General features: G+C 53.3%; 53 protein-coding genes, 3 tRNA genes and 1 pseudogene (1 of these 57 only partly in view). 31 read left to right on the forward strand and 26 right to left on the reverse strand.

Going from position 1 to position 57,671, the window contains the following annotated elements; genetic code table 11:
* The 3 genes in view from ABJV08_RS05135 to ABJV08_RS05145 are tightly spaced (at most 43 nt apart) and all read right to left on the reverse strand, a layout consistent with a single transcriptional unit that may run on beyond the window.
* A protein-coding gene (locus ABJV08_RS05135) for a hypothetical protein (RefSeq protein ID WP_348039882.1) crosses the window boundary here: on the reverse strand, positions 1–485 show its 5' portion. The gene continues 106 nt to the left of window position 1, outside the view; 485 of the gene's 591 nt are visible here — the first part of the coding sequence; its start codon is at positions 483–485; its stop codon lies off the left edge, out of view.
* Between the two features lie 43 nt (positions 486–528).
* On the reverse strand, positions 529–1,632 hold the full coding sequence (locus tag ABJV08_RS05140; protein WP_348039881.1) for a DUF1176 domain-containing protein: 1,104 nt from the start codon (positions 1,630–1,632) through the stop codon (positions 529–531).
* Positions 1,629–2,681 (reverse strand): DUF1176 domain-containing protein, encoded by a 1,053-nt coding sequence (locus ABJV08_RS05145; RefSeq protein ID WP_348039880.1) that lies wholly within the window; start codon positions 2,679–2,681, stop codon positions 1,629–1,631. Before ABJV08_RS05145 ends, ABJV08_RS05140 begins: the two co-directional genes overlap by 4 nt.
* Before the next feature lie 170 nt (positions 2,682–2,851).
* Between ABJV08_RS05145 and ABJV08_RS05150 the strand changes: the two genes are divergently transcribed.
* The 5 genes from ABJV08_RS05150 (at position 2,852) to ABJV08_RS05170 (ending at position 10,140) form a co-directional block, all read left to right on the forward strand.
* Positions 2,852–3,271: a hypothetical protein gene (locus ABJV08_RS05150; protein WP_348052387.1), complete on the forward strand. Its 420-nt coding sequence runs from the start codon at positions 2,852–2,854 to the stop codon at positions 3,269–3,271.
* Positions 3,272–3,290: 19 nt separating this feature from the next.
* Positions 3,291–3,686 (forward strand): hypothetical protein, encoded by a 396-nt coding sequence (locus tag ABJV08_RS05155; RefSeq protein WP_348039878.1) that lies wholly within the window; start codon positions 3,291–3,293, stop codon positions 3,684–3,686.
* A gap of 176 nt (positions 3,687–3,862) precedes the next feature.
* A complete protein-coding gene (locus tag ABJV08_RS05160; protein WP_348115647.1) occupies positions 3,863–5,764 on the forward strand; it encodes an ATP-binding protein in 1,902 nt (633 codons plus the stop codon).
* Between the two features lie 105 nt (positions 5,765–5,869).
* Positions 5,870–6,535, forward strand: coding sequence for a response regulator transcription factor (locus ABJV08_RS05165; protein ID WP_348039876.1), 666 nt, complete (start codon positions 5,870–5,872; stop codon positions 6,533–6,535).
* Between the two features lie 278 nt (positions 6,536–6,813).
* Positions 6,814–10,140 carry a PKD domain-containing protein gene (locus ABJV08_RS05170; RefSeq protein ID WP_348052391.1) on the forward strand — a complete coding sequence of 1,109 codons (3,327 nt, stop codon included), beginning with the start codon at positions 6,814–6,816 and terminating at the stop codon, positions 10,138–10,140.
* 517 nt (positions 10,141–10,657) lie between these two features.
* On the opposite strand, the gene rtcA is transcribed toward ABJV08_RS05170, so the two are convergent.
* The 3 genes from rtcA to ABJV08_RS05185 all read right to left on the reverse strand — a co-directional run bounded on the left by rtcA (position 10,658) and on the right by ABJV08_RS05185 (position 13,066).
* Complete coding sequence (rtcA, locus tag ABJV08_RS05175; RefSeq protein ID WP_348039874.1) at positions 10,658–11,671, reverse strand: RNA 3'-terminal phosphate cyclase; 1,014 nt, start codon at positions 11,669–11,671, stop codon at positions 10,658–10,660.
* Between the two features lie 32 nt (positions 11,672–11,703).
* The gene (locus ABJV08_RS05180) at positions 11,704–12,930 is read right to left on the reverse strand and encodes an RtcB family protein (protein WP_348039873.1); all 1,227 of its coding nucleotides are present in this window, start codon (positions 12,928–12,930) and stop codon (positions 11,704–11,706) included.
* 60 nt (positions 12,931–12,990) lie between these two features.
* Positions 12,991–13,066, reverse strand: a tRNA-Pro gene (locus tag ABJV08_RS05185).
* 255 nt (positions 13,067–13,321) lie between these two features.
* On the opposite strand from ABJV08_RS05185, the gene rtcR reads away from it, so the two are divergent.
* Positions 13,322–14,920 (forward strand): RNA repair transcriptional activator RtcR, encoded by a 1,599-nt coding sequence (gene rtcR / locus ABJV08_RS05190; RefSeq protein WP_348039872.1) that lies wholly within the window; start codon positions 13,322–13,324, stop codon positions 14,918–14,920.
* A gap of 6 nt (positions 14,921–14,926) precedes the next feature.
* Entirely contained in the window at positions 14,927–15,367 is a 441-nt protein-coding gene (locus ABJV08_RS05195) for a hypothetical protein (protein WP_348039871.1), read from the forward strand.
* A gap of 238 nt (positions 15,368–15,605) precedes the next feature.
* On the opposite strand, the gene ABJV08_RS05200 is transcribed toward ABJV08_RS05195, so the two are convergent.
* The 3 genes from ABJV08_RS05200 to recJ all read right to left on the reverse strand — a co-directional run bounded on the left by ABJV08_RS05200 (position 15,606) and on the right by recJ (position 17,925).
* A tRNA-Glu gene (locus ABJV08_RS05200) sits at positions 15,606–15,680 on the reverse strand.
* An 81-nt stretch (positions 15,681–15,761) separates the two neighbouring features.
* On the reverse strand, positions 15,762–16,145 hold the full coding sequence (locus ABJV08_RS05205) for a VOC family protein (RefSeq protein WP_348039870.1): 384 nt from the start codon (positions 16,143–16,145) through the stop codon (positions 15,762–15,764).
* Positions 16,146–16,158: 13 nt separating this feature from the next.
* Entirely contained in the window at positions 16,159–17,925 is a 1,767-nt protein-coding gene (gene recJ, locus ABJV08_RS05210) for a single-stranded-DNA-specific exonuclease RecJ (RefSeq protein WP_348052393.1), read from the reverse strand.
* A gap of 62 nt (positions 17,926–17,987) precedes the next feature.
* Between recJ and ABJV08_RS05215 the strand changes: the two genes are divergently transcribed.
* On the forward strand, positions 17,988–18,482 hold the full coding sequence (locus ABJV08_RS05215) for an NAD(P)H-dependent oxidoreductase (RefSeq protein ID WP_348037490.1): 495 nt from the start codon (positions 17,988–17,990) through the stop codon (positions 18,480–18,482).
* On the opposite strand, the gene ABJV08_RS05220 is transcribed toward ABJV08_RS05215, so the two are convergent.
* The 3 genes from ABJV08_RS05220 to glpX are packed head-to-tail and all read right to left on the reverse strand — an operon-like array spanning position 18,479 to position 21,278.
* Positions 18,479–19,069 (reverse strand): uracil-DNA glycosylase family protein, encoded by a 591-nt coding sequence (locus tag ABJV08_RS05220; protein WP_348037492.1) that lies wholly within the window; start codon positions 19,067–19,069, stop codon positions 18,479–18,481. The genes ABJV08_RS05215 and ABJV08_RS05220 overlap by 4 nt on opposite strands.
* Positions 19,066–20,301 carry an alpha/beta hydrolase gene (locus ABJV08_RS05225; protein WP_348037494.1) on the reverse strand — a complete coding sequence of 412 codons (1,236 nt, stop codon included), beginning with the start codon at positions 20,299–20,301 and terminating at the stop codon, positions 19,066–19,068. The genes ABJV08_RS05220 and ABJV08_RS05225 overlap by 4 nt, the downstream gene beginning before the upstream one ends.
* A gap of 2 nt (positions 20,302–20,303) precedes the next feature.
* Positions 20,304–21,278 (reverse strand): class II fructose-bisphosphatase, encoded by a 975-nt coding sequence (glpX, locus tag ABJV08_RS05230; protein ID WP_348037496.1) that lies wholly within the window; start codon positions 21,276–21,278, stop codon positions 20,304–20,306.
* A gap of 63 nt (positions 21,279–21,341) precedes the next feature.
* Between glpX and ABJV08_RS05235 the strand changes: the two genes are divergently transcribed.
* A complete protein-coding gene (locus ABJV08_RS05235; RefSeq protein WP_348037498.1) occupies positions 21,342–21,824 on the forward strand; it encodes a hypothetical protein in 483 nt (160 codons plus the stop codon).
* On the opposite strand, the gene ABJV08_RS05240 is transcribed toward ABJV08_RS05235, so the two are convergent.
* Entirely contained in the window at positions 21,825–23,123 is a 1,299-nt protein-coding gene (locus ABJV08_RS05240; RefSeq protein WP_348037500.1) for a homoserine dehydrogenase, read from the reverse strand. It lies immediately after the preceding gene.
* Between the two features lie 99 nt (positions 23,124–23,222).
* The gene (locus ABJV08_RS05245) at positions 23,223–24,059 is read right to left on the reverse strand and encodes a hypothetical protein (RefSeq protein ID WP_348037502.1); all 837 of its coding nucleotides are present in this window, start codon (positions 24,057–24,059) and stop codon (positions 23,223–23,225) included.
* 266 nt (positions 24,060–24,325) lie between these two features.
* On the opposite strand from ABJV08_RS05245, the gene ABJV08_RS05250 reads away from it, so the two are divergent.
* From ABJV08_RS05250 to ABJV08_RS05265, 4 genes are all read left to right on the forward strand, one after another.
* A complete protein-coding gene (locus ABJV08_RS05250) occupies positions 24,326–24,982 on the forward strand; it encodes an energy transducer TonB (RefSeq protein WP_348037504.1) in 657 nt (218 codons plus the stop codon).
* Positions 24,983–25,063: 81 nt separating this feature from the next.
* Complete coding sequence (locus ABJV08_RS05255) at positions 25,064–25,822, forward strand: MotA/TolQ/ExbB proton channel family protein (protein ID WP_348037506.1); 759 nt, start codon at positions 25,064–25,066, stop codon at positions 25,820–25,822.
* Between the two features lie 107 nt (positions 25,823–25,929).
* On the forward strand, positions 25,930–26,451 hold the full coding sequence (locus ABJV08_RS05260; protein ID WP_348037508.1) for a biopolymer transporter ExbD: 522 nt from the start codon (positions 25,930–25,932) through the stop codon (positions 26,449–26,451).
* Between the two features lie 39 nt (positions 26,452–26,490).
* Positions 26,491–26,943, forward strand: a complete 453-nt coding sequence (locus ABJV08_RS05265; protein ID WP_348037510.1) for a biopolymer transporter ExbD — start codon at positions 26,491–26,493, stop codon at positions 26,941–26,943.
* Between the two features lie 223 nt (positions 26,944–27,166).
* Here the strand turns inward: ABJV08_RS05265 and ABJV08_RS05270 are convergent, their stop codons facing one another.
* Positions 27,167–28,966: an ABC transporter transmembrane domain-containing protein gene (locus ABJV08_RS05270; protein ID WP_348037512.1), complete on the reverse strand. Its 1,800-nt coding sequence runs from the start codon at positions 28,964–28,966 to the stop codon at positions 27,167–27,169.
* Between the two features lie 257 nt (positions 28,967–29,223).
* Here ABJV08_RS05270 and ABJV08_RS05275 point away from each other — a divergent pair, with 257 nt between their 5' ends.
* The 4 genes and pseudogenes from ABJV08_RS05275 to ABJV08_RS05290 all read left to right on the forward strand — a co-directional run bounded on the left by ABJV08_RS05275 (position 29,224) and on the right by ABJV08_RS05290 (position 31,677).
* Positions 29,224–29,772 carry a TspO/MBR family protein gene (locus ABJV08_RS05275; RefSeq protein ID WP_348037514.1) on the forward strand — a complete coding sequence of 183 codons (549 nt, stop codon included), beginning with the start codon at positions 29,224–29,226 and terminating at the stop codon, positions 29,770–29,772.
* A gap of 45 nt (positions 29,773–29,817) precedes the next feature.
* Positions 29,818–30,048: pseudogene (locus tag ABJV08_RS05280) on the forward strand (accessory factor UbiK family protein); the annotation flags it as partial.
* Positions 30,049–30,364: 316 nt separating this feature from the next.
* The gene (locus ABJV08_RS05285; protein WP_348037516.1) at positions 30,365–30,871 is read left to right on the forward strand and encodes a YbjN domain-containing protein; all 507 of its coding nucleotides are present in this window, start codon (positions 30,365–30,367) and stop codon (positions 30,869–30,871) included.
* The gene (locus ABJV08_RS05290) at positions 30,871–31,677 is read left to right on the forward strand and encodes a pyrroline-5-carboxylate reductase (protein ID WP_348037518.1); all 807 of its coding nucleotides are present in this window, start codon (positions 30,871–30,873) and stop codon (positions 31,675–31,677) included. The genes ABJV08_RS05285 and ABJV08_RS05290 overlap by 1 nt, the downstream gene beginning before the upstream one ends.
* 21 nt (positions 31,678–31,698) lie before the next feature.
* Here the strand turns inward: ABJV08_RS05290 and ABJV08_RS05295 are convergent, their stop codons facing one another.
* On the reverse strand, positions 31,699–32,211 hold the full coding sequence (locus ABJV08_RS05295; protein ID WP_348037520.1) for a MarR family transcriptional regulator: 513 nt from the start codon (positions 32,209–32,211) through the stop codon (positions 31,699–31,701).
* Between the two features lie 102 nt (positions 32,212–32,313).
* On the opposite strand from ABJV08_RS05295, the gene ABJV08_RS05300 reads away from it, so the two are divergent.
* From ABJV08_RS05300 to ABJV08_RS05320, 5 genes are all read left to right on the forward strand, one after another.
* On the forward strand, positions 32,314–33,417 hold the full coding sequence (locus tag ABJV08_RS05300; RefSeq protein ID WP_348037522.1) for a branched-chain amino acid aminotransferase: 1,104 nt from the start codon (positions 32,314–32,316) through the stop codon (positions 33,415–33,417).
* An 85-nt stretch (positions 33,418–33,502) separates the two neighbouring features.
* Positions 33,503–33,577 (forward strand) — tRNA-Gln (locus ABJV08_RS05305).
* Positions 33,578–33,816: 239 nt separating this feature from the next.
* Entirely contained in the window at positions 33,817–34,512 is a 696-nt protein-coding gene (locus tag ABJV08_RS05310) for a response regulator transcription factor (RefSeq protein WP_348037524.1), read from the forward strand.
* Positions 34,513–34,574: 62 nt separating this feature from the next.
* Positions 34,575–35,882: a FecR domain-containing protein gene (locus ABJV08_RS05315; protein ID WP_348037526.1), complete on the forward strand. Its 1,308-nt coding sequence runs from the start codon at positions 34,575–34,577 to the stop codon at positions 35,880–35,882.
* Positions 35,883–35,931: 49 nt separating this feature from the next.
* Positions 35,932–38,205, forward strand: a complete 2,274-nt coding sequence (locus ABJV08_RS05320) for a CHASE2 domain-containing protein (RefSeq protein WP_348037528.1) — start codon at positions 35,932–35,934, stop codon at positions 38,203–38,205.
* A gap of 1 nt (position 38,206) precedes the next feature.
* On the opposite strand, the gene ABJV08_RS05325 is transcribed toward ABJV08_RS05320, so the two are convergent.
* From ABJV08_RS05325 to ABJV08_RS05345, 5 genes are all read right to left on the reverse strand, one after another.
* On the reverse strand, positions 38,207–38,758 hold the full coding sequence (locus ABJV08_RS05325) for a hypothetical protein (RefSeq protein ID WP_348037530.1): 552 nt from the start codon (positions 38,756–38,758) through the stop codon (positions 38,207–38,209).
* An 84-nt stretch (positions 38,759–38,842) separates the two neighbouring features.
* Positions 38,843–39,013 (reverse strand): hypothetical protein, encoded by a 171-nt coding sequence (locus ABJV08_RS05330; protein ID WP_348037532.1) that lies wholly within the window; start codon positions 39,011–39,013, stop codon positions 38,843–38,845.
* Positions 39,014–39,078: 65 nt separating this feature from the next.
* Positions 39,079–40,452 carry a 3-deoxy-7-phosphoheptulonate synthase class II gene (locus tag ABJV08_RS05335; protein WP_348037534.1) on the reverse strand — a complete coding sequence of 458 codons (1,374 nt, stop codon included), beginning with the start codon at positions 40,450–40,452 and terminating at the stop codon, positions 39,079–39,081.
* A 119-nt stretch (positions 40,453–40,571) separates the two neighbouring features.
* On the reverse strand, positions 40,572–41,681 hold the full coding sequence (locus tag ABJV08_RS05340) for a cell wall hydrolase (RefSeq protein ID WP_348037536.1): 1,110 nt from the start codon (positions 41,679–41,681) through the stop codon (positions 40,572–40,574).
* Positions 41,682–42,022: 341 nt separating this feature from the next.
* On the reverse strand, positions 42,023–43,456 hold the full coding sequence (locus ABJV08_RS05345; RefSeq protein ID WP_348037538.1) for an MATE family efflux transporter: 1,434 nt from the start codon (positions 43,454–43,456) through the stop codon (positions 42,023–42,025).
* Between the two features lie 38 nt (positions 43,457–43,494).
* On the opposite strand from ABJV08_RS05345, the gene ABJV08_RS05350 reads away from it, so the two are divergent.
* From ABJV08_RS05350 to ABJV08_RS05360, 3 genes are read left to right on the forward strand one after another with little or no spacing between them, the layout of a single operon-like run.
* Positions 43,495–44,700, forward strand: coding sequence for a DUF2891 domain-containing protein (locus ABJV08_RS05350; protein ID WP_348037540.1), 1,206 nt, complete (start codon positions 43,495–43,497; stop codon positions 44,698–44,700).
* A complete protein-coding gene (locus ABJV08_RS05355; protein WP_348037542.1) occupies positions 44,697–45,872 on the forward strand; it encodes a histidine kinase in 1,176 nt (391 codons plus the stop codon). The genes ABJV08_RS05350 and ABJV08_RS05355 overlap by 4 nt, the downstream gene beginning before the upstream one ends.
* Before the next feature lie 2 nt (positions 45,873–45,874).
* The gene (locus tag ABJV08_RS05360; protein WP_348052395.1) at positions 45,875–46,636 is read left to right on the forward strand and encodes a LytTR family DNA-binding domain-containing protein; all 762 of its coding nucleotides are present in this window, start codon (positions 45,875–45,877) and stop codon (positions 46,634–46,636) included.
* On the opposite strand, the gene ABJV08_RS05365 is transcribed toward ABJV08_RS05360, so the two are convergent.
* The 4 genes from ABJV08_RS05365 to ABJV08_RS05380 form a co-directional block, all read right to left on the reverse strand.
* The gene (locus ABJV08_RS05365; protein WP_348037546.1) at positions 46,594–47,634 is read right to left on the reverse strand and encodes a CaiB/BaiF CoA-transferase family protein; all 1,041 of its coding nucleotides are present in this window, start codon (positions 47,632–47,634) and stop codon (positions 46,594–46,596) included. The two genes, ABJV08_RS05360 and ABJV08_RS05365, sit on opposite strands and share 43 nt — an antisense overlap.
* A gap of 87 nt (positions 47,635–47,721) precedes the next feature.
* Positions 47,722–48,132: a PilZ domain-containing protein gene (locus tag ABJV08_RS05370; RefSeq protein ID WP_348037548.1), complete on the reverse strand. Its 411-nt coding sequence runs from the start codon at positions 48,130–48,132 to the stop codon at positions 47,722–47,724.
* Positions 48,133–48,322: 190 nt separating this feature from the next.
* Positions 48,323–48,781: an RNA polymerase-binding protein DksA gene (dksA, locus tag ABJV08_RS05375; protein WP_348037550.1), complete on the reverse strand. Its 459-nt coding sequence runs from the start codon at positions 48,779–48,781 to the stop codon at positions 48,323–48,325.
* 735 nt (positions 48,782–49,516) lie between these two features.
* Positions 49,517–50,404, reverse strand: a complete 888-nt coding sequence (locus ABJV08_RS05380) for a hypothetical protein (RefSeq protein WP_348037552.1) — start codon at positions 50,402–50,404, stop codon at positions 49,517–49,519.
* A gap of 231 nt (positions 50,405–50,635) precedes the next feature.
* Between ABJV08_RS05380 and serS the strand changes: the two genes are divergently transcribed.
* From serS to ABJV08_RS05405, 5 genes are all read left to right on the forward strand, one after another.
* Positions 50,636–51,916: a serine--tRNA ligase gene (gene serS / locus ABJV08_RS05385; protein WP_348037554.1), complete on the forward strand. Its 1,281-nt coding sequence runs from the start codon at positions 50,636–50,638 to the stop codon at positions 51,914–51,916.
* Positions 51,916–52,680, forward strand: coding sequence for a 5'/3'-nucleotidase SurE (gene surE / locus ABJV08_RS05390; RefSeq protein ID WP_348037556.1), 765 nt, complete (start codon positions 51,916–51,918; stop codon positions 52,678–52,680). The genes serS and surE overlap by 1 nt, the downstream gene beginning before the upstream one ends.
* A 102-nt stretch (positions 52,681–52,782) precedes the next feature.
* Complete coding sequence (locus tag ABJV08_RS05395) at positions 52,783–53,844, forward strand: LysM peptidoglycan-binding domain-containing M23 family metallopeptidase (protein ID WP_348037558.1); 1,062 nt, start codon at positions 52,783–52,785, stop codon at positions 53,842–53,844.
* Between the two features lie 7 nt (positions 53,845–53,851).
* Entirely contained in the window at positions 53,852–54,913 is a 1,062-nt protein-coding gene (locus ABJV08_RS05400) for a potassium channel family protein (protein WP_348037560.1), read from the forward strand.
* A gap of 76 nt (positions 54,914–54,989) precedes the next feature.
* On the forward strand, positions 54,990–55,709 hold the full coding sequence (locus ABJV08_RS05405) for an alpha/beta hydrolase (RefSeq protein WP_348037563.1): 720 nt from the start codon (positions 54,990–54,992) through the stop codon (positions 55,707–55,709).
* Here ABJV08_RS05405 and ABJV08_RS05410 read toward each other — a convergent pair.
* Positions 55,706–56,116 (reverse strand): DUF1761 domain-containing protein, encoded by a 411-nt coding sequence (locus ABJV08_RS05410; protein ID WP_348037565.1) that lies wholly within the window; start codon positions 56,114–56,116, stop codon positions 55,706–55,708. The genes ABJV08_RS05405 and ABJV08_RS05410 overlap by 4 nt on opposite strands.
* A gap of 112 nt (positions 56,117–56,228) precedes the next feature.
* Here ABJV08_RS05410 and rimO point away from each other — a divergent pair, with 112 nt between their 5' ends.
* Positions 56,229–57,611: a 30S ribosomal protein S12 methylthiotransferase RimO gene (gene rimO, locus ABJV08_RS05415; RefSeq protein WP_348037568.1), complete on the forward strand. Its 1,383-nt coding sequence runs from the start codon at positions 56,229–56,231 to the stop codon at positions 57,609–57,611.
* Positions 57,612–57,671: the final 60 nt, after the last annotated feature.

Here is a 57,671-nt window from a genome sequence, read left to right on the forward strand (position 1 = left end):
GCCAGCGTCCAAGGGTTTTGAGGCTCATAGGGTGTGTTGACGACAGTCAGGACCTGGCCCACCTGCACCATGACAAATTCCGTATCATCCATATCCATCACCCCCGTGCTTTCGTCCTTTTTGGGGACAGGTAGATCAGCTTCCTTTACGCTCTTGCCAAGTTCCGAATAAGTGACGGTGGATTTGGGATCATGGACAATATGGACGAAATTTTTCGATGACTCGGCCGTCTTCCCCTTGGCGTTTTTCAGCGTGTAACTATCGACAGCCTTGTCAAGCACGAGCGCCTTTGAAACAACGCCTTCGTTGATGTAGCGAAACCGTTCTTCCTCCACGCCCTGCATGACAAAGAAAACAGCGATCACACCAATCAATGCCAATCCGGCCATGCATTTGAATATCAGACCTAGATACGCTTTCTTCACTTCGGCCTGTTCCGTCTCGCTCATATTCTTGATTGCTTCAGCAGCATCATGGTTGCTCATGATTTATTCCTTGTATTGAATTGTATTGTTTGAGTTCTGGAACTTAATCGTCGGGTAAATCTGAAGCGGGTTCAAAAAATGGTTCTCTGTATCCATGGCTCAGCGTGGTTCCCATTACCCGCCAGCGCCCGGCCTCCCACAGTTTTGGCCAGTACAAAGTCGGGATATTGCGACAGAGCGGCATTTTGGTCGATGAAATAAGGACAAAGCCGTTATCGCCATTCCAGCCCCAGTTCATCTGGTATCCGCAATCCGAACGCCCTTTTTTGCGGACAACCATCATCATCAATCCTGTTGCTGGGTCAAATTCCACTTCGCGAGGATGGTATCTTTTGCCGTTCAGGTCATCGAGATGGAGTTGTTCGATCACGCCGCCCGGAAACTGACTATAAACTTTGGTTTCCCGCGGACAGTCAACCAGCCATAGCCGCGCACTTTGTGTCAACTTCCATACCCTGTTGCGTCGAGGGGCCAATTCTCCACATGGTTGTTCCAAATCCGGTTTTGCCGTTGCAATTTCATCCTCGGCGGCAAAAATATCAAAATCAAAACGCGGTGGCCCACCATTTCCTTCAAGTTCCTCGGGAAAAATCTGCGGGACATGTGTGCGTTGTTCGCGCTCGGCATAATCAAGCAGCTTGCGTAAATTTCCGTGCGGCATTGTCGCAAAGGCAAGCCCTTGCTCTCGAACTTCGGTTTTCTTGTTACTGGTTAGCATCGCAAAAAATGCAGATATGCGCGAATGTGGCAGATAGTGGACTGGATTGCCCGCACCTCCTTCCAGCTCCAGCGGCACTGGGGTCCGTTTATGGGTTTTGCTTATCCGGAACAGGCGTAGTCCTTCAGGCAAAGCTTCCCTGCTTTCGTCGCGTCCCGCGTTATCAAGAAAGACAATCCGCACATACCAAGGGGCGTTTGCATCTGCCTCGCGATCGAGCATTACAAGCGCCCGCGACTGGGCCGGGCGCTTGAGTCTTTTGACCACGCCGCGAATGGCGCAATTGTTTTGAGCATCGCACAGCAAGTACCAGTCACCACTGCGCATTTCAGGGCCTTGGTCGCGAACATAGCCTGGATTTTTCTTCGTTGCCTGAACAGGGAAAGCAATCAAAGCAGCCAAAATAAAAGTGACTAGCAGACGGATCATTCCAGCCACCTCCCACCGACATTTTCGGCGCGATAAGTGCGAATCCAGTAAGCCCGTGCAATACCCCTGCCGCAAAATGGCATTTCGCGTCGTTCGACCAGTTGCCAACCATTCACCGTTGTCGCCCAACGGCGTAATATTCCGCAATCGCCTTCCGAGCCACTGAAGGCAACCGATTGCAAAATGCTGCTGTCGGGGTCGAAAGTTGAATTGTATAGGCCGTCTATCGCTGCCGGAACGTTTCCACGTGGTTCCGGCAGTACAACCCGAAACGGTTCGGCATTCTGCTCATCATATTGATACCAATGGGTTAGACTATTGCGGCTGAGTCGGTTGCAATTCAGCGCAACGAGCCGGGTGCCATCTGCTAATGTGTAAACGATGGGTGGTGACGGAATTGAATCCAGATCGCAGGGCAGCCCCTCCCGCATATCCCGCAACGCGTCTTGCCTTACTCCCTCGCTCGCGGAGACAAGTTCTAGAGTTTCCGCTTGTGGTTCAACAGACTGCTTTCGACGCGACTGATATTTTGTACGCTGATTGGTAATCGCTTGGTCTATTTTGGTATAGCCATTTTGTGGAAATCGAACACGCGGCGCTTCACTTTTATCATTAATGCCGATGATGGCTTCGCCAGCACTCATCATCTTCCGCAACTCAAACCCAGATTCTGGCGGCAACCTGCGCGGTTCGTAAGTGAAGCGGTAGCGGCGACCCCTATCGCTGGGCAGATTTCCGATCTGGAACAGCTCGATATCGTCGACGATGGTTTTTGCCATGGGTAGCATAGTCATTGTGCCAATCGCCCCCAACCCACCTTCAACTTGATAGATCAACGCCATTTCATAAGGCATGTTAGTTTGGGTTTGAATTGCAGGCACGCCGATCGCGGTGCAGCGTGACAAATTGTCGCAGCCAACGGCCCAATCGCCGTGTCTCGCTACTTGGCCTTCAACAGCGAAAGGTTTTCGAGCGGGTGTTTTTACATCTCCGCAACCCGCAATGCAGGAAAAAGTTGCAGCAATTGCAATTGCATATTGCCAAGGCATGGTTGTTTCCTTTCCTTTCCTGACTGCACTGCGATTTATGGAACATTGTTTATGGCGATCAGACGGAAGGATGCCATGCCATATCTGTGGGGCGGACAAGTATCGCGTGCTGTACATAAGGGCTGCTGGCGGATGGACTTTTACGATCGAAAAATCGGGAGGAACTGGCAATGCGATTTGTTTCCACATTGGTGGCCATAGCGGTCACATTTTTTGCAAGTATTCCAGGTATGACGCATCAAATGCGCAAATATCCAATCATGGTTGGCGGTGATGCAGAGATTGATGCCTGTGACACGCGGGCAGAAGTGCAGCCGCTAAATCCAAAAGGTGACGGGTATTTGTCTGTACGTATCGGGCCAATGGTGACGGCAAAAGAACTAGCCCGGATTATCTCGGGTCATTCCGTGATCGTATGCAATGTCAGTAACGATGGCAAATGGGCAAGTATAGTATATCAGTCATCTCCTAAGGGCGATGTTGGCGATTGCGGATTATCGTCGCCGGATATGCGGGAACGTCACCCATATGATGGGCCCTGTCAATCGGGATGGGTTGCGATGCGATATTTGTGGCTAGCTGCGGGTTAGTAATTTGCAGATCGCAGACTTGCCTGATGAGCTGGGGCTCCTAGGGTTGGAAGGCTTCATCAGTTCCGCCAAAAATGACCTGTTGGTGTTTCGGCATGATTTTCGGATCAGGCGTGAAGGCGATCTATTTTCTGTCGCAGATATGGAGCGCGGAATGGTCGTGGATTTGTTGATGAAAACTGCGGATGAAAATGCCGCCTGCATCTTTTTCCTCGAAGAAATGTCAGGCCGCTATCATTTTCTTACCACATCACGCGATCCAAACGAGATAGCAAAGATTGAAGCGGCACTTTCATCTGCTGCGATACCTCACCTGCGTAATGATATTCCTGAAATATTCGGTAAGGAAATTACCTGTTTTCGCTTGTTGGTTCAGGGTAAGAATATGGCCTATGCGCGATCAATAATACAATAAGCAGTGACTTTTAGTCGCATTTGGATATCAATTAAAATGTATATTTCCCACCGTGCCATATGCCATATGGATGGCATGTCCCGATACTAGGGGGTGCCATATTGATGGTGTTATAGCCATTCATCCGCATTGCCGAATGTTGGCATCACTGTTTCGAAGTCCCGGGAGATATCAAAGTGCAATCTAACAACGCGTTGCAAGCCGGGCGAGATTGGCAGCATTTTGCTAAGTTCGCGGGTGCAATTGTTGTCATTCAAGCTTTGTTTTGGCTTGTCTTCAATCCAAATTTCGTATCGCCCAAGGGTCAACCTTTCGAAAGCTATGAATTGTCAAACATGGAGTTTTCCAAGCTCAGTTCGCCTGATACGGCGGGTCTCGCTAAGGCAAACTATGTACCTGTTCAGGAAAGCCCGGTCATCTTTCAAGAGCGAGGATATTATTCCTGGAAGTTTAGCGCCAACCTCTCCACTATCCCTGAAGAAGGACTGGGTTTGTTACCAAATGGCGCAGCGGACAATATTCGGCTCTACGTCAATAAGCATCTAATTTTTGGTGAAGGCAGGATGGAACTGCCCGATGTCACCTATGATTTTCTTACAAGACCGAGAATTAGGGTTCCGGCCGCTGCACTGGCAAAAGGCGAAAATACTTTTGAGATAGTTCAGGTGATCGAGCTATCGCGTGAGACTTTGAATTTCCCCTCGAAGCTGGGTGACTATAAAACCATTGAAAATATTTCTGATTGGCGGCTTTTTCTGTTTCGTGATGCCAATATTGTCTCAACCACCGTCGGATTTGTTATATCCTTTTTCGCATTCATTGCACTGCTGCGTTCTAACTCCAAGACCACGGTGGCGTGGTTGTTTATATTGGCTCTATTATGGCCCATTCGAAATCTGTTTTTGATATGGGCGGAAATGCCACTACATGGAGCGATCCGGCCCTTTCTCTATGGATTTACGACCCTTTCTCTATCCGCAGCCTGGCCGCTATTTGTTGACGCATGGTCGAACAAATCGAAACGAAGGTTTGTTCGATTTAACTTGTTGATTTGGTTTTTAGGTATCGCCTTGATTGGCTATTGGACGCTCCTGTCCGGTAACGTTGGGGCTTTTACTAAAGTCGAAACACTTCTCAACTATTTCGGGATTGCGTTCATGTTCGCAACCATCACCCGCTTGGTCTGGCATTTTGTTGGGACGCGGGATGACCGCTATTGGGAGGCGGCCATATTGATAATGCTGGTATCGCTTCTTGGGTTGTTTTTGACCTACACATTGCTTTGGGATCAACATAAGGGCTATTTGGATTTGGGGCAGCCGCTATTGCTGTTTGCCTTCGCCATCGCCTTTTTTTCTCGCAATTTCCGCCTTTTTCAATCCTCGGCGGAAATCAGTTCTTTGCTCAAGACTCAGCTCGACGATCGCACTGCTGAACTCGAGCTGGCCCATGCCCGAGAGAAGGTCTTTATTCGCAAAGAAGCCTATGACCATGAACGTCAGAGGATTATGCGTGATATGCATGATGGACTTGGCAGCAACCTGATGTCGATGCTGCTTGCAGCTCGGCGCGGAGAAGCAAAGCCGGAAAAAGTGGCTGAAGGGTTGCAATCGATTGTCGACGAAATGCGTCTGATGATTGATTCCATGGATTCAGTTGGAGAGTCTCTGGCGGTAGCTTTGGCCACATTTCGTGAACGAGTGCAATCGCGTGTGGAGGGGGCTGGTTTCAAACTCAACTGGACTAACAGCGCTGGACGTGATCTTCCAGAACTTGGCCCGCGTCAGGTGTTACAAGTCTTCAGGATCATGCAGGAAGCCGTTACCAATGCGCTTAAACATTCCGGAGGGGATGTGATCGATGTTAATATTTCTCATAGTGACGAGACAAAACAAGCAGTCCAGATCAGCATATCCGACAATGGTAAGGGTATGAAGGCTGACAAGGTGGCTGGTCACGGCCTGGACAACATGCAAAGTCGTGCAGCTGCCATTGGTGCCGAGATCACTAATGACAGCGACGATGATGGAGCCAGAGTGACCCTTAGCCTACCGGAAACACTCAAGAAGATAGTTTGAGTGCCGAATATACTAACCACCATATATAGGGCGTACTGAAAAAGAATGATCGCGGTTAAACTGATCAACCGCAAATGAATGAAAGGCCAGCTAGGGAAGAGCTGTGTGAAAACAATCGAAAATAAACAAAACAGCCGGATCGCTATTGTCGAAGATGACTCGATAGTGCGCGAGCATTTTATTGAAATTATCAGCTCTGCCCCGGGTTTCGATCTTACTGGTGTCGCACCAAATCTTGCCAGAGCGAGCGACTTGATTGATCAAAAGCCAGACTTGTTTCTTATCGACATCGGCTTGCCCGATGGCAGCGGATTGGACTTTGTTCCAAAGATCAAGGCGGGGTGTAATGCCAAAGCACTTGTTGTAACCAGTTTTGGAGATCGTGAAACCGTTGTTCGTGCTATCCGCGCTGGCGCTGATGGTTATTTGCTTAAAGACAGCAGCCCCTCTGTCATTCTCGACGGTATCAAAGTGACACTGGAAGGCGGCGCGCCGATCAGCGCGGCAGCGGCAGTTTATCTGCTTGATCGGCTGCGTGATGGCGCCGAAATTGAAGTGGCCACGCGCGAGGATTCCGGTCTCACTCCACGCGAAATTGAGCTGCTTGAGCTGTTCGCCAAAGGAGAGAGTTACAAGGACGCGGCGCGCACGCTCGGCATCTCTCCCTTAACCATCGGTAATCACGTAAAATCCATTTACCGCAAGCTTGCTGTCCATTCCCGCGGTGAAGCTGTCTATGAGGCAATCAAGACCGGTCAGCTTAAAATCTAGCCATCCTCAAGCCTGCCACGATCATGGCACTAGAGGCGTGGCATATCGCGGCATAGCGCACCACAGTACCAATTCTCTCACATCAAGTTTAATCAGATTGAGGGAATGTAATGTTGTTGAGCGTAAAGAGAAATCTCCGAGGCACCACCGCTACAGTAGGGGCTGCAGTTTACAGCATGTTGGCAGCTACCTCGTCTATGGCCGCTACCGTTAATTCAGTTACTGTCACCTCTGTCGGCCAGGCCGGTAATAACTGTAATTTTGCGGGACAGGTGAGTGTGACAGGTGATACAAATGATGGAAGCAATAATGACATTATCCATATTGGCGCAGAGGATTCGGCTGGCGTTCGACGCAACGCGCCAGCTGTAAGGGTTGTAGGTGTTGGTCAGACAAGCACAATCCTTCAAGCGGTTAGTTACACAACAACATCGGCGGTTCGTGATACCCATTTTTATGTCGTGCGGGATTCCAATACAACGGCGACCAATGGCTTTCGCGGATCAGTTGTTGGTTCAGCGGCAGTTCCCCGGGCGATGTTGGTTGCGGCTGGAGGCTCATGTGCCAACATCGCGGTCAATTCCGCTCCGGTTGTCAATGCAGGCCCAGATCAAACTTTGCAAACAGGCGGTGTTTTAATTAATCTGAATGGATCGAATTCTACAGATGCAGATGGCGATAACCTGACTTATCAGTGGCAACAAATCAGCGGGCCAACAGTCAATTTGAACAACCGCTTCATTGCAAACCCAACATTCACAACTCCTGCGGCGAGTAACCAACAGCAAGTCATTATATTCGAACTCTCAGTCGGTGATGGAGTGGATCCTGTACGGCGCACTGACACAGTTTCCATAACTACGGTAGCACAACCAAATACACCTCCAACGGTCAACGCAGGAACCGATGCGACGATTAGTGCCGGCGCAACGATCAATATGGCTGGAACGGCAAACGATTTAGATATGGATCCACTTACTTTTCAGTGGACACAGGTCGCAGGGCCTGCCGTTACGCTGAATGGTGCGACGACATTAACACCGAGCTTTGTGGCTCCGGTCAAAACCGCATCGGCGCAGGTTCTTGATTTCAGCCTTATCGCCAATGATGGAGCTGTAAACTCTGCCCCGGATCTGGTTCGATTTACCCTCCCTGCGAATGTCGGTCCAACTGCCGATGCGGGGGCAGTGCAGTCAGTCGGTGGCGGAACAACGGTGACACTTGACGGTAGCGCGTCGACCGATGGGGACGGTGATGGGTTGGTCTATCAATGGATACAGACCAGCGGTCCAATGGTAACATTAAACAATGCCAATAGCGTCTCTCCAACCTTTGTGGCACCGCCATCAGCAACTGCTGTACAAACACTTGGGTTCAGTCTTGTCGTTTCCGATGGTATCGCAAGCTCTGCTGCAGCCACAACCAGCGTTGACATTCTGGCCAATGCGCCGCCGACTGTAAATGCCGGTATTGATGTCACCTTCCCTGGTGGCTCTTTCGTAACTTTGGAAGGTATCGGTACTGATCCAGACGGTGATCCGCTAACCTTCCAATGGACCCAGGTGGCTGGCCCATCAGTCACGCTTGCTGATGCTACGACATTGAATCCAAACTTTACCGCCCCGCCAAAAACCAACGCAGTGCAGGTTCTAACATTCAGTTTAGTTGCCAATGATGGGACCAATAATTCCTCTCCCGATACGGTCGATGTCACTATCCCCCCCAATGTTGGTCCAACCGCCAATGCTGGTCCTGATGCCACTGTAAATGGCGGTTCTGCGGTCACTCTCGATGGCTCGGCTTCAGTAGATGGTGATGGAGATGTGCTGACCTATCAATGGTTACAGACCGGCGGTCCTGCTGTTACGTTGAGCGGTGCGACAACGGTTTCGCCAACATTCACTGCACCAGCGGCAACACTCGTTTCACAGGCGTTGACTTTTGATCTGGTGGTTAGTGATGGCTTAGCCAGTTCAACAGCAGATAGGGTGTCAATAGCAGTTGCAGCAAACACGCGTCCGGTAGCCGATGCAGGAACAGACCAGGGGCCGATAAATTCTGGAGCGACGGTGACATTAAATGGCGGTGCTTCATCCGACTCGGATGGTGATGTTCTGAATTATGCCTGGACGCAAATTTCCGGCCCGGCAGTAACGCTATCGGGAGCCAATACCGCGAATCCAACTTTCGTTGCTCCGGACGTTCAAGGCACTCAGGACATGATGTTCCAGTTGATCGTTAACGATGGAACAGTGGATTCAAATCCTGATTCCGTGACAATCGGCGTCCGCGGCGTTGGAACGATAACAATCATTCAGCGCGTTGTTGGAAATGATACCAGCGTCGTTTTTACTTCTGATGTGTCAGCACTTTCGGGCGCAATTGTAACGCGCAATGGTGTTGGCCAACGGGTCGCAAACAACGTAGCTGCCGGTAATCATACAATCAGCGCCGCCAATCTGTCATCCGCTGGATATGCTCTAACGGATATCAGCTGTAACGATAGCGATTCCGCAACTAGTTTGGTCAACCGCTCGGTCGCTATTGCCTTGTCGCCCAATGAAAATCTGGTCTGCACCTTTACCAGTACGAACACCCGCGAAGCCGCGACCGTAGCTATCAATAACTTCCTGACGGGTCGCAACGCGCTCATCCTGTCGCATCAACCCAACTTGCAGCGGCGCCTCGACCGCTTGCAAGGGCAGGCGGGTGCGGCAGGCAGCGCAACCGCATTTGGTTTGCCAGTGCCGGGCTCAGGGAGATTGCCATTCAGTGCAGCTGTTGGCAATGATCAGAGTCGGTTTGCATCTAGCCTTGCCATGGCGGGGGCAGCGATGGGTGATCCAGATCGTGGCAAGCAACCATTTGATATCTGGGCAGAGGCCTATTTCTCTAAGGCAAGGCTCGGTTCCCAGCGCGGTAATTTCCGGATCATTTATACCGGTGCTGATTACCGTGTTGATGACAAGCTGTTGATTGGTGCACTTGCCGAGTTTGACAGTTTTAACAATCGTGGTGCTCTGGCTAGCGGTGAATCCGAGGGCAATGGCTGGATGGCGGGACCTTATGTGATGGCCCGGATTGCACCCGATCTCTACGGTGAAATTCGCGCGGCGTGGGGCAAGTCTGACAACAGCGTCTCGCCATTGGGCACGTTTGTTGATGATTTCAAAACAAGTCGTGCGTTTTACAGCGGTTCAATGATCGGTCAGTTCGATATCGGTAAAAACACCGACGTCCGTCCCGAGTTCACGGTCCGCTACATCAGCGAGAAAGCAAAGGCATATACTGACAGCCTAAACATCGCGGTTCCCGGGCAAACAGTGGATCAAGGGGATATAAGCTTTCGTCCACGCGTTCAGCATATGGTCGATCTGCAGAGGGGCTGGTCACTAAGACCCTATGGCGCAGTTGAAGGTATCTATACCTTTGGAACCAAAGCGAACGGTGTAATCAACAATGGTTTGCGCGCTCGCCTCGAAGGTGGTTTGGACCTATTCAGTGCCAGCGGTTTCCGCACAAGCCTATCCGCATTCCACGATGGCATTGGCACCAGCAATTATCGCAGTACCGGTGTGCATATCTCGGTTTCCCTTGGTTTCTGATCGCCCGCAATAAGCTGTTTATTGGTTGTAGATGTCTGGTTTGGTTCTCTATTGAGATGCAAGCAAAGTGCCAGTGAGAAACAAACACGAGGAAAGGTTTGTATAGGAACGATCACGTTCCCGTTCAGAAGTTGGAGAAATCGACTTTGGGTCAAAAATTGTCATCAACAACAGGGCGATAAGGTCTATTATGTTAAGCATCTGATGACGCTTTTGATTGAGCATTGGTTCCATGCTGCTTGCGCCTTTGTAGCATGATGTATGACGGACTTTGATACGCCAAATTCCCCTGCCAGAATGGACGGAGAAGCTCCCTCAGAGCGTCTTTCATTGTGACAGAAGTGAGAAATTTTTCGTCACATTTGAGTAGGTTATTTGTCAATATGTGACAAATTCAGGCTCGGAGGTTGGGTGTTTTCGGTCACACTATGATGCAGTGATAGGTTCGTTTGAGACGTCGTGATGTGCACTCAAACTGAAGTTGGCTAATCTTCGTTTTACTCGAGGCGGTTTGTTATCAACCAACACGCACGAGAAACTCGCCACCTTTCTGCTGATCAAAACTAGTCTTGCATCCAGTGAATCTCTCAACAATATCAGCACCGGTCAAACTATGCTGACTAGGCTTCACAGTCGTAAACGACCCGCCGCCAGCAAGGGCAAAGGGCAGAAGCAGTTGGTCCGCAAGATAGGGCCCCGCGAAGGCTTCACTTTCCATATAGCCCTTCATCCGGTTGGCCGCTGTCTTGGCTAGCCGCTCTGCCTTCAGGCCAAATTTGCCGAAGCCGCTGACGACTTCGCTAACATTTTCAAATGCTGCTTCCAGAATCAAGATATTTCCCGGCCCCTGATCTTCCGGAAGTTCGCGCACGCCAATGGCGCCTTCATCCCAACCAAGTACCTTATTGGCAGCTTTGACTTCCCGGTCTGCAATATCAAAAGGCAGACCTGCAAAATAAGCCGTGCCTTTGGTCGACCAAAGCTTGCCTCGTTCCACACAGTCAATGCGCTGAAGAGGCGCAGGAGTGATGTCAATTTCAATCCGGCCTCCACCTTGAGGATAGAAACCGTGCCGGACCAGTTTGGCGGACACCGTTGGTCCCATCCGATTGATGATCGGCAGAAAGGTTCGTTCGATGAAATCAAAGGGCGGTGCCATGAGATTGTGGGTTCCGCCATCCAGAACAACATGGGAAGGTCCATCCGCAAAGATTAAGGCAGGCAGGATAGTCTGCAGAACGAGATTAGTACTTCCCGCAGTCCCGACCGCAAATTTGTAGTTACCCGCTTTAACCGCACCCGGCCGAAAAGTGATTTCAGACGCGCCAACCGCAAGGCCATCACACTCAGACGCGCTGATTGAACAAGCGGCTTCAAGCGACGTGACATGCTGTCGCATCAATCCTTTCTTTTCCCGCTTGCCGCGAATGTTGCTAATCTGAAAGGGTTGTCCAGTGACAAGCGAAAGCGATGCGGAGGTTCTCAGAACCTGCCCGCCACCTTCTCCTTCTGAGCCATCAATAATAATCATCTCAATTGTCCTTAAGAATTGGTGTGTGAAGGTTACCCCTTCACACACACAACCTGTTTCAGCGTATGGACAATCTCGACGAGATCATCCTGCGCGGCCATGACCGCTTCGATTGGCTTATAGGCCTTTGGTGTTTCATCGAGCACACCGATATCCTTCCGGCATTCTACGCCTTTGGTGTCTTCGATATGCTCTTCGATACTCACCGCTTTCTTGGCTTCGGTCCGGGACATGACTCGGCCGGCACCATGACTGCAGCTTTCGAAGGCTTCCCGGTTTCCGAGGCCCCGAACAATGAACGATTTTGCGCCCATTGATCCTGGAATAATACCCATCATACCTTTTGAAGCGCGCACTGCCCCTTTCCGGGTGACAAGCACATCTTCACCGAAATGCCGCTCCCGATTGACGTAGTTGTGGTGGCAGTTAATCGCTTCCATCTCCGCATCAAACGGTTTTGCAATCTGGCTACGCAGCGCCTTGATGACATTTTTCATCATCATCTGACGGTTCGCCGCCGCAAAATCCTGTGCCCAGCCGACCGCTTCGACATAATCGTCAAAATGGTCGGTCCCTTCCGGGAAATAGGCCAGATTCTGATCCGGTAGATTGATATGCCATTTACGCATATCTTTCTTTGCCAGTTCGATAAACTGAGAGCCAATGGCGTTACCCACGCCCCGCGAACCACTATGCAGCATTACCCAAACCCGGTCTTCGGTATCGAGGCACAGTTCAATAAAGTGGTTGCCTGTACCGAGCGTACCGAGATGCTTAATGTTGTTGGTTTTCTTAAAGCGCGGATATTTGTCCGTGATCCGGTCAAAACGTGCAGACAGCGGTGCCCATGCGTCGGTAATCTCGCTTTGCGGATCACCCCATGAGCCCGTATCCCGTTTCCCCCGACCAACCGACCGACCATGCGGCACGGCGGCTTCGATAGCACTCCGAATGCCCTCTAGGTTGTCCGGAAGGTCACTGGCCATAAGCGATGTTTGCGCGGCCATCATGCCGCAACCAATATCAACACCTACAGCGGCTGGAATCACAGCGCCTTTGGTCGGAATAACCGAACCAATGGTTGCGCCAATACCGATATGGACATCGGGCATTACCGCAAGGTGGCTGAAAATGAATGGCATCTGCGCCGCTTTGGAAAGTTGGACGCGGGCTCCATCATCAACCGGGACACCGCGTGTCCACATTTTGATTGGGTGTCCGCCTTCAACGTCCACATATTCGTATTTTGTATCGACCATTGCAGGTCTCCTTATCATATTCTTTAACAGTAAATTCTGCGCGGATAGGATCTTTAAATCTGGTCAGGACGGCTGGACTTGACCCAACAGACTCATGCTTCCAAAGCACGCGTTCTACCGATTGAACTACATCCTGCTTTTGGAAACCTCTGGAGCAGCTGGCCCATTCCAGCCGCTCCGGTTTCCGCTGCATCCGGTTGACCATGTTTGCTCAATCAATCGGACACCCATATCATTGCAGCGAGCGTGCCAACTGAGTGTCCTGTTACTTGAATACCCCTTAACATATTGAATTTTAATTATTTAAATCCATTACAGTGTATTGACTTAATTTGAATTGGAGTCGAATATTATATATCATTAGATAAAATGTTATCTTATAGGATAAAATGTGAAGCCACTTGTTGTAATAGGATTTTTGGGCTCAACGCTCGACGCGGGTAAATTCGGGCCGACCCGCTGGAACAAATGGCGGCCATCGGTTGCCATTGCGATGCATGAGGATCTGCGCGTTGATCGATTTGTCCTCATCCACGGCAAACAACATTATCGATTGGCCGATCAGGTCGCTGCCGATATAGCGTCAGTCTCGCCTGAAACAGAAGTGGATCAGAGGCTTTTGGGCTTTGATGACCCGTGGGAGTTCGAAGAAGTTTACGGCAAGCTTCTGGATTTTGCTCGGGACTATCCATTTGATCCTGACAAAGAAGATTATCTGATACACATCACAACGGGCACGCATGTGTTACAGATTTGCCTGTTCCTTCTTACTGAGGCTCGCTTCCTGCCCGGCCGCCTTTTGCAAACGCAGCCCGCCAAAAAGATGGACGGAAATTTTCCGGGTCGGTTGAGTACGATCGACTTGGACCTGTCGCGATATGACAGCCTGGCATCTCGCTTTGCGGTACAAATGGCCGAAGGGTCTTCCTTTTTAAAATCCGGTATCGAGACCAAGAACAAGGCCTTCAACGCTTTGATTGACGAAATAGAGCAAGTAGGAGGTCGCTCAAAAGCCCCGATACTTCTCACTGGTCCTACGGGCGCCGGTAAAAGCCGGTTGGCACGCCGAATCTTTGAACTCAAAAAGCTGAAGCATCAGGTCTCGGGAAGTTTTGTGGAAGTGAACTGTGCCACTTTGCGTGGTGATAGCGCCATGTCCGCTTTGTTCGGCCATACCAAGGGAGCGTTTACCGGAGCAGCCTCTGAAAGAGCAGGTCTCTTGCGAACGGCAGATAAGGGCATGTTGTTTCTCGATGAGATCGGAGAATTGGGCGCGGACGAACAAGCGATGATCTTGCGCGCGATCGAAGAAAAGCGGTTTCTGCCGGTCGGGGCGGATAAAGAGGTGGATTCAGAATTTCAGTTGATCGCCGGTTCCAACAAAGATCTGTCCGCCGCCGTTGCCAATGGAACTTTCCGAGATGATTTGCTTGCGCGCCTGAACCTCTGGACCTTCGCTCTTCCCAGTCTTGTGGATCGCAAAGAGGATATTGAACCCAATTTGGAATATGAATTAGACCGCTATGCCGAGAGAGAAGGCAATCGTGTGACGTTCAATAAGGAAGCGCGTGATCGATTTCTGAAATTTGCTAGTTCCCCGAGTGCGCTTTGGTCGGGCAACTTTCGAGACCTCGCGGCCAGTGTAACCCGAATGGCGACTCTCTCTCCCGAAGGCAGAATTGGCCGAGAAACGGTCGATCTCGAAATCATGAAGCTCGACCGGCTCTGGCACGGCGGCAAGGTGGCAGCCAGTGACGGGTTAGACAATCTGATCAATGATGAGGCGCTGGATGCGCTAGATCCGTTTGATCTCGTACAGTTGGCCGAAGTCGTTCGCATAAGCCGCGAAAGCAAATCCATGTCTGAGGCCGGACGAACCTTGTTCGCTTCATCTCGGAAACGTCGCAAAACCGCAAATGACGCTGACCGTCTCAAAAAATATCTCGCCCGCTTTGGTCTAAGCTGGGCCGAAATCAGTGCGGAGACATAGTCGCTTATGAAAACCATATTGTTCGATATTGACGGAACTCTTGCAGATATTGACTATCGGCGAGGCCATCTCGAAAAAGACAAACCGGATTGGAAGTCTTTCAATGCGGAGATGGGTGGCGATACGCCTAATGTACCTGTCGTTTCGTTGTACAAATCCCTTTGGGCGGCGGGGACACATGAACTAATCTTGGTGACCGGACGGAATGAACGCTCGAGGAAGCTGACCGAACAATGGCTCGCTTGGAATGAAATTCCATTCGGTCGCATTTTGATGCGACCGGACAATGATTTCAGGGCTGATCACATTATCAAAGAAGAGATATTGCATCGCCTGTTAGCGGCAGAAAAACTAATCGAATTTGTGGTCGATGATCGTCAGCAAGTTGTCGACATGTGGCGCCGGAACGGCATTACGTGTTTGCAATGTGATGTGGGAGATTTTTGATTCGGTCAGCTTGATACAATCGTCTTCAGATGCTGTTTTGCGCCGGAAAAGCGGGCTTTCATTTTGAAAGCACTTTTTTGCCGGTTTGAGACTGGAGCGCGATTTCTAGCCCAAAATCCCGGCAAAATCGGTCTCTGTATCAGAATTGTGAATTGGGCAGCGGCTAACTCTCGGGAAACACGCATGAAAACACCACGAAAAATCCAATTAAGTTATTGATATTTATGGATTTTATGCGTGGTGACCCCTACGGGATTCGAACCCGTATTTCAGCCGTGAAAGGGCCGCGTCCTAACCCTTAGACGAAGGGGCCATACCAATTGCTGGTCAGCGAGCAACGGCCATTAGGGGTGTGCTTGGCTTTGGTCAAGCCTCTTTTCGCCGGATTTAGACCCTATTTTCTGGCGCTGTGGCAGACCGCCTGTAGCTTGTTGCCCTCAGGGTCGCGAACATAGGCCCCATAATAGTTGGGATGGTAGTGGGACCGCAGTCCTGGTGCGCCTTCATCGCTGCCTCCGTGAGCGAGAGCGGCGGCGTGAAAGGCATCGACTATGGCGCGGGATGGCGCCAGAAAAGCTGCATGATTGCCATTGCCGGCGCCGGCTGGCTCGCCATCAAAGGCAGGGCCTATGAACAGCTTGGGACCGGTGGCGGTGCCATAAGCCTTTCCGGTTTCATGGCGGAGAAATGGCAAGATGCCCAAGGTTTCCATGATCGCATCATAAAATGGTTCCACGGCCGCAAAATCATTAATGCCCAAGGTGATATGGCTGAACATGATTCCGTTCTCCTCAATCGGCCCAGGCGGCATCTTCCAGATGGATTTCAGCGGATGGTCGGCTGCCCCAGTCGTCGATCTTGGCGCGGCCTGCAATCCATAGCTTTCGCCCGCGGGGTGCGCTGAGCAATGCCTGGCCAAGATCGCTCTCAGCCGCGCGGAAAGCGATGGTTTTGATGGATGCACCATCATCACCGCCAACGATCATCCGGACATGATCGGTTCCGACAATATCACATTTGATGATTCGCACCGGGCCGGTGACGATGCGCGGGGCAGGCCAGCCCATGCCATAAGGTCCTGCACCATCCATGGCTTCGACGATCAGCGGATTGACTCCCTTGGGCGAGAGCAGGGCGTCGAGCAACAAAGCTTTGCCATCCTGCGCCTTGCCGACGCTATCGGCGAGCCGGTCGTTGAGAAATTCCGAGAAAGCATCCACTTTCTCGGCTTCGATGGTGATGCCGGCGGCCATCGCATGGCCACCGCCCGCGACCAGAAGTCCGCTTTCCTTTGCAGCGATGATCGCGGCGCCCAAATCTATGCCGGAGATCGAGCGTCCCGACCCTTTGCCAATTCCGTCTTCATCCACGGCAATGATGATCGCCGGACGGTTCAGCTTCTCTTTGATTCGTCCGGCGACAATGCCGATGACGCCGGGATGCCAGCCTTTGGAAGACAGCACGGCGACGGCTTGATTCTGCTGCGAGGCACACATTGCATCGGCTTCTTCGAGCACATGGGCTTCGATCGCGCGGCGTTCCTGATTGAAATGATCGAGTTCAGCCGCGATGGATTGGGCTTCCTCTGGGTCTTGCGTGATTAGCAAGCGCACACCGAGGTCGGATTTGCCGACCCGCCCTCCGGCATTGATCCGGGGGCCAAGCGCAAAGCCCAGGTCGGAACAGATTGGCGCACGTTTGAGCCGGCTGGCGTCAATGAGCGCCGAAAGACCGATATTTTGACGGCCTGCCAGGACCTTCAATCCTTGCGCCACAAATGCCCGGTTAAGCCCTCGCAGTTGCGCGACATCCGCCACTGTTCCCAAGGCCACGATATCCAGCAGTTCAAGCAATTTCGGTTCCGCACGATTCGTGAAAAAACCCTGATTGCGAAGAGTCCTGACAAGGGCGGCACCGAGCAGAAAAGCCATGCCCACGGCAGCAAGATGGCCGTGTTCTGCGCCGGCATCGCTCTCGTCCAGCCGGTTGGGGTTCACCAGTGCCAGAGCCTTAGGCAGCTCGGTTGCGCATTTATGGTGGTCGACAACGATGACTTCGACGCCCGCCTGATGCGCCATGTCCAGAGCATCAAAAGCCATGGCACCGCAATCAACTGTAACCACCAATTGGCTGCCCTGTTCGCCAAGCTTGACCAGGGCTTCGCCAGACGGACCATAGCCTTCCATCAAACGGTCCGGAATATAATAGCCGGCCTCGAGTCCGAGGTCTCTCAGCAGCCGGATCAGCAATGCGGCACTGGTCGCGCCATCGACGTCATAGTCACCGAATATTGTCACCTTTTCCTGGTTCTTGATAGCCAGGCTCAGGCGCTCCGCCGCTCTATCCATATCCTGAAAAACCGAGGGGTTTGGCATGAAGCTCCGGATCGTTGGATCGCGGTTGATTTCCAGCGTTTCTCTGGTGGCTCCCCGTGCGAGCAGCAATTGGGTGACCAGGTCATCGGGCTGGAAACCCGGGTCGCGGGCATCGGCGCTGGTGCTGCGCCAACGCCAGCTTTGACCGGACAAGGAGTTTTCGATGTTCAATACTGCGTTCATAAGGAGCGCTATGCGTGAATCCTGCAGCGCTGACAATCGGTCTGTTAGTTGCTAGGAAGACTATGATGAAAACACTCTTGATCATTTATTATAGCTATACCGGCGGGACCGCGCAGATGATCGCTGCTGCCGCGAAAGCGGAGCAGGTTGAGGAAGGTACGAAAGTGCAAGTCATTCGGGCTGAGGACTGCGAACCGGCGGACATGATGTCTGCCGATGGCTATATTTTTGCGACGCCTGAGAATCTTGCCGCCATTGCCGGGGTGATGAAGGCGTTTTTTGACCGCTGCTATTATCCTTTGCTCGGCAAGATTGAAGGTCGGCCTTATGCAGCGATGATATGCGCGGGGTCGGACGGCGAAAATGCGAAGCGGCAGTTGGAACGGATCGCAACCGGCTGGCGGTTGAAGAGGGTCATCGATACGCTGATAATTTCTACCAATGCGCAAACAGAGGAAGCCATTTTGGCTCCTAAAACCATCTCGGAAACCGATCGCGCGCGTTGTGCGGAGACGGGGGCCACGCTGTCCGCAGGCCTGGCAATGGGTGTCTTCTAGACCAGCGCTCGCACACGTTTCTGCAGGACCGGAATAACATCGGTTTCAAACCAGCCATTGGCTTTGAACCAGCGGATGTTGCGCGGGCTGGGATGGGGCAGAGGCAGATGATCCGGCCAGAATATTTGCCAGCGCTTCACGGTTTCGGTGAGTGTTTTCGATTTTTGATCTCCCAGATGCCAGTCCAGCGCATATTGACCGAGGACAAGCGTGAGCTGAACGTCCGGCAAAGCCGCCATAAGCGGCTGACGCCAAGCCGGTGCGCATTCTGGTCGGGGCGGCAAATCACCGCCTGTACCGGTGCCGGGATAGCAAAAGCCCATGGGAATGATCGCAAAGAGGTCGGGATCGTAAAATTGCGCTTCTGTCACGCCGAGCCATTGTCGCAGTCTTTTGCCGCTGGCATCGTCAAACGGCCGGCCTTTTTCGTGAGTCTTGCTACCAGGGGCTTGCCCGGCGATCAAAATTTTGGCTTTTGATGAAGCCTGCAACAAAGGTTGCGGGCCAAGGGGCAAGTCGGAGCAGATCGTGCAGGCGCGCACTCGAATGAGCAGATTTTCCAGGTCAGCGGTTTTTTCGGGCTTCATTCTGTCCTTCGGCACAGGGCGAGATGATCGGGCTTTTCCCCTTTGGGAACGGGCGGCAAGATGAAAACATGATCGAGGTGGGTTGCTTTGCGCCCCTCTGGCATTCTGTCGCCGTTGACCACCGCAACAAAATCCCGACAAACAGGGGCGCTCAGCAAATAATTGCTGTGACCGGTTCTGCCGCGACTGGTCGCGCTGGTATCGACAATGGTCAGCGCCGTCTTGTCAATTTCCTCGGTATATTCAGGATGGGCAGCATAGCATCGTTCGGGCCGGTTGTTGGCCCTGAGGTCAGCCGCTTCAAAAGGGTCAAAGCATCTGGGGTAGCCCAAGCGCGGATAGCCGTGGAAATCGTTGGACAATGACAATGCCCGGTCTTTGATCGATGCATATACCGTGATTCTTCTGTCGTTTCGAACCCGTCGATCCGACAATATTTCTTCGGCAATGTCGCGCTCAAAATCCTGAGTGTCGACGTCCGGTGATGCGAGAATGATGTTGGAAATGACGCTGGAATCGCCATTGGAGACATTCCTGTCGACATATTCCAGCGAAGGCAGGACAAGCCGCGCACCAAGCGAATGGGATAGGAGGACGATTTCCTTCGTCGATGGGAGTTGGGCCAATTGCATCAGGAATTTGCGAAAATTTCGTTCATCCCAATACATGTTGGACTCATCGACGGGATATTTCAGCAAGGCCCCTTGAGAGGGCCAGCTATACTGGATGATCGGTCCCGCAAATCCGGTCAGTCTCGCAATCTGTGCCGTGTCTCGGGAACTGGTATAAAAAGTCTCTCGATACCCATGGACATATAGCAGAACCCGTCCGTCAGCAGCGACCATCTGGTCATCGAGGCTCTTCCACCAATTCTGGGGATGGGCTAGCGCTAATGGAATTGTATTCGTGGGTTTTTTTGAACCACGTTTAACGTCTCGCGGTCCCGCAAAACGGCCATAGCGAACCTGGTCTGCGCGATGGTGCAGCAGGCTTATGTCTTCAGACAGGCAGTTTGGCAGGCGGCTGGTGACAAAGAAAAATGGTTTGTCATTGCCATCCACAACAGCCGCCGCTGATGGGTTGCACCGGTCCGGCGCAACATAATCGGCATGCGGTATCTTGCCATAGTCCACAGGAGTCACGCACCCGGCAACCAGCCAGGGCAAAACCAAGATCGACCATTTTGTCTGTGACGCAAAACGCTTCAACATCGGAAGGTTTGGCATCTTCATAGTCAGTTGTTGCGATGCTCGCTCTTCACCCAGCGTACGGTGCCGGAAGAAGCACGCATGACCACGCTTTCGGTGGTCATCTTGCCGCCGCGCAGCTTCTTGACACCTTCCAGCAGAGAACCGTTGGTAACGCCGGTCGCAGCGAAAATCGCATCGCCCTTGGCCAGTTCTTTCAGATCATAGACTTTATCGAGATCTTCAATGCCCCATTTATAGGCGCGTTGGCGCTCGTCATCATTGCGGAAAAGCAGGCGTCCTTTGAATTGTCCGCCAACGCAGCGCAGTGCAGCTGCCGCGAGCACGCCTTCGGGAGCGCCGCCGCTGCCCATATACATGTCGACCGTTGTGTCTTCGTCTGATGTTGCGATGACGCCAGCAACATCACCATCGGGAATCAACATGATGCCACAACCGATAGCGCGCAATTCCGCGATAATCTTGTCATGACGCGGCCGGTCGAGGACACACACGATAATGTCTGCAGGTGCGACACCCTTTTCCTTGGCAACGGCTTCGACATTTTCGGTAACCGACTTGTTGAGATCGATGATATCTGGCGAATAGCCGGGGCCAACAGCCAGCTTGTCCATATAGACGTCCGGCGCGTTGAGCAGGTTGCCCTTTTCAGAAATGGCAAGCACGGCCAGCGCATTGGCACCGGCTTTGGCGGTGATGGTTGTGCCTTCCAGCGGGTCCAACGCTATATCAATGGCAGGCGCTTCGCCTTCGCAGCCACGTCCGACTTTCTCGCCGATGAAAAGCATCGGAGCTTCGTCGCGTTCGCCTTCGCCGATGACCACAGTGCCACAAATGTCCAAATTGTTCAGTGCTGCTCGCATCGCTTCGACAGCAGCAGCATCCGCCGCTTTTTCATCACCTCGGCCAATCAGGTTCGCCGCCGATATGGCAGCCGCTTCAGTCACACGTACCATTTCCATAACCAGTACGCGGTCCAAAATATCACTTGCTTTGGGCATATTGTCGGTTAGTCCTTCTATAAGGGGCTAAATTTGAATTCTCGATAGAGGAGCGATATTGCAATGTCGAGACTGGTTTTCCTGATCCTTTTATTGATACCGTCTGCAGCGATTGCGCAGGCTGAGTTCCCGACGGACCGAACCGCGCAATTGCTGCAGAATGCTCGGCAAATGGTGGCGGTTGATGCTGACGGCTGCCTGCTTCGTCGCACCAGCGATGAGATCGTGGTTTGCGGCATTCCCGAGATTGACCGACTGCAGAGGCTGCCATTTCCTGAATTGGCGGCCATCGAAGGCGAAAGGATTCGCGAGCCGCTTCCGAAAGGCAATGCCGAAATCGTTCAACAAGGCCGCTGTTATGTGACAACGTCCGAGCGCAATTGCTTCAAGGGCGTCCCGCTTTTCAGTGTCAGCCTGGGCGGCGCTGGCGGCGGGGTCGGCGGCGCCGCTGGCCGGATTTGGCAAGTGATTGAGCCGGATGTGCCAGACGAAGATTATGTGCGACAGGCGATGATCAAACCCCTGTCTCCTGCCCCTATTGAGTGATCAGTCTTGATCGCTAAGCAAATGCATCACAACCGGTGCGACCTGCAAGCTGGTCGAACTGGAGAGGGCCTCGAGGCTCTTCGCAACATTGCGTTCGCGGCTGTCATGGGTCACCATCGAGATCAGCACTGATCCTTCGTCGGTTTTTTCGGTTTGAATGAGGCTTTCGATTGATACATCGGCATCGCGCATCGCCGCTGTGATCTCTGCCAACACACCGGGCTTGTCTGCGACGATGAAACGGATGTAGCTTTTGCCGGACCGGTTGCCGCTCTCGGCGCGCTCACATGGCTCCATCTCGCCGGCGGGTGCGGCAAATACCGTGCCGGTTTCGCCGCGAGCGATGTCGATCAAGTCAGCAACGACCGCAGAGGCGGTCGGACCTTCTCCAGCGCCGGCCCCTTGAAACATCAGGCGGCCTGAGAAATTGCCTTCGGCAACCACAGCATTGGTCGAACCTTCGATATGGGCCAGTGGATGACCTTCGGGTACCAGATAGGGGTTGACCCGCTGGAACAATTTACCATCGTCGATCCGGGCCATGCCCAGCAAACGGATGCGATAGCCGAGGGCCTTTGCCTGGCCGATATCCTCCGCCATTATATGGCGAATACCGTCAATTTCCACGCCATCAAAATCTAGAGCCTTGCCGAAGGATAGTGCAGCGAGAATGGCGAGCTTGTGCGCAGCATCCACGCCATCAATGTCAAAACTCGGATCGGCTTCGGCATAGCCAATGTCTTGGGCGGCCTTCAGCACATCGTCAAAAGCATGGCCATATTTCTCCATCTCGGTGAGAATATAGTTACAGGTCCCATTGAGTATGCCGTAAACGCGCTCGATCCGGTTGGCCGATGCGCCGTCGCGCAAGCCTTTGATTACCGGAATGCCACCGGCGACCGCCGCTTCATATTTTAGCGAGACTTTTCCTGCTTCGGCAATCTTGGCGAGCTCCATCCCATGATGGGCGATCATGGCCTTGTTCGCTGTGACAAAGGATTTGCCTGCTGAGAGACTCTGGCGTGCAAGATCCAGCGCGGTGCCTTCGGAACCGCCGATCATTTCTACGACACAATCTATGTCGTCAAGCGTTGCAAGCGCTTCGGTCTGGTCGAACCAGGAATAGCCGGCCAAATCGATACCGCGGTTGCGGTTCCGATCGCGAGCAGAAATGGCAGATACGACGATAGGCCGCCCGGCCCGTTGTGCGATCATGGCACCATTTTCTTCTATCAGCCGGATCACTCCCGTGCCGACGGTGCCCAGTCCAGCGAGCGCGATGCGAAGCGGAGCAGTCATGGTCATTAGCCTCTTTGTGTTTTTGGTGAGTGTGTTGGCGCCTTATTAGCGCCGCCATGGGCGAATGCCAGAACTAGTTATGGCATTCTTATAGGGGGCCTATGGGCGGCGTGATCTCGGGCAGTTGCCGAGGTCGCCGAGCACAAGCCGATAATCGCTTCGTGCTTGCCGGGAATTTGACGATATATCACCGGATAAGGCTGCGGAAGGAAGCTGTTGAGGCAGGAAGCAGGCCATTCGATACCAGAGCAAACTATTCCTGACCGGTGCCCGGGCGGACTCGTCAACAATTTCACCCAGTGACACGGCCCAGAATTTGCGCTGGCCATCCCGTTTCAGCACGGTGATGGAGATTGGAGACCCGGTTTCGGTTTCCATGAAAATCTGCGTTTCGCCTTCGCCCAATATAGTGCCGGGGACATGAAAGGCGCTCGCGATGCGGGAAATGGCGGGCGGCGCGTCATAAGCGACCAGCTCGCGGACCAGCGAGCGTACACGCTGTTCGCGGCTTGGCGTCCAGGCGATCTGTGCATCCTTGTCGACGAGCTGGACATTATCGCCGCCACTGGCGGGGCGCCGCGCAAATATAATGAAGGGCTTCTTTTTGATCTTCGGAGCCCGGCCGCGATCATCGAGGGGCAGATCAATGACGTAGCGAATCGTTTCGCCGACCCCTCCTTGACCGCGAATCAATGCATTGGTTGACGCGATAATATAAAAGCGTTGCGTTCCCGGAGGCGCATTTGGTGCTCTCTCCGGGGCGACTTTAATCGCTTTCTTAACGGTTGCATGGACAATGATTGGAGCGTCCGCACTGAGGTCGGCCAGGTCCGCATATTGCAACGGATCGCGTACATCCTGAGTCTGAGAAAAAGCTGGAATTGCACCAATTTGGCTCAAAAATAGGGTGGAGAAGAACATCGTGATTGGGCGCATGAATCTCTCTGAATCAGGGTTTAAAGATGTCTGGTTTTACCGCCTATTATGGGTCTTTGACAGCTTAATCGGTGCTGAACCAATAAAGCGATTGCCTGCTTGGAACTAGCACGTTAAAACAAATTTAAGATGGCTTTCAAGCGAACGAAAAGCTGTCATGGGGATAACAATGGTCGCGATGGTATTTCAAACCGAACGATCTTTGTCTGAAACTTCAGTGATGAAGTATTCGACCTTTGATGGGGAAAAAGGAGTTACATTTCTGAATGGCTTATGCTGACCAAGAGATGAGTTCGAGCAAGATTGTATCAATTGCTCTTGTCGTAATCATCCACCTATTACTTGGCTATGCGCTGGTCACGGGACTAGCCTATACAGCCGTCAAGAAGGTTGCATCGCAACTGGACATGATTGATATTCAAGAGGAAGAGCCGCCGGAAGAACCGGAAGAGCTTCCTCCGCCACCTGAGAAGCCGATTGAGCCACCACCGGTGGTTACACCGCCTCCCATCGTGGCGCCAGTGGTTGCACCGCGGCCGGTGATACAGACAGCGCCAACCGCGCCGCCTCCACCGCCACCTGTGGCAGCGCCTCCACCGCCGCCGCCGCCACCACCTCCACCCCCACAGCGGGCGAATCCGGAGCCACGCGGCAATCCAGGTAGATGGGCCAACGCGAATGATTATCCGTCTCGTGCTCTGCGCGAAGAACGCGAAGGGACCACACGTTTCCGTTTGACCGTTAATGCTAGCGGTCGGGTAGACAATTGTCAGATCACAGGTTCTAGCGGCCATGCTGATCTTGACGCTGCTGCCTGTAAAAACTTGAAGCGGCGTGCACGGTTCAGGCCGTCCCTAGACTCGAACGGAAACCCAACAACCGGCACATATTCCAACGCCGTTCGTTGGCAGATACCCAAATAATGAATCTCGGGAAGGGCATTGGACAATGCCTTTCCCGCAACATGTTTTTTGAAATTAGTTTATCCTGAGGGGAATGTTAAAATGTTGATTGAAATTTTGGCCGCTGCACCAGCAGCTCCACAAAACGCTTTCGGTTTCTGGGAAGCAATGGAACAGGGCGGTGTTATCGCTTGGTCTGTTCTCGCAATTCTGACGATCATGTCTGTTTCGTCTTTCTACATCCTGTTTTCGAAATTGTTCGAACAGAATAAAGTCATGAAGCAGGGCCAATCGATGCGTTCGACTTTCTGGCGTGCAGGTTCGCTTAAAGAAGGCGCTGCGAAGCTCGAAAAAAATTCAGCTTACCGTCAAATCGTTGACGATGCGATCCAAGCCGATGCCGATCACGCGAAATTGACCGATCCGGTTGAAGCGCATGACTGGTTGCACGGATCCATTGAACGGTCGCAAGATTCGATCAAATCCAAATTGGCAACTGGCCTTCCATGGTTGGCAACCGTTGGTGCAACGTCACCATTTATCGGATTGTTCGGTACGGTTATCGGTATCTATCGCGCTCTGATTAAAATCGGTATCGCTGGTCAGGCGTCTATTGATGCTGTTGCTGGTCCGGTTGGTGAAGCACTGATCATGACCGCACTTGGTCTTGGTGTGGCTGTTCCAGCTGTTCTTGCTTACAACTGGCTGCAGGGACGCAACAAGCGCATCTCTGAACAACTAGGCGCATTTTCAAACGACGTTCTCGGCTATATGGCTTCGGACGGCGGCGTGAAACCAGCTGCAGCGTCTGCTGCTGCGAAGCCGGCTGCTAAGTCTGCTGCACCAGCCGCAAAGAAATAAGCCGGGGGTCAGGTTGCCCGCGCCGTTTTGCGCGGCAACCTGACCAACGCACAGAAAGGGAGACTATGCTCCCTTTAGATGGTTTAGTTTTGAGAGGATAAAATCCTATGGCGATGAATGTTGGGGGCGGAAACGAAGAGGAAACTCCTCTATCCGATATTAACACTACCCCACTTGTGGACGTTATGTTGGTCCTGTTGATCATTTTCTTGATCGCAGTTCCCGTAGTGATCCAGACCGTGGAACTTGAACTTCCGGTGCTTCCTTTTGAGGTGACCACGACCAAGCGCGAAAACGTGCTGCTTGCGGTTACAACGACGGATGCTGCAGGTCGTGATCCCGGTGATCCAGAATATTCAGGCGCTACGCCCGGCGGCAATTGTCGCGTGTATTGGAACACCACACCGGTCGATTCCAACGAGTTGGTAACCCGCGCTGTGAAACAGCTGGAAGACCAGATCGAAGCCTTTGGCGGGGTCGAAAATATGACACCGGAAGATATGCCTGAAGTGCATATCCGCGGTGACATCAATACACCCTATAAGTGCATTGGCGGCGCTATCTACACGATGCAGCGCGCCGGTTTTGCGAAAGTGGGCTTTTTGTCCACGCCGATTGTCGTCGAATAAAATCGACCGGCATCAAAAGTTATTTAAGGAGACGCACAAATGGCTATGAGTGGCGGAAGCGATGATGGCGAGCCAATGATGGAGATGAACACGACGCCGCTTATCGACGTCTTGTTGGTTCTTCTCATCATGTTCATCATTACAATCCCTGTGCAGACGCACGCGGTTAAGATCGATCTACCGGTCGCGGATGATAGTCCGCCACCAGAAAATTTTGTCGATCCGGTTAAAAATCGCCTTGGGATTACGGCAACAAACCAGATTCTCTGGAACGACACACCGGTATCATTGAACCAGGTTAAGCAATTTCTTGCACAGACCAAATCTATGGTTCCTGAGCCAGAGCTTCAGTTCCAGCCTGATCCGCTGAGCGCCTATCTGACCACTGACCGTACATTGGCGGTGATCAAGGATAGCGGCGTGAGCAAATTCGGCTTTGTCGGAAACGAACAATATGGCAGCTTCAATGCTGCGAAGCGTCTGCCGAACTAGTTTCGAACGACCATTAAAAAAGGGCCGCGATTTTTATCGCGGCCCTTTTTTTTGTGCGTGTTGCTCAAAGAAGCTCGAGGCTCAAAGAAGCTCGAGGCTCAAAGAAGCTCGAGGCTCAAAGAAGCTCGAGGCTCAAGGAAGCTCGAGGCTCAAGGAAGCTCGAGGCTCAAGGAAGCTTGAGGCCCAGGTTCAAGAAAGGGGTAAAATACCTCTAGATGCGCTTCTAACGAGCTTTGTCCATGCTGCTGAACTGCAGTTCGGCCAATCGAGAATAGAGCCCGCTTTTTGCTATCAGGCTGTCATGGTCGCCCTGTTCGACGATCTTGCCTTCATCCATGACAATGATGCGATCGGCTGATCGTACTGTCGCAAGACGATGGGCAATGACGATGGTGGTGCGATCTTTCATCAAATGATCAAGCGCATCCTGCACCAGCTTCTCGCTTTCCGCATCCAATGCCGATGTGGCTTCATCCAACAACAGGATCGGCGTGTTGCGAAGCAATGCCCGCGCGATGGAGATACGCTGGCGTTGGCCGCCGGACAGACGGGTTCCCGCTTCGCCCATGAAACTGTCTAGTCCCTCAGGCAGGGCACGCAGGAATTTTTCGGCATTGGCCACGCGGGCAGCTTCCCAAATTTCTTCGTCGGTCGCATCCCATTTCCCGTAGCGCAGATTATCACGGGCTGATGCCGCAAACAAAACTGTTTCCTGCGGAACCAGCGCCATGCGCTGGCGAATTTCAGAAGGATCCGCTGATGGCAAAGCCACGCCGTCAATGCGGACCGAGCCACCTTGTGGATCGTAGAAGCGTTGCGCCAGTTGAAACAAGGTGGACTTGCCGGCCCCGGAGGGTCCGACGACGGCGACGGTTTCTCCGGGGGATACCGTCAGTGAGAAATTGCTCAGGGCTACCGTGTCGAGGCGTGTTGGATATGCAAAGGTGACATTGTCGAAGGCAATCTTGCCGCGCGAAGGCGTGGGCAGGGCGATAGGATTTTCCGGCGCTGCAATTCCCGGTTCTTCGGAAAGCAGTTCGGCTAGGCGTCCGGCGGCGCCGGCACCACGCAATAGATCGCCATAGACCTCGGTCAACGCCCCGAAGGCACCGGCAACAAGACCGCCGACAAGCACGAAGGCGGCAATTGTACCGCCGGTTATCGATCCGTCTGCGACGCCGATCGCGCCCCTCCACATCAGCATGGTGATGCCCGTAAAGATCAAGCCAATGACGATAGCAGTCATGGCAGCTCGCAAGCGGATACGGCGCTTGGCCGTATCAAAAGTGGCCTCGACCGCGCCGCCGAACCTGTCATGTTCGCGCTTTTCCTGTCCAAAAGCCTGCACGATTTTCATGGCGCCCAATGTCTCGGCAATCATGGCACCGACATCTGCTACGCGGTCCTGGCTGGACCGGGAAACATTGGTCAGCTTCCTGCCGATGAAGACGATCGGAAGAATGATCACAGGAATACCCAAAAGTAGCCCGGCGGTAAGCTTCGGTGCAAGAGTGAACAGATAGATTATGCCGCCAATACCGATGACAATGTTGCGAAGGGCAACGGAAACCGTGGTGCCGACCACCTGTTCGATAATGGCGGTATCAGAGGTCATGCGCGATGCTATTTCGGATGGTCGATTCTCCTCAAAGAAACCGGGGGCCAGGCGCAGAAGATTGTCCTGCACCGCGAGCCTGAGGTCGGCAACAACCCGCTCCCCGAGCCAGCTTACAAAATAAAACCGAAAGGCCGTTGCCACCGCCAGAACGCCAACAATCCCGAGCAAGGCTTGGAAATATGGAGCGACATCTCCATTTCCGGCCATGAACCCTTCATCTATTATGGTCTTAAAACCGGCTGGTATTGCAAGAGTGGCCATCGCCGAAACCACCAAAGCCGTTAAAGCGAAGGCTATCTGCTTTGGATAAGCGACAGCGCGTTCGAAAACCATGCGCAGATTACCGATTTTCTTGAGTGTTGCCGGAGAGGTGTCTTCTTCACTGGAATTGGTTTTGTCATTCATGAGCAAGCGCCTAGCAGTCCGTCCAATTTGTCACAATCAAAGCTTTGATCGGTTTTGACCAGAGAATCCTATCTGAACAACATGGCGATGAAGCTGAAAATACCAAGAGGTGCCCCAATTTGGTTCGAATGGAGGGAGCCTTGGTATCGACGGCATAACGCTGGCAAAATGCCGAGAAATTGTTAAAAGCAAAGGCGTTTCAGGCATTCTCATGCTTGGACGATTCGTGAAATTATTCGATCAAGGATTCTGCCCCTGTGAATCAAATTGCTTCAAAAGGTCAGCTGCGGATGTCTTTGCTGCGTTGGATATTGTTCATCGTGCCGATTACCGTGCTGATCGGCTTTGGTATGAGCCAATTTGCCAATTCCGGTGAAGAAAATCGCTGGTTTCAGGCGTTGACCAAACCGGCTTTGCAGCCGCCGGGCTGGGCTTTTGGCGCTGCATGGGCCTTGCTTTACACAATGATGGGGACAGCCTTTGCGATGGTGCTCCATGCCCGCGGTGCGCCATTGCGAGGCCCAGCGATCATTTTATATCTGGTGCAATTCTCGCTCAACCTGTTCTGGCCGATCTTGTTTTTTGGCATGCATCAAGTCTCCGCTGCATTTTGGTTGCTGGTCATTATTTTTGTGATGGCACTCGCCACAACGGTGGTTTTTGGTCGTATTCGTAAGGCCGCAGCATGGTTCATGATACCTTATCTTGCGTGGCTTTGCTTCGCTGCGGTGCTCAACAAACAGATAGACTGGTTGAACCCCGGGGCGGAGACCCTTGTGGTTCCGGCTGCAAGAACCCAGATATAATAGACATTTTTTGGTCCTGCGGGGCCCATGACGGAGTATAATGATATGCAAAGCCAGAACCGCTTTTTCGATGACCTTTCCAAAGTCCTCAATGGTCTCGCTGGAACCGTGGCCGGTGTTGGCCGTGAAGCCGAAGCCGGCGCCAAGGAGCGGGCCAAGGAATGGTTCGGTGGCATGGACTTTGTGTCTCGCGATGAATTTGAAGCGGTGAAGGAAATGGCGGCCAAAGCAAGGGCCGAGGCTGATGCGCTCAAAAAACGTTTGGATGCACTGGAAAAAGACACTGCTGCTCCCGTCAAAAAAGCGCCAGCAAAGTCTGCGGCTAAAGCGGCAACAAAGACAGCCACCAAGACAGCTGCAAAACCGGCGGCGAAGCGGACCGCTACTCGCAAGCCTGCGGCCCGCAAACCGGCTGCACGGAAGACCGCTTCCCCTAAAACCGGCAGCTGACCTCTGCCGCTGATTGCCTATTGATCAGCGTTCATTATCCACAGCGTTCCCACAATCAATGTGGAGGCCGACGCTGCGCTGGCTTGCTCTGGCCCGGCGAGTGGGCCACTAGACCTTTAGATGCAATGGATCTGGAACCGCAATGCTTGACGACCAATGGGAAGAGCTTGATCAGGATGAAGCGCCGCCCGTGGATATGCTGGCGGCCTTTTTCGAGGCGCGTGGCTGGTCGGTAGATCATGTTGGTGACGATGAACTGTCGGTCGAGATAAAGGGCAATTGGACGAGCTATCAGATGCGTGCCATCTGGCGGAACGAGGATCACGTCCTGCAAATATTGCTATTGCCAGAACTTCGCGTTCCCGAAGATAAGAAAACAGTGATTTACGAAACGCTTGGGCTGATCAACGAGCAGCTTTGGCTGGGCCATTTTGATCTTTGGTCGAACAACAATATTCTACTGTTTCGCCATGCGACCCTGCTTGGCGGCAGCGGGATGTTGGGACTCGATCAAGCACAGACGATTGTCGATCTGGCGATTGAAGAATGGGAACGTTTCTATCCCGTCTTTCAATTTGTATTGTGGAGCGACAAGAGCCCACAGGATGCCATTGAACATGCCATGGTCGATACGGCCGGCGAAGCGTAATGATCTGGCCTGACCGTATCTGGATCGTCGGTTGCGGCAATATGGGCGGAGCGATCCTCCAGGCCTGGCTGGACAATGGCGCACCCGCCGAGAATATCACCGTTATCAAGCCCAATCAGACCCCGCTGCCCGGCGGATTGCAATCCCGGCCGGACTATCCGGACGGCCCCGCGCCAGACTTGGTCATGCTGGCAATGAAGCCCTATCAATTGGCGGACGTCGCAACGAAGCTGGCGCTGCTGGTTGGGGACACGAGCAGGATAATATCCGTATTGGCGGGTACAGAAATCGACATATTGCGTCAGAATTTGCCAAGTTCCGGTACAATTATACGGCTCATGCCCAATATGGCCGTGACCGTTGGTAAATCACCGATGATATTGATCGCGGAAAATGATGACGAGACAGTGCGCGAGGACATGAACGCGCTTTTCTCCCCTCTCGGCGCACCGGAATGGCTGGATGATGAAAGCCAGATGCATATTGCGACAGCACTGTCCGGTTCCGGCCCTGCCTTTGTGTTTCGCTTCATTGATGCATTGGCCCTGTCGGCTGCGGAACTGGGGATGGATCCCGATCAGGCTGCTCGGCTGGCCTTGGCAATGGTGGACGGGGCAGCAACATTGGCGGCAGGTTCCGACGTTGACCCCGGCGTATTGGCCAGTCAGGTCGCTGGTAAGGGCGGTACAACCCGCAAAGGCCTCGACGTGATGGATGAAGATGGCCGGGCCAATGCTCTGCTCCATGATGTTTTGAACGCAGCGATGAAGCGCAATATAGAAATGGCAGAAGAAGCCAAAAACTAACCCTGTTTCAGGCGTCTCGTGTCAGGCTTTGTCGCCGCGCAGGTCAAACACCATCTTGCGATCGCTCTCAGGCACCAGGCCTTCCAAAACATGCCAAAACCCCGACACGGATTCTTGGCCGGCAGAAACATAAGCGGACGAGAGCTTCTCCCGCAGCTGACGAAATAGCTCTGCTTCCAGATCCGCCCCTTTCTGGGTGAGGCTTAACAGTTTCTGGCGCCGATCGACGATACCAGGCGATGTTAGAATGAAATCGCGTTCCAACAATTCTTTGACGACCCGGCCGAGTGATTGTTTGGTGATTGCCAGCAGCTTAAGCAGTTCGCCAACGGTTAGGTCTGGCTGCCGTGCAATGAAATATAAAGCCCGATGGTGCGCCCGACCGAGACCCTGTTTGGCAAGCTCCTGATCAATGGCATTGGTCAGGCGGGTATAGCCGAAATAGAGCAGCTCGACGCCGCGCCGGACTTCGTCCTCGCGCAGAAAAAGCGGTGAGGCGCCGGGGGATATGGCAGGGCGAGATACGTCAGTCATGTTGACGTATCTTGACAGGCTGATTAGAGGATTGCAAGACAATTGGATTATGCTTCCAATTCTTCCATTGGTTGGCATGTTTCACAGCGAAAGCAGCAGTATATGGCCGTGACAGAGGACCTTGAATTTAGTCTAGAACCCAGCACTTCTCCTGTTGCCGACAGCGAACGCGACAGACTTTTGGAGAACCCGGGCTTCGGGTCTTTGTTTACCGATCATATGGCGATGATCCGCTATACGGAAGGCGATGGCTGGCATGACGCCCGCATTGCGAAGCGGGAACCCATCATGATGGATCCTGCTTCTTCCGTTTTACATTATGCTCAGGAAATTTTTGAAGGGATGAAGGCCTATCGTCTTGCCGATGGCGCGACGGCTCTATTCCGGCCCGAAGAAAATGCGAAGCGGTTCCAGGCATCGGCGCGGCGCATGGCAATGCCGGAATTGCCGCAGAAGCTGTTTCTCGAATCGGTCGAAAAGCTGGTCGAAATCGACCGGCAGTGGTTTCCTTCTGTCGACGGGGGTTCTTTATATTTGCGGCCTTTCATGTTCGCCAGCGAAGTGTTTCTCGGCGTTCGCCCCGCAAAAGAATATCTCTATATGGTCATAGCCTCTCCCGCTGGCGGCTATTTCAAGAGCGGGGCGTCGGCGATCACCATCTGGGTGTCCGACGATTATAGTCGCGCAGCACCTGGCGGTACTGGTGCGGCAAAATGTGGTGGCAACTATGCCGCCAGCTTGATCGCCCAAGCAGAAGCCATTGGCAAAGATTGTGACCAGGTGGTGTTCCTTGATGCTGCCGAGCATAAGTGGGTGGAAGAATTGGGCGGCATGAATTTGTTCTTCGTGATGGACGACGGTACATTGGTGACGCCTCCGCTCGGCGGCACGATCCTGCCCGGTATAACCCGCGAATCGATCATGACACTGGCCCGTGAAGAAGGACTGACCGTGGTTGAACAACCCTATGCGATGGATCAGTGGAAAGCGGATGCGGCCAGCGGAAAGCTTCTCGAAACCTTCGCTTGCGGCACTGCAGCAGTGGTCACGGCAGTTGGAACCGTACGTTCGGACGACGGCGAATTTACGATTGGCGGCGGCGGCCCCGGCCAGTTGACAGAGAAATTACGGCGGCGGTTGGTTGATATTCAGTGCGGCAATGCACCGGATGATCACGGCTGGGTTAAAAGGTTGTTTGAAGCTTAGATAAACTGCCTCTTGCCCCTTGCGAGCAAACTGGATAATAGGCCCGTTCACCAGCGTGGCCCTGCAATTGTAGGGGCGCCAATATTGGGGTGTCGCCAAGTGGTAAGGCAGCGGCTTTTGATGCCGCCATGCGCAGGTTCGAATCCTGCCACCCCAACCAAATCTTCCTAAGATATTCCGATTGATCTCCCAACCGTGCCCAGGCGCTGCATGACGAGGATGTGATGAATTATTTTTAGTTTGTTACCCCCGTTTAACCCCCCTATATGTAAATGATTGTAAATACGTGCGCTAATGCTGGTAAAACCGGTCGATATGATTGTAAAACGCTGAACATAAAGCCACCTAAATGAGCGTGTTACCCATGGGTTTCGTTGGATGGCCGTGAGGAGAATGGAAATGCGTGTAGCGATAGCTGATGATGATTCGGAGATTATCGATTTTTTGGGGAAAATCGTCGAAGGGCAAGGCCACGTCTATGCGGGTTATCCGGATGGGACTGCGCTCTCAAACGGTTTGCTTCGGGATACATTTGATCTGGTGATTCTTGATTGGAATATGCCAGGTAAAAATGGCATGCAGATTTTGGAATGGATGGAAGGCGCGGTTGAAGATCGTCCACCTGTGATGATGATGACCAGCCGAACGGCAAAGCAAGACATTAGCGATGCGCTCAATGCGGGTGCCGACGATTATATTACCAAGCCAGAAGACAAAGGCGTCATTGCCGCCCGCATCAATGCGTTGCTACGCAGGAATAGCGGCGCGTCCGCAATGGAAACGACAGCTGAATATGGCGACTATCTGCTTAACCGCATCGAGCAAACCGTTACGCACGGCGGCAAAGAAATTGCTCTGACAGCGAAAGAGTTTGAACTTACCGATTTGATGTTTCGCAACCGTGATCGGACCTTGTCACGGCGATATATCATGGAGACCGTTTGGCGCACAAACGCCCATCTCGCTACCCGTACCCTCGACATGCATGTTTCTCGGATTCGGTCCAAGCTATCATTGAAGCCAGAAAACGGGTTTCGGATTTTTACGGTTTTCGGCTATGGGTATAGATTGGAGACGCTTGGTAACGGAGGGTGATTGTGTCTGAAAGCTTCAGGGATTTGATTCCATCATCAGGCCTGCGCCTTTTGGCCGTTTGCTTGGCCTTTGGACTAGTTCTCGCGCCAAGCGAAGCATCCGCTCAAAAGAAATCGAATGCGGATCAAGTCCCCTATGTGTTTGAGCGTGGTGATACACTGATAGATTTCGCCGACAAATATTTGCGCAAACGATCAGACTATTTCGCTGTCCAACGCATCAATCATATTGCCGACCCTCGCAAAATTTCGATCGGAAAACGGCTGCGGATTCCTGTGAAACTACTTAAATATCGTCCGAGCGAGGCTAGTCTAAGTGCGTTTCGAGGGGCTGTTGCGATAAGCAGTGGCGGCCGTAACATGACCCCTTCCGTGGGGCTAGATATCGGAGAGGGTAGCAAGATTTCGACTGCCGCGCGCAGTTTTTTGACGCTGCGGCTTGAAGACGGATCGAAGGTTTCTTTGCCCTCAAACAGCCGCGTCCGGATCAGTCGTTTGCGGCATATCCTGCTGACCGATAGCATTGATTACGAGATTGCCGTCGACAAAGGCCGCATTCGGTCCAAAGTCGCACCCTTGAAAAAGAAAGCAGACCGTTACCGGGTCCGGACGCCGGTCGCTGTTTCCGCGGTCCGCGGTACGGATTATCGCACCCGAGTCGACGAAGCGTCGGGCACGGCGTTTTCCGAAACAGTAGAAGGTGAAGTGATTGTTGCTGCTGGAGAAGACCTAAACAAAGGCGGAGCGATTTCTGTACCTGCCGGCACCGGAGCGGCTGCTGCTGTCGGTGGTAAGCTCGCCAAAGCTGAATTGCTCTCTCCACCGGAACTATTGGACCCGGCCAAGGTTCAGTCTGAATCTGAACTTCGGTTTGCGTTAGCGTCGGGAGGATCGGCGATCGGTCATCGCATCATCATTGCATCCGATGCCGGCTTTGTGGATGTGGTCGCAGAAGCGCAAGGACAAGGATCAGGAATCCAGATTCCTGCAATTCCAAACGGACGATATTTCGCGAAGATGACCGCATTGTCAGCGGATGGGTTTGAAGGCATGCCTGCTGCTTATTCCTTCAAGCGCCAGCTCAGCACTCTGGGTGGAAGCGCCGACGCAGGTGATTTTGGTTACCGCTTTAAGTGGGGCGGCAAAGGCGAAGGGCAAAGATTTTACCGCCTCCAGATCCTGAAGGACAGTAAAACGACTGTTCCGATTGTTGATGAAGCGGGACTAATGCACAGCGCTGTGACGTTATCAGATCTCGCGGACGGGGACTATTTTTGGCGCGTGGGGGTGATTCAATTGTCTAGCGATCAGACAGACCATGAAGCGATCGAACAATGGACCGATTTCGAGAAATTGACCGTCACCAACTAGCTATCAAGGCTAGGGCCTTGCTCGACTTTCTATGGAAGAATAATCACCGATGAAATTACGCCAACGTTTGGTTTTGGAATGGTTGGCCGTGGCGTTTCTCGCATCTTTGGTGGTTTTGATCCTGATCCATTGGGACAGTATCTCTCGCTTTGACAATCTGGTTTATGATCAATTGTCAGAGATCGATCGACCGGTGCCGCAACCTGACATTCTGATTGTTCAAATTGATGAAGACAGTCTGGCGGCTTTTGGAAAATGGCCATGGCCGCGCAACCGGCATGCTGAATTGTTTGAGCAGCTTGCCAAGGGGAAGCCGAAAGCGATCGGTTTTGATATTCTATTGAGCGAACCCGGAGCACCGGATGATGATGCGCAATTGGCGCGTGCTATGGCCATTAACAGCGGGTTGTTCTTGCCACTGCATTTCGTTTTTCCCGGCAGAGATGGCGCTGAATATGATGTCAAATTGCCGATCGGAGCTTTCGCTGATGTAGCTAGCGGTCTGGGTAACGTGAACTTGACGCTCGATGCAGATGGCCTTGTGCGTCGTTCGGCCTTGTGTTTCGGGGATAAGATGTCTGAATCAAACTGGCCGCATTTGATGGAAAAAATCTATCGGTCGGTGCATGGTCGGCCGTCCCCGGCATTCAATCGTATCCAAGATTGCGAAGAAACTATGCTGGTGCCCTTTGCACAACGCGGTGGATATCAATCCGTATCTTATGCGGCTCTGGCCAATGGGGATGTCCCGCTGACTTTTCTGAAGGACAAGATCATTTTGATTGGCGCGACTGCAAATGGCCTGGGGGATCAATATTCAGTTCCGCTTGGCGATGGCGGAACACTCGCAGGGGTTGAAATCATGGCCAATCTTTACGGTGCGATTGTCCGGGATGATTTGGTACGGCCAATTTCATTTGGTCCGCAAGTACTGCTTGCGCTTCTGCCGGTCTGGATATTGCTGTTCGGGTTCTGGCGATGGCATCCGCGGACCACGATCATTGTCTCGTTTGCCCTGATACTGGCGATCTTGGTAGCGAGTGCGACCTTCCTGCAATTTGCCCTCTGGTTTGCCCCGGGAGCCGCCCTAGTGGGTGTCATTCTGGTCTATCCGATATGGGGTTGGCGCCGGTTGCAGGCGACCAGCGATTTTATGGATAGCGAGTTGAATAATTTTCATCGTTCAAAAATCGACATTCCAATCATGCGGCCGGAACTCGGTCCCGTCGATGTTATCACAGGCCAGGCGGAACAGCTGACACATGCCATTTCGCATGTCCGTGATTTGCGGCGGTTTATTGGCGACGCGCTCAGAAACCTCCCCGACCCGATGTTCATTACGGATCTTGAGGATAAGGTCACGTTCGTCAATCAACTGGCTCAGACCGGGGTGGAAGACGGAGCGCAGGAACTCGCGCTGGATGATATGCTCAATCGCTTTGTATCCCTTGATGACCTTCAGGAGGTTAAGGATTATCTCGACCTGAAAAACCGGCCAACAAAGCAAGATTATGTAGAGTTCACCTCACTTGACAGTGAAATTTTCGCAATGCGGCGCGCGCCCATTGTCTCGGATGAAGGATCATTGAAGGGATATATCCATTATCTGGCTGATATCACCGAGGTCGCGCATGCCGCCGAGCAGCGGGAGCAAGTGTTACAACTTCTATCCCATGATATGCGGGCACCCCAGGCCGCCATTCTCGCTCTTCTCGATGGGGAAGCGGCGAATGATATCACCGGTCGGATCGAAGGACATGCGCGACGCACGTTGGCGCTGGCGGACAATTTTGTCGGATTGGCTCGAATAGATTCCAGCGAGTTTGCTGGAGAAGATGTATTGCTAGCGGAACTGGTTGCGGAGGCTAATGACAGCCTATGGCCTCTTTGCAAAACGCGAGGGATCCAATGCGAAGTCGATGACCAGTCGGATGGGGCCTTCGTGAGCGGTGAACCCTCTACGCTCTATCGTTCGTTCGTCAATCTTATCGACAATGCGATCAAGTATAGCCCAGAAAATGGTGTAGTGGCTGTGGCAATTCGAGTGACCGAATTAGACCGACAGCCATTTGTGTCTGTCGCGATAGCTGATCAAGGCGAAGGTATTTCTAAAGAGATGCTGGGACAATTGTTCGAGCGGTTTGCCAGTGATGACAGCATGGCCCATTCCTCGATAAAAGGTGCAGGACTGGGATTGAACTTTGTCGCCAAAGTGATGGAACGCCACGGGGGGCATATCCGCGGTGAAAATCAGAGGGACGGGGGCGCCCGCTTTACCGTGCTTCTGCCGTTGGCTGCTGAAATTGAAGAAAATGAGGAGTGATTTAGTCCGTGCCCAAGCGGCTATGCGTTGCACTTCGCGGTGCCTCACTCACATCGGTATCCAAACCGGACAGAGCGGATTTGGCCAAAAAAGGCAAAGATTTCTGGATGGTGCCTTTACAATGATATTCTGACGCATTGCCCGAATATAGTTTTGATCCACGGGCCTGGTCGAAAAGGTTTACTGTCAAACGATGTTCGCGGTCTTGGCAAGATTGGAGAGGCTTCGCTTTCTTGGCAATCGCGATCGTCTCTTCTGCGGTCTTGTCTCCCGCATTTATCGAAAAGTTGGCTAGCCGGTCAGACAGCCCGACATGGACCAATATCGACGCATTCGGAGTGAGCTGATAGCCTTTGGCACTCAGAGATTTTGCGACGACATCGCGAGCGAGCGCTAGATCTTGGTTAGCCACAGCGTCTAAAGAGGATATGGTAAATTGCTTCTCTGCAGGAGAGGCGATCACCTGATGTGTTTGAACACGCGTTTGAATCGGACCGGAGCAACCGGAAACCGCTATAGAGCCTGCTAATATCCATGAGAGTGATTTGATCATCACGTTCTCCACCCGCTTTATAAGCGCGGTTGATAGTCTGCCGGTTCGTAAAAGTCACGCAAATTGGACCGGCGTGAAGGGAGCCTATCGCGTGAGTGCGTAGTAGATCACATAGAGCCACGATAAGAACCCATGGAAAATGGCCCATAGAATCGATTTGTGTGTGGTGAAGCTGATAGCGATCGCCAGTGCACTGCCAAATCCGACGCCTTTGCTCACAATCCCTTTGCGAACATAGGTGGCTCCTCTGCTCATGGGAGATTCTCCAGGTGCATAATCCTCCGGGCGCATTCGCTCTGGTCGCGTTTTTTCAACCATGATCAGGCCGCTTCCTGCGAGCGTTCGGACAGTTCCTGGTTGAGCATTTCTGCTAGTAGGAACGCGAGCTCCAATGATTGCGCTGCGTTGAGGCGCGGATCGCAATGAGTATGGTAGCGATCGCCGAGTGATGCATCGGTTATTGCGACACCGCCGCCTGTGCATTCGGTAACATTCTGCCCGGTCATTTCGCAATGGATGCCGCCTGCAAACGTACCCTCCGCTCTATGTACGGCGAAGAAACCGCGCACTTCGGCAAGAATACGATCAAATGGTCGGGTCTTGTATCCGCTGTCCGCCTTGATGACATTGCCGTGCATCGGATCGCAGGACCAGACAACCGGATGGCCTTCCCGTTTAACTGCTCGGACAAGTGGTGCCAGGCCGCTTTCGACCTTGTCATGTCCAAAGCGTGAAATCAGCGTAATCCGGCCGGCTTCGCGCGATGGATTGAGCGTGTCGAGCATTTTCAAAAGCGCATCTGGCTCGAGTGAGGGGCCGCATTTCAAACCGATCGGATTACCAATGCCGCGCAGAAACTCAACATGAGCAGAGCCTTCGAAACGGGTTCTGTCTCCAATCCAGAGGAAATGGGCGCTGGTGTCATACCATTCTCCGGTCAGACTGTCTTTTCGTGTCAGAGACTGCTCATAAGGCAGCAACAGTGCCTCGTGGCTGGTGTAGAATGATGTGGCTTTCAATTGCGGCACGGTGTCAGGATTGATCCCGCAGGCCTCCATGAAGGAGAGCGCTTCGCCGATCCGATCAGCCATTTCTTCAAATTTTTTCGCCCATGGGCTGCGAGCCATGAAATCATGGGTCCAACCATGGACTTCCTTAAGATTTGCGTATCCGCCCGTGGAGAAGGCACGGAGCAGGTTGAGTGTCGCAGCTGCCTGATTATAGGCGCGGACCATGCGATCCGGGTCGGGATCACGGCGATTGCTATCAAATTCAATGCCGTTGATTATGTCGCCGCGGTAGCTGGGTAGTTCAACACCATCCTGCACTTCAACATCAGAAGAACGTGGTTTCGCGAATTGACCGGCCATGCGACCGACTTTGACGACGGGCAGCTTCGAGGCATAGGTGAGCACGACGGCCATCTGCAAAATGACGCGGAAGGTATCGCGAATATTGTTCGGATGAAATTCTGCAAAGCTCTCTGCACAGTCGCCGCCCTGGAGCAGGAATGCTCGGCCGGCAGCGGCTTCGGCCAGGTCTTTTTTCAAGCTACGCGCTTCACCGGCAAAAACCAGTGGCGGGTAGCTGCCAAGCAGCTCCTCTGTTTCCGCCAGTTTGGCGGCGTTAGGATATTCGGGCATATGCAGCCCTTTGAAATCCCGCCAGCTATTTGCCGTCCAATTTGTCGCCATTAGAGCGCTCCGCTTCATTTCCGATAAAATCGAGAGCCTTTAGGCGGGAGTGGCGGGTTAAGGCAAGGAAAACCCATTGTTGGTTGCCAGCGAAACTATTGAGAAATGGCCGCTCTGGTCTATCCTCCGGGTTTTTTCTTCCAGGTGCCGCTGTTGCGAAATTCTGGCTTGATCTGACTGACATTGGGCAGGTTCTGCCCAGCATAGGCTTTGTCGCCGCCTTTGGCTTGCGCTTCATTGCTATAAGCGGGAGCCTGGTAAGAACGGGGGGCGTTGACATCTAGCGCCGGAGCAGGTCGATCGTGCCGTCTGGCATTGTCGGCTTGCAAGGCCGCTTTTTTCTCCGACTTGGCGGCTTCCGCTTCGGCTTTGCGTCTGGCTGTTTCATAGGCTTTTTCCAATGCAATGGGATCAAGCGATGATGTGCCACCATTTTTGGCGGTAGCAGCATAGTTCCGAGGTTTCGGTGCTGCCAAAGGCTCGCGGCCACGATATTTCTGGCTGAACGCGCTGGCTTTGCCGGCCTTGCCTTTCCAACTATAGAAGCGGTGTGCACCCACCGTCCCCAGGAAGCGCAGGCTTGGTGCCCAATAGGGATAGACATAGGTCGCGTGATAATGGGTAGCAGTGCCGACCGTCGTATAGCTTGTCCCGGCGAGCGCCTCAGCCGCGACCTTTCGAGACCGATCCCAATGAAAACGAGCAGGTTTGCGGCGGAGCGAACCGTCGCACGTATATGAAAACTGACAACCTGTTTTCCGTTCGCTGCCTTGATAAATTACGCCGCATACTGTGCTCGGATAGCTGGGATGGCGAACCCGGTTCAATATTACCTGCGCCACACCACGTTGGCCGGCATCGGGTTCCATTCCTGCCTCATAATAGATCGCTTGGGTTAGACAATGCAGTGCCCGGCTATTGTCGATTGCTGATCCCCGAAAGGCCATTGGTCGAATGAGATGCGCCGGTGATGTTTGATCCCGATCATTTTGGGTCAAGCGGGATAGTCCATCGATCGCTTCTTCTCCCGGTTCCGCGAGAAGATCGCTGCCTATGTCACCGTAGTTCTGCGGGATCGCATAGTTGGGATCAATGAAGTAGAATGCCGAGCCGGCGAAATTTTCTTCTGCGCGTTCGACCGATTGCAGTCTGGGATCGCTCGGATTGAATTGTTGTGCATCCACACTGGATTGCGGCAAAGTCGCGGGAATCAGTATCAAACTGATCATGAAAATCGCGGTCAATATGCGTTCGCGAGCTGTCATTTTCAAAAGGGAACGCTGTTGTTCTGGCGCTGCAGCAGGTTCAGGTTCGGCTTCGGGTTGAACGGTTTCCGTGGGCGGAAGGCTTTTGCTATTTATAGTTAATCGTTCGTCGGGCCATTCATTTTGTCCATAGTCTGGAATTTGACTGCTCAATGGCGGGACATAGGGTGGCGGAACACGCACGTTTATTTAAAATACCTGATTTGGCCCAAACGGGCGAATTAGGCGGGCCTTAGGCGATTTTTCCGATTCGTGCGCGGGGCAAAAACATGCTGTTCCATCGCGGGACGCGCTTCGCTAGCAAGTTAAATGGTTAACGCGGCCCGCCGTTGCTGCAAATTCACCAGATATTGTGCGATCATATATCCGGCTATGCCGAAAATTATGCCGCCTAAGGCCGGCCCAACCAGAATGCCATCCAGTCCATAATATTCGCGGCCAAGCCAGAGGAAAGGGATAAGCCCGAGCGTATTGCGCAGCCAGTTTGTAGCCGTCGACCAAGTCGGACGACCTAGGTTATTACAGGCGGCATTGCTGATGAACAGCATTCCGTTGAAGAAGAATAGCGGTGTCAACAAGACGACAAAAAGCCAGAATACATGCTGTCCTTCGCCCTTCAGATGGAAGGCGTTGCTGATGGGACCGCTCAGAAAATACAAGATGGGCCAGATCAACAGCGTGTAAACCAGGGCAAATATGGTCGCCTGTTTGATCGTTGTGCGCACCCGATCAAATTTCTGTGCCCCAAAATTCTGGCCGATTATTGGACCGACCGCGCCGGAAAGGGAGAACATTAGGCAAAACGCTACCGGCACGATCCGGCCAACGACTGCAAAGCCAGCAATCACATCATTCGAATAATCGGCAATGAAGCGATAGGAGATAAACCCACCAATTGGCGTGGCAACATTGGTCAGGATCGCCGGAATCAGGATCTCCATAATCGGACGAATATCCTGACGAAAACTTGGCAGAGAAAAACGTTCGAAGCCGCCGTAATGCTTAACGATCGACCAAATCGCGAATATCGCCGATACAACAATTGCACAGGCGCTAGCGGCCGCCGCGCCATTGATTCCCCAACCGAAGCCAAAGATAAAAATGGGGTCTAAAATGGCATTGGTAATGCCCATGCTGAGGGTAACATTCATCGCACGCCTCGCCGCGCCATGAGCTCGCAGGAACCCAGAACATACCATCGCGGCAACGCTGAAAGGCATGAATGGCGCGACAATGCGGATATACCCGGTCGCGGCTTGGTTCGCCGTTCCGTCGGCCCCGAGCAATGCTAGAATATCCGGTGCGAAAACGAAAAATAGGATGGCCAAAGGCACGATCAGTATCGTGCTGAGCACCATGATGTTGGTCAGATATCGGCGGGCTCGATTCGGATCGCCTTGACCGATATGGCGAGCCGCCAGCGCGCTGGTGGCAATCATGAGTCCGATATAAAAGGCGGTGCCGAAAAACAGAATAGTGGCCGCAAAGCCCATGGCTGCCGTCAGTGCACTGTCTTGAAGTTGGGCAATATAAAACAGATCAGCAAAGTCGACCAGGAATATGGTCAGCATGCCGATGCTGGCGGTCAGAGACATTGCGGTGATGTGCCGCAAAGGGCTGCCGGTTAGGAATATGGCGGGTTGCGTCGCGATATTTTCTGTTCCACTGCGAAACGCCTGGCCGGAACTGGCAATGGCGGAAGTTTTATTTTGCCCTATAGTCTTTTGCTTAGGGGTCAATTCATCTCTAAAGGAAAATGATTTTTGGAGGGCATCGGATGATCTATCGAAAAGGACTGATCGCGCTGATGATCGCGATCTTGGCGGGTTGCTCTGTCGTTGAGGAAGAAGAAAAGCAATCCTCGCCAGAACGCGATGTGTTTGAGCGTCGAAACACCGCACCGGATCCAGCGGACAACGGGTTGGCGCCGAGAAAGGCAGAGCAGGCTTTTGCGCGGATTGCGCTCAACTGCATCAACAAACAATATCCCAACAAGATCAGCCATGTTTTGAACAGTGCAGCCGATGTCGGCGAGCCCGAAACGCTGACTCCCGTTTTCTATGGTTGTTTCGACTGGCATAGCGCGGTGCACGGTCACTGGCTGCTGACGCGTTTGTGGGGGCAAAATCTCGTGCCCGAGATGGATGATGAGATTGCCGCTCGGCTTGCAGCGAATTTCACCGCAGAAAAAATTACCGGTGAACTGGCCTATTTTAACGGTGCAGATCGCAAGGCGTTCGAGCGGCCGTATGGCATTGCGTGGTTCCTGCAATTGACCGACGAATTGCGTGAGATATCCGATGGGGAAGGCGACAAGGCCGAGCAAGCAAAGACCTGGCTCTCCAGGCTCGAGCCCCTGGAGGCTGTGATTGTGAGCAATATCAAAGACTGGTTGCCGAAGCTAGCCTATCCCATTCGATTAGGGACGCACAATCAGTCCGCCTTCGCTTTTGGTTTGGTGCTCGACTGGGCGGCGCGCAGCGGTGACACCGACATGACCAGTCTTGTGAGCAACAAAGCACGCAGTTTTCACAGCAATGACCGCAATTGTCCGATGGCTTATGAGCCTTCAGGGGAGGATTTTCTCTCTTCATGCTTGATGGTTGCCGACCTGATGCGCCGCGTGATGGATGAAAATGAATATGCCGGCTGGCTCTCGAACTTTCTGCCCGATATTCCGATCGATGGCAGCGCTGCATGGCTGGAAATTGGGGTTGTCAACGACCCGAGTGACGGGAAATTGGTGCATCTTGATGGCCTTAACCTCTCTCGGGCTTGGGCGTTGGAAGGGATGGCTTCTGCACTTCCGATCGAAGATCCGCGACGCGCATCGCTCCTCGCTTCAGCAAGCCTGCATGGCAAATCAGGAGAAAAAGCGGTGAGCACACCGCATTATTCTGGCAGCCATTGGCTGGCCAGCTTCGCTACTTATTGGCGCACCCAGAGGGGGATTGATAAAAGCAGAAGCACGCCGACTTCGTGAAACCTGCCTCTACCATGCGACCTGTGCGAACTGCCGAAGCCGCGACAACCTCGTTGTTTCACAGGCTTTTCCCAGTCAACCGAGATATCGCGATCAAGTCGATATTCGGTGTTTGGGGTGCCTATTTTGTCTTTGTGACAAGCCGTTTCCTCTATGTTGCCCAGGGGAATGTCGATGCGCTTTTTGTCCAGCGGATACTGATGACCAGTATCTGCATCACGTCCACCTGGTTGCTCTACCGTTTGCTGATTGCCGTGCGCGGTCGTGGCATGAAATCGGCGATTTTCATGCTGACATTGCCGACCGTAGTCTTGGCCAACTATATCGCCATTCTTGATCAGATAGTGTTCGATCATGAGGCCGTTGTGTTCGACTTTTCTTACCTGCTCAAAGCAGTGGACTTTGCCTCGTTTGATTGGGCCTATGTTCTGGACGAAGCGTTTACACGCTATTTCATATTTGCTGGTTGGGGGGCTCTCTATCTGGCCTTGTCCCATAGCCAAGACGCGCAACGGATGATGGCACACAGCCGACAGTTGGAGCGGGTCAACCGCGAGAGTGAGCTGCGCGCGTTGCGCTATCAATTGAATCCGCATTTTGTCTTCAACGCCCTCAATTCGGTGAGCAGCTTGATCATTGATCGGCAAAATCAACAAGCCGAGAAGATGGTGGATGATTTGGCCGACTATATGCGCGCGGTGCTTACTGGCGGTGCCCAGGACATGATCACGGTAGAACAAGAAATTGCGCAACAGGTGCGCTATCTCGAGATTGAGCGAATGCGGTTCCCGGAGCGGTTGCGCTATTCTGTAGATATTGATCAGGCGACGAAAGATTGGAGTATACCGTCGCTGATCATTCAGCCGCTCATTGAAAATGCTATCAAATTTGGCGTTTCAGGATCGGATCAGCCTATTAACATCACTATCTCGGCGCAGAGCGAAGGCGATCGGATGCGAATTAGCGTGGCCAATGACGGACGGGTCATTGAACCAACTGCTCGCGCAGATGATCGGTCTACCGGAACCGGAACCGGTCTCACGAATGTGCAAGACCGTCTGAGAACCCTATACGGGCAGAATGCTTCGTTGCTATTGGCCAACAGCAAGGATGGCATGGCCACTGCGACCATAATCTTGCCGGATCCGTCCCAAATATTTCAGGATATCTGAAGATGTCTATGTCACCGCCTTCCGTTCTGATTGTGGATGATGAGCCGCTCGCTCGCTCTCGGCTTAAAGCGCTCAGCGAACGGACCGGGCTTTTCGATCGTATAGAATTGGCCAAAGGCGGTCGTGAGGCTTTGGAGAAAATCCGCAAACTGCAGCCGGATATCCTCCTGCTCGATGTCGATATGCCTGATCTGTCGGGGCTGAAAGTTGCCGAATTTTGCGAAGGCCTTGTTCGAATGCCTCAGATAATTTTTACAACCGCGCATAGTAGATATGCGGTTCAGGCGTTTCGACTGGAAGCCACCGACTATCTGCTGAAGCCGGTTAAAGAGGCATTGCTCCGGGAGGCGGTGAAGCGTGCGATCGATAGTCTAGAGCGGGATCGTATCGACCGGGAACCTGATCTCGACCAACGTCTCTGGGTGCAGGATCGTACAGGGTCACTGCAGTTGATCATTTCGGATATTGAATGGGTGGAGGCGGAGCGCGACTATATGCGGCTGTATTTGCCGGGCCGCAGTTATCTTGTGCACCAATCGATGCGGTCTTTGGAGAACCAGCTGCCGGACAGTCTCTTTGTCCGTGTCCATCGATCCGCGATTGTCCGGCGTGATTGTATCGCGGAGGTTCGCCGGCAAGGTCGCAAGAAGTTCGTCATTCTCCACGACGGCAGTCAATTGTCCATTGGCCCCCATTATGCAGACAGGGTTATAAGCGCAGCTCAGACCGGACGTTTAGGGGGGTCCGAAACCGTAACCGAATAACGAGGTGCCGGCGCAGGTTGCATCAATCCATCGACATCAACAAAAGTCTCTCTTGCGACATTGTGCGGATGTTCTTTGGCTTCGACCAAAGAAAGAACCGGCGCAAAACAAATGTCCGTACCTTCCATCAGTTCGGACCATTGAGAACGGGTCTTGGTCTTAAACAATGTGGTCAGCTTTTCTTTCAATGCAGGCCATTGTCGAGGGTCCATTTGCGCATCAAAATCCTTGTCTTCGACTAGTCCTGCGACTTGCCGAAGTTCGGCATAAAATTGCGGTTCAATAGATCCGATCGAGATAAATTTGCCATCGGAAGTTTCATAAGTGTCATAGAAATGCGCACCCGTGTCCAGCAAATTGACCCCGCGTTCGTCGCGCCATTGGCCGGTATTTTGGAAATCGAAAATCATGGCCATCAATGCCGCAGAACCATCGGTCATGGCGCAATCCACCACCTGACCTGTCCCGCCGGTCTTGGCATGTAGAAGAGCAGAGACCATTCCGAACGCGAGCATCATGCCACCGCCACCGAAGTCACCGACCATATTGATCGGCGGAGTCGGCTTTTCGTTCGCTCGCCCGAAAGCATGAAGGGCACCGGAAATTGAAATATAATTGATATCGTGACCGGCTGCGGGCGCCAGTGGTCCCGTTTGCCCCCAACCCGTCATCCGGCCATAGACCAGCTTGGGGTTGTCACCGAGCAACACGTCCGGACCCAAGCCCAAGCGCTCCATTACTCCGGGACGAAAGCCTTCGATAAGACCGTCAGCATTTTTCACGAGGTTGCGAGCCGTTTCAATGCCTTCGGCTGACTTTAGGTCTATCTCGACCAATTTTCGAGAGCGAGAGAGCGCGAGGCGCGGGTCTGGAGCCTTGCCCGGTCGATGGAGAACGGTAACAGTCGCCCCCTGGTCCGCAAGCATCATGCCGCAAAATGGTCCGGGACCGATTCCGGCAAATTCTATGATGTTGATTCCGGTTAACGGCCCTGCCATGTCATGCTCCTATTAATCGATTGATTAACAGGTCCTATGCAGGGTGCGAATTCTAATCAAGCTTAATGTTGACGGTTAGCCGTCAGTTCAGCGGGGCGGCAGATTTTGACGAACGGGATAGGTTTTTTTGGTCGGCTGACGCAAATATCGCGGTAGACTCACTTTTCCTTGCCCAACCGGTTTCCGGGCCAGTTTTGGATCAATTGGGTGATCAAATGCGATGCCGAATCTGCCTTGAGCGACCCAAGCGACATATCCCGTTACTTGGCCAATGTTGCGCAGTTCCAATTCCACCTTGTCACCTCTTTTGGCGAGCACGGGTGCTTCTGCCATAAGGCCGCCCGCCGATAAGTTACGGACCCGGACTTCACCGCAGTCATCGCCATCAATGAAACGCAGGGCTGCTTTTAAAAACAAGCTGTCCCGATCGAGCTCTCGCTTTGGTTGCGAAACCGCTTGGCTGTTCATTTGCAAATTATCGTCAAATGTTTCTTTCATGAGCTTCCCGCAGTAAATTAGTGTAACATGATGTGTCGCGGGGCACATGATAAAGCCGAAGAGGTGCAAATTTTATTAATATCCGGGAAAATTTGTTCGGGATAGAAATTTGGCCGTGCATATGGAGCACGGGCTCATCCGGCGTCCATGAGCCTAGAAAGTTAACTTTAATGTACGGGTTGCGGTTAAACTACTGATCCCGAGAGATTTTCTCGTTCCGCTCATGGGCTTCCTGCGCTTCGACGGTCATCGTCGCTATCGGCCTTGCTTTCAGTCGATCAAGCGAGATTGGCTCGCCGGTCACTTGGCAATAGCCATATTCACCTTCTTCAATGCGCCGCAGGGCCGCTTCGATTTTGGTTGTTAATTTGCGCTGACGATCACGTGTTCGCAGCTCTAAGCCCCAGTCGGTTTCACTAGAGGCACGGTCATTGAGGTCTGCTTCCTGAATCGGGCCATCTTGCAGATGGGCCAATGTTTCCTTGGACTCTCCGATGATTTCCTGTTTCCAGTTTTCCAAAGCCTGCCTAAAATAGGCGAGCTGGCGCTCATCCATAAACTCTTCATCTTCGCTCGGTTCGTAGCCGTCTGCGAGGGTTACTTCTGCGCTATTCTTTTTGGATGCTTTTTTAACCGAGGATGCCAACATACTCTCCAAACACCTGCCCCGATAGAATCCGAAGGGATGGGGCTAACTATATTGCGAGCCTATAGCCAGCACACTAATTCGAGACAAGGCGCAAAATATCTGTTTGCCCAATAATCCAAAAATCACTGATTATCAGCGGTAGGCAATGAGGATCGGAGCAGATTTCTGACAGATTAAAACGAATCGGGTTCGTTTCCTATTGGTTGCAAATGCGCCATTCTTTAGCATTTTTGCAAGAAAGTCGGCGCCAATGGTTCCAATTCGGGACATTAACTGTTGTTGGATAGATTCTGGTAAGGGTTTTTATCATTTTGCTGAGGGAAACAGGGTTAACGCAATTGTGGTTTACTATTTCTTCTGCGTTTCTGTGTACGTCGGAAAAACGAGAAAGACCGTCAGCGACTAAATGCTGATAGGCTAATTGTTTCCACAGCGGAAGAGAGATGATATTATGTCGGTACGGATGGCTTTAGCAAAATTATGCGCTTGCACTTGCGGTGGGGCGTTAATTGGCGGTGGCGCAGTTCATGTTTCAGAGGCGCCTGCGGCTCCTTATGTGAAGAAACTCACAAAAAAGAAACCGGTTCGGGCCCGCATGGTCAGAAAAGGTGAGTCTGCGCGCAAGATAAAGCGCACGCGGCGTACTGTGACCAAAACGGTGACGGCTTGCCAGCCAACCGTGGTCACCATTGCCCAGGCACCGGCTCAACAACCCATGCCGATTCCATTGCCTCCTTACATGCCACCGCCACCACCACCAATGCATGATGGTGGGGGTAGCTCTATCCCTGTCGTGATTGGCGGCAGCAGCGGCGGCGGCGGAGTTGGCGGCGGCTTCTTTGGTGGCTTCTTTGGCGGCGGCGGGTCCGGTGGCGGCGGCGGTAGCGTCGTTATTTCCTCCACCAGCAGTGGCGGATCAACCAGCACGTCTTCTGGCGGTAGTTCCACTAGCGGCGGCTCCACAAGTTCGTCGACCGGCGGCTTCTCTAGCACTAGCACGGGCGGATCAACCAGCACCTCGACCGGCGGCTTTTCCAGCACTAGCACGGGCGGTTCCACCAGCACCTCGACCGGTGGTGTAACCAGTACAGGCGGTTCCACTAGTACATCGACTGGCGGCGTCACCAGCACTGGCGGTTCTACGAGTACATCGACAGGGGGCAGCAGTTCGTCTTCCTCCAGTTCTTCGAGTAGTTCGTCGAGCAGCTCATCAGGTTCATCTGGCGGCAACGGTTCGTCTGGCAACAACGGTTCCTCTGGTGGACATGGCTCCTCTGGTGGACATGGTTCCTCTGGTGGATATGGCTCCTCGGGCGGCGGTTCCAATGGATCATCAGGAGGCGGCTCTAACGGTTCTTCTGGATCTTCAGGAAGCTCGGGCTCGTCAGGATCTTCAGGAAGCTCAGGAGCATCCAGTAGCTCTACGAGCAGCGGTTCAAGCTCCTCTTCTTCCTCTTCTTCCAGTTCCGGCGGCAGTTCTACGAGCACGTCGTCTGGTGCAACCGGCGGTTCCTCGAGCTTCGGCGGCAACAGCACGTCAACAGGTTCGTCGGGCACGTCGTCTGGCTCCAGCTCGACTTCGACCTCAAGCAGCAGCTCTAGTTCATCTTCGGGTGGCAGCACTGGGGGATCCACCGGCGGGTCAACCGGCGGTACCGAGGTTCCTGCTCCACCAGTTATCCTGCTCTTCGGTGCAGCGGCAGCGGCGCTATTTGCCCGCCGTCGCAAAGCGAAAAAGGCAGCTGCAGTCTAGACGATCTGCACCAAATGATTGAAAAAGCGGCTGGAGCAATCTGGCCGCTTTTTTCTTTGCAGTCTTGCAAGTGAAACGGACGAACGGCATAGGCATTGGCTATGCATGATATAAAATATATTCGCGAAAATCCGGAAGTTTTTGACGCTGCGCTTGTGAAGCGCGGGGGCGAAGCCGTTGCTCAAAATATACTCGCACTGGATGAACAAAGCCGCGCGCTTAAAACCCAGATGCAAGAAGGTCAGGCTCGTCGCAACGAAGCCTCGAAAGCCATCGGGAAGGCCAAAGGTCAAGGGGACGAGGAAGCAGCGCAAGCGCTGATGGCCGAAGTCGCCAAGCTGAAAAGCACCATGCCCGAGATAGAAGAAAAAGAGCGAGAGGTTTCCGGTAAATTGCAGGATAGTCTGGCGGCTCTTCCAAATCTGCCCGCTGATGACGTCCCGATTGGTGCGGATGAAGAAGGCAACGTCGAGATTGAACGTTGGGGTGAGCCGCGCACATTCGATTTCACCGCGCGGGAACATAGCGATATTGGCCTTGCATTGGGTCTGGATTTTGAAACGGCAGCCACGATGTCCGGTGCAAGATTTGCCTTCTTGCGCGGTCAGATTGCCAGATTGCAGCGCGCTATCGGTCAATATATGCTGGATCAGCAGACAATGATCAATGGCTTTCAGGAATGCGCGCCACCCGTTTTGGTGCGCGATGAGGCCATGTTCGGTACCGGGCAGCTTCCCAAGTTTTCGGAAGATTCTTTTCAGACGACTGAAGGACACTGGCTGATACCAACCGCCGAGGTCAGCCTGACCAATAGCGTTAACGGACAGATTCTGGAGGAAGCACAGCTGCCGATCCGACTAACCGCGCTTACTCCTTGTTTCCGCAGCGAGGCAGGCTCTGCTGGCAAGGATACCAAAGGCCTGATCCGCCAACATCAGTTTGAAAAAGTCGAAATGGTCGCCATCGTGCATCCCGATACCAGTGATGCTGAGCATCAACGGATGACGGAGGCCGCGGAGTCGATTCTTAAGGCGCTGGAATTGCCTTATCGCAAGATGCTGCTTTGTACCGGTGACATGGGTGCAACGTCTCGCAAAACATATGATCTAGAAGTCTGGCTACCAGGACAGGATACCTATCGCGAGATTTCCAGCGTTTCGATTTGCGGTGACTATCAGGCCAGACGGATGAATGCCCGCTTCCGGCCAGAAGGCGAGACCAAAGGAACGCAATTTGTGCATACGCTGAACGGCTCTGGTTTGGCGGTTGGCCGGACATTGGTTGCTGTGCTTGAAAATTATCAACAGGAGGACGGCTCAGTCACAATTCCGCAAGCCTTGCGCTCCTACATGGGCGGTATCGAGAAATTGGAGCCAGCGTAATGCGTATCCTGCTGACCAACGATGATGGTTTTGATGCACCGGGCATGAAGATTTTGGCGGACATCGCCTCGCATTTTTCCAACGATATATGGATTGTCGCTCCGTCTGACGAGAATTCAGGCGCTGGTCACTCGCTGACACTCACCCGGCCGTTGCGGATCCGCAAGCGCGGCGACCAGCAATATTCGGTCGATGGGACACCCACCGACAGCGTGATGATGGCGGTCGCAAAAATCATGAAAGACGGCCCGCCGGACCTCATCTTGTCCGGCGTTAATCGCGGCGCCAATCTCGGGGAAGATGTTACCTATTCCGGAACTGTTTCGGCTGCAATGGAGGGTGCGTTGGCCGGAATTCCGTCGATCGCGCTTAGCCAGACTTTTGTTCGCGGAGATATGGGAGCAAATCTACCGTTCGAAGCCGCATCGCAATGGGGCGAGCGCGTGCTGCGCCCTCTGATCAAGCAGCGCATGGATCACCGGACACTGGTGAACATCAATTTCCCGGCACTGCCGGCGAATGATGTGAAGGGCGTACAGGTCGTTTCGCAAGGTATTCGAGACTATGGCCGGCTTCAGATCGTCAGCAATCGTGACCCGCGCGGCTTTGAATATCACTGGTTTGGCCTCGGTCCGATGGTAGAAACGCCGGCCCATAGCACCGATTTGGAAGCGATCGCGGATGGTTATGTTTCCATTACGCCGCTTCATTTGGATCTAACGCATTATGAATCGATGGATGGTTTGACAAAACTTTACCGCTGAATGTGAGACGCGGTGCCGCAAATTCGCTAGTTTTGGCCAAACGGGGCTGGCAAGCAGCGCTTTTGCTGCTAATAGTAGCGCCATAGAGGGAAGAGTTTGTTCATGGGATCACATATGCGGCAGATTGCGATCCTGATATTGATTCTGGGCACTACGGCCTGCATTCCACCCGGTCGCGATACTTATGCCCCACCACAAGCAGGGCCGCAGTTGCCGACCGATCCTAATGTGCTCGGCACCGCGCCTGATCAGGCACCGCCATCGACGTGGCAAACCAGCACCGTTACCGTAAACGCCCAGCAGGTGGAATCGGGTATATATATTGTGCAACCCGGCGACACATTGCGGGGGATTGCCAACAAAACTGGCGCCGGATCGCAGTTCATTGCGTCAGCCAACGGATTGGTTGATCCCTATATCATACAACCGGGTCAGCAGCTCACAATATCCGGTGGGCGCTACCATACAGTAAACTCCGGAGAGACTGGTATCGCGATTGCCCGCGCCTATGGTGCGCCATGGCGCGAAGTTGTGGCTTTGAATGCTTTGGAAGAACCTTATGTTCTGCGCGTGGGCCAGAAACTGCTGCTACCGGCAACTGTGCCCAGCGACCCTGCGAGTTTGAGCATCGAGCAGCGTGCAGCGGCCTTTGATCTCGATATCGATGATATTGTCACTGGCAGCCAGCCGGCGCTAGCCGACGGCGCGGCCGCGAAAGAGCCATCGGACTGGCGGAAAGCTGTTACACCCAATGCAACCATCGCGACACCGGCGGGTTTTACTGGACGGTTCCAATGGCCGATTGATGGCACGGTGATTTCGTCTTTTGGCAGCAAAGGCGGTGGCAAAGTCAATGATGGTCTGAATATCGGTGTCCCTAAAGGCACGCCAATCAGGGCATCCGCCGATGGTGTTATCGCCTATAGCGGGGACGAAATTGGCGTATTCGGTGGACTGATTTTGATCAACCATGGCTCCGGCTGGGTTACCGCTTACGGTCATGCTGACACGCTGAATGTTACCCGCGGCCAAAAGGTCAAAGTGGGTCAGGTGATAGGCCTTGCCGGTGACAGTGGCTATGTGCAGGAGCCGCAACTGCATTTCGAAATTCGAAAGAATCGCAAGCCGGTCAATCCGAAAATCCATTTGCCGAAGCGCAGCTGAATTCGCGATGGTAGGAAACAGCAACCGCAAATTTTCTGACTATTTTACTCTTCGACGTCGCTCAAGCCTGCCGATCTGGGCAGATATTGCATGGCGGGTGGTCTTTGTCCTAGCGCTTATGGGCATGGCGGTAGCGGTGCATTATTTTGATCGCAACGGCCTGCAGGACAGCTATGATGGTGACGTCAGTTTCCTGGATGTTGTCTATTTCACGATGATCTCCATCACCACCACGGGCTATGGTGACATCGTTCCGGTTACGGAGCGCGCGCGGATGTTTGATGCGCTGGTTGTGACTCCTATCCGCATCTTCGTCGTGCTAATCTTTGTCGGCACGGCCTATAATTTTGTTTTCAAACGAACCTGGGACAATTGGCGCATGAAACTGATTCAAAGCAATTTGCACGACCATATTGTGGTTGCCGGCTATGGTACTAGCGGTAGTGAAGCGGTTCAAGAACTGCTCGCGCGCGGCACCAAGCCTGAAGAAATTGTCGTGATTGACAGTTCGGATGATGCCTTGGCACAAGCGGAGAAGCTCGGCTGTGCAGTGATTAATGGCGACGCCACGCGCGACAACGCGTTGATGAATGTGAAGATTTCACGTGCGCGATCGTTGATCGTGTCTGCGGGGCGTGATGATACCAGCATCCTGATCGTCTTGACCGCGCGGCATCTGGCCTATCATTTGCCGATCAGCGTGTCGATCAAGGCTGCGGATAACGAGCTGTTGGCGCGGCAGGCCGGTGCCACCACGGTTATCAACCCGGTCAGTTTCGCCGGCCTATTGCTCGCGGGTAGTTGTGAAGGTGCAAAGATTTCAGACTATCTCAGCGATCTCGCTTCCGCCACAGGGCGCGTCAAGCTGGTCCAGCGGGCCGTTGCCGAGGACGAAGTCGGGATGGCAATGAGCGAAGTGGTCGGTACGGGCCTTGGCGTCAGGATATACCGGGGCGACACGGTCATCGGCTTCTGGGAAACCGAAGCCAAGAAGCTCGAAGCCGGAGATGTGATCGTCGAGATTATTCCGGGCAATGGCGCTGGCAAAGAGGCTAGCGAGAAAGCCTGAATCAGGCTGTTCTTTAGTTCATGTTGCACCTGCGAAATAAACATCTATTCTGGCGGTTTGATGATGGAGCTTGATGATGGCCGACGCGATACCCATGCCCACCGGACTGCGCGCACCCGATAGATTGGCGCAGCTTGGCGAATTGTCGCTGCCGCTCGATCTATTCCGCTTTGGACTGCAGTGGCCCCGTCTGGTGACCGCGCCGCGCGGCGATGGACGGCCGATCTATTTGATCCCGGGCTATGGCGGCAGCGAACTATCGATGCGGCCGCTGGAAGGCTTTCTCAACCAGATAAACTATGACGTCGCCGACTGGTCGCTCGGCCGCAACAAAGGGTCGGTAGACCCTGATATTGCGCGCTTCATCGAGGTGGCCGAAGCGCGTTTCGCCGACAATGGCGGGCAGGCCTTCACTCTGATCGGCTGGTCGCTGGGCGGGATTATCGCTCGTGAAACCGCACGGCAATGCCCGCATCTGGTGCGCGAGGTGATCACCATGGGCACGCCGATCATTGGCGGTCCCAAATATACCTCGCCCGGCCAACGCTACGCCAAGTCAGCCAATATCGAGCTCGATCAGTTCGAACGCGAGGTCCATGACCGGAACAGCATCGGCTTTGACCAGCCGTTGACCGTTCTCTATTCCAACCGCGACGGCATTGTCGGGCCCGATATCGCCAAGGACATCTACAATCCGCAAGCCCGCAACATCCGCGTCGATGGCGGTCATCTGGGCCTGGGCTTCAACCCCAAGGTCTGGCGGATCATCGCCGATACGCTAGCCGGAGAGGGCTAGCCCAGCCAGGCGTGCACCGCACCCATCGCGGTATAGAAGAGCAGCCAATAGCCGGCATCAATGAAGAATAGTGATTTATTCTTCTGTGAAAACAGATAGTTGGTTCCAATCGCCGGCACAATGAAGCCGAGCGCAATGCCAAAGGCGGTCAGCACTTTTACCGCAAAGGACAAATCCATCGTATAGGTCGCGAAAGTATGGGCCAGCGTCCAGGAAGCGACAAGGCTGAAGGCAAATGCCCCGCCATATATTTTTCCCATGCTGCCTTCTTTGATCTGTTCTTCGGTCAGGCCCACCGCGCCCATCCATTTCTTGCCCATCACCGGACCATACCAGATGCCCCCGACCAGAAATCCCGCCAACGCCCCCACGACGACGGCAATCCAGTTTACATCAAAGATATTCATTCCACCCTCCCAGATTTATGAAGCCTCTGTTTACACTGAATTGACCGGAAAAACCAGTTTGCGTGCGCGAGGGCGTGACTCGCTTGCAAAACACGCCTAAAGCGCCCGCAATATGGCAACTGAAATTCCTTCTCCGCCCAAAGTGGGCATGGTCTCGCTGGGCTGTCCCAAGGCCTTGGTCGACAGCGAACGCATTCTGACGCAGCTGCGCTCGGACGGCTATGACCTGTCGGCCGACTATGCCGGCGCGGATGTCGTGCTCGTCAACACCTGCGGTTTTCTGGACAGCGCCAAGGAAGAGAGCCTGGAAGCCATTGGTGAAGCAATGGCCGAAAATGGCCGCGTCGTTGTTACCGGCTGCATGGGTAATGAAGCCGATATGATCATGGATCGTTTTCCCGATGTGCTCGCGGTCACCGGCGCGCATCAATATGAAGATGTCGTCACGGCGGTTCATGCGGCGGCTCCAGCGGCGCGCGGCGCCTTTGTGGATCTGGTCCCGGAAGCTGGCCTGAAACTAACCCCGCGCCATTATAGCTATCTCAAAATTTCCGAAGGCTGTAACCATCGTTGTTCCTTCTGCATCATCCCCAGCCTGCGCGGCGATCTGGTCAGCCGCCGTCCCGACGCGATTCTGCGCGAAGCGGAGAAGCTGGTCGAAGCGGGCACCAAGGAATTGCTCGTCATCAGCCAGGACACCTCGGCCTATGGTGTCGATATCCGGCATCAATCCCGCCCATGGAATGGCCCGACCGGGCAGGGCCGCGACGTCCGCGCCCATATGACCGATCTCGCCGCCGCGCTGGGTGAACTGCGGACACCCGAGGGGCAGGGCATCTGGACCCGGCTCCACTATGTCTATCCCTATCCCCATGTCGACAAGGTCATCCCGTTGATGGCCGAGGGCAAGATTACCCCCTATCTCGACATTCCGTTTCAACATGCCGCGCCCAATGTCCTGAAACGGATGAAGCGCCCCGCCAATGAAGCCAAAGTGCTGCAGCGGGTCAAAAGCTGGCGCGACATTTGCCCTGATCTCACCATCCGCTCGACCTTTGTCGTGGGCTTCCCCGGCGAGACCGAAGACGACTTCAAATATCTGCTCGACTGGCTCGAAGAAGCCCAGCTTGACCGCGTCGGAGCCTTCCGCTTCGAACCCGTAGAAGGCGCGGAAGCCAATGCGCTTGACGGTGCCTTGCCCGAAGAGGTCAAGGAAGAGCGGTACCAGCGGATCATGGAAGTGACCGCCCGGATCAGCGCCGCGAAACTGACCGCCAAAGTCGGTCGCACCTTGCCCGTCATCATCGACGACATCGGCGAACCCGACGAAGACGGCGATATCGGTGCCACCGCCCGCAGCGAAGCCGATGCACCGGAAATTGACGGCAATGTCTTCCTGCGCAACGTCAGCGCCGATCTGTCCGTCGGCGATATCATCGATGCGACGATTGAAGATGCCGACGAGCATGACCTGTTCGGGGTCGCGGCTACATAACATCCATGTCTTCCCCGCGAAGGCGGGGACCCAGTTTGCCGACACTCTCGTCTGCGCATT

It is taken from the genome of Parasphingorhabdus sp., from assembly GCF_039982395.1.
In the GTDB taxonomy this organism is placed as follows: Bacteria; Pseudomonadota; Alphaproteobacteria; order Sphingomonadales; family Sphingomonadaceae; genus Parasphingorhabdus.

Bases quoted from the DNA above. Each gene is read 5' to 3' on its own strand.
- ABJV08_RS05140 (WP_348039881.1), bottom strand. From the start codon at position 1,632: ATGATCCGTCTGCTAGTCACTTTTATTTTGGCTGCTTTGATTGCTTTC.
- ABJV08_RS05145 (WP_348039880.1), bottom strand. From the start codon at position 2,681: ATGCCTTGGCAATATGCAATTGCAATTGCTGCAACTTTTTCCTGCATT.
- ABJV08_RS05150 (WP_348052387.1), top strand. From the start codon at position 2,852: ATGCGATTTGTTTCCACATTGGTGGCCATAGCGGTCACATTTTTTGCA.
- rtcA (WP_348039874.1), bottom strand. From the start codon at position 11,671: ATGATTATTATTGATGGCTCAGAAGGAGAAGGTGGCGGGCAGGTTCTG.
- ABJV08_RS05180 (WP_348039873.1), bottom strand. From the start codon at position 12,930: ATGGTCGATACAAAATACGAATATGTGGACGTTGAAGGCGGACACCCA.
- ABJV08_RS05195 (WP_348039871.1), top strand. From the start codon at position 14,927: ATGAAAACCATATTGTTCGATATTGACGGAACTCTTGCAGATATTGAC.
- ABJV08_RS05205 (WP_348039870.1), bottom strand. From the start codon at position 16,145: ATGTTCAGCCATATCACCTTGGGCATTAATGATTTTGCGGCCGTGGAA.
- recJ (WP_348052393.1), bottom strand. From the start codon at position 17,925: ATGAACGCAGTATTGAACATCGAAAACTCCTTGTCCGGTCAAAGCTGG.
- ABJV08_RS05215 (WP_348037490.1), top strand. From the start codon at position 17,988: ATGATGAAAACACTCTTGATCATTTATTATAGCTATACCGGCGGGACC.
- ABJV08_RS05220 (WP_348037492.1), bottom strand. From the start codon at position 19,069: ATGAAGCCCGAAAAAACCGCTGACCTGGAAAATCTGCTCATTCGAGTG.
- ABJV08_RS05225 (WP_348037494.1), bottom strand. From the start codon at position 20,301: ATGAAGATGCCAAACCTTCCGATGTTGAAGCGTTTTGCGTCACAGACA.
- glpX (WP_348037496.1), bottom strand. From the start codon at position 21,278: ATGCCCAAAGCAAGTGATATTTTGGACCGCGTACTGGTTATGGAAATG.
- ABJV08_RS05235 (WP_348037498.1), top strand. From the start codon at position 21,342: ATGTCGAGACTGGTTTTCCTGATCCTTTTATTGATACCGTCTGCAGCG.
- ABJV08_RS05240 (WP_348037500.1), bottom strand. From the start codon at position 23,123: ATGACTGCTCCGCTTCGCATCGCGCTCGCTGGACTGGGCACCGTCGGC.
- ABJV08_RS05245 (WP_348037502.1), bottom strand. From the start codon at position 24,059: ATGCGCCCAATCACGATGTTCTTCTCCACCCTATTTTTGAGCCAAATT.
- ABJV08_RS05250 (WP_348037504.1), top strand. From the start codon at position 24,326: ATGGCTTATGCTGACCAAGAGATGAGTTCGAGCAAGATTGTATCAATT.
- ABJV08_RS05255 (WP_348037506.1), top strand. From the start codon at position 25,064: ATGTTGATTGAAATTTTGGCCGCTGCACCAGCAGCTCCACAAAACGCT.
- ABJV08_RS05260 (WP_348037508.1), top strand. From the start codon at position 25,930: ATGGCGATGAATGTTGGGGGCGGAAACGAAGAGGAAACTCCTCTATCC.
- ABJV08_RS05265 (WP_348037510.1), top strand. From the start codon at position 26,491: ATGGCTATGAGTGGCGGAAGCGATGATGGCGAGCCAATGATGGAGATG.
- ABJV08_RS05270 (WP_348037512.1), bottom strand. From the start codon at position 28,966: ATGAATGACAAAACCAATTCCAGTGAAGAAGACACCTCTCCGGCAACA.
- ABJV08_RS05285 (WP_348037516.1), top strand. From the start codon at position 30,365: ATGCTTGACGACCAATGGGAAGAGCTTGATCAGGATGAAGCGCCGCCC.
- ABJV08_RS05290 (WP_348037518.1), top strand. From the start codon at position 30,871: ATGATCTGGCCTGACCGTATCTGGATCGTCGGTTGCGGCAATATGGGC.
- ABJV08_RS05295 (WP_348037520.1), bottom strand. From the start codon at position 32,211: ATGACTGACGTATCTCGCCCTGCCATATCCCCCGGCGCCTCACCGCTT.
- ABJV08_RS05300 (WP_348037522.1), top strand. From the start codon at position 32,314: ATGGCCGTGACAGAGGACCTTGAATTTAGTCTAGAACCCAGCACTTCT.
- ABJV08_RS05310 (WP_348037524.1), top strand. From the start codon at position 33,817: ATGCGTGTAGCGATAGCTGATGATGATTCGGAGATTATCGATTTTTTG.
- ABJV08_RS05320 (WP_348037528.1), top strand. From the start codon at position 35,932: ATGAAATTACGCCAACGTTTGGTTTTGGAATGGTTGGCCGTGGCGTTT.
- ABJV08_RS05325 (WP_348037530.1), bottom strand. From the start codon at position 38,758: ATGATCAAATCACTCTCATGGATATTAGCAGGCTCTATAGCGGTTTCC.
- ABJV08_RS05330 (WP_348037532.1), bottom strand. From the start codon at position 39,013: ATGAGCAGAGGAGCCACCTATGTTCGCAAAGGGATTGTGAGCAAAGGC.
- ABJV08_RS05335 (WP_348037534.1), bottom strand. From the start codon at position 40,452: ATGGCGACAAATTGGACGGCAAATAGCTGGCGGGATTTCAAAGGGCTG.
- ABJV08_RS05340 (WP_348037536.1), bottom strand. From the start codon at position 41,681: ATGATCAGTTTGATACTGATTCCCGCGACTTTGCCGCAATCCAGTGTG.
- ABJV08_RS05350 (WP_348037540.1), top strand. From the start codon at position 43,495: ATGATCTATCGAAAAGGACTGATCGCGCTGATGATCGCGATCTTGGCG.
- ABJV08_RS05360 (WP_348052395.1), top strand. From the start codon at position 45,875: ATGTCTATGTCACCGCCTTCCGTTCTGATTGTGGATGATGAGCCGCTC.
- ABJV08_RS05365 (WP_348037546.1), bottom strand. From the start codon at position 47,634: ATGGCAGGGCCGTTAACCGGAATCAACATCATAGAATTTGCCGGAATC.
- ABJV08_RS05370 (WP_348037548.1), bottom strand. From the start codon at position 48,132: ATGAAAGAAACATTTGACGATAATTTGCAAATGAACAGCCAAGCGGTT.
- dksA (WP_348037550.1), bottom strand. From the start codon at position 48,781: ATGTTGGCATCCTCGGTTAAAAAAGCATCCAAAAAGAATAGCGCAGAA.
- serS (WP_348037554.1), top strand. From the start codon at position 50,636: ATGCATGATATAAAATATATTCGCGAAAATCCGGAAGTTTTTGACGCT.
- surE (WP_348037556.1), top strand. From the start codon at position 51,916: ATGCGTATCCTGCTGACCAACGATGATGGTTTTGATGCACCGGGCATG.
- ABJV08_RS05395 (WP_348037558.1), top strand. From the start codon at position 52,783: ATGGGATCACATATGCGGCAGATTGCGATCCTGATATTGATTCTGGGC.
- ABJV08_RS05400 (WP_348037560.1), top strand. From the start codon at position 53,852: ATGGTAGGAAACAGCAACCGCAAATTTTCTGACTATTTTACTCTTCGA.
- ABJV08_RS05405 (WP_348037563.1), top strand. From the start codon at position 54,990: ATGGCCGACGCGATACCCATGCCCACCGGACTGCGCGCACCCGATAGA.
- ABJV08_RS05410 (WP_348037565.1), bottom strand. From the start codon at position 56,116: ATGAATATCTTTGATGTAAACTGGATTGCCGTCGTCGTGGGGGCGTTG.
- rimO (WP_348037568.1), top strand. From the start codon at position 56,229: ATGGCAACTGAAATTCCTTCTCCGCCCAAAGTGGGCATGGTCTCGCTG.